Source organism: Cyclobacterium sediminis (genome assembly GCF_054781075.1).
Genome location: NZ_BAAGVC010000043.1, coordinates 288,358 through 346,028, shown reverse-complemented (window position 1 = coordinate 346,028; position 57,671 = coordinate 288,358). Strand labels below are relative to the sequence as shown.

The 57,671-nt window shown below is 39.6% G+C and carries 47 protein-coding genes and 2 tRNA genes (2 of these 49 only partly in view); 8 read left to right on the top strand and 41 right to left on the bottom strand.

What is annotated here, in order from left to right:
- The 13 genes from ACYVHJ_RS22070 to ACYVHJ_RS22010 all read right to left on the bottom strand — a co-directional run.
- A protein-coding gene (locus ACYVHJ_RS22070; RefSeq protein ID WP_460519374.1) for a hypothetical protein crosses the window boundary here: on the bottom strand, positions 1–355 show its 5' portion. Its footprint begins 299 nt before the window's first position; only the first 355 of its 654 coding nucleotides appear in the window; its start codon is at positions 353–355; its stop codon lies off the left edge, out of view.
- Positions 356–474: 119 nt separating this feature from the next.
- Entirely contained in the window at positions 475–1,029 is a 555-nt protein-coding gene (locus tag ACYVHJ_RS22065) for a group II intron maturase-specific domain-containing protein (protein ID WP_460519372.1), read from the bottom strand.
- A gap of 104 nt (positions 1,030–1,133) precedes the next feature.
- A complete protein-coding gene (ltrA, locus tag ACYVHJ_RS22060; RefSeq protein ID WP_460519369.1) occupies positions 1,134–2,432 on the bottom strand; it encodes a group II intron reverse transcriptase/maturase in 1,299 nt (432 codons plus the stop codon).
- A 485-nt stretch (positions 2,433–2,917) separates the two neighbouring features.
- Positions 2,918–3,184 carry a reverse transcriptase domain-containing protein gene (locus ACYVHJ_RS22055; RefSeq protein ID WP_460519366.1) on the bottom strand — a complete coding sequence of 89 codons (267 nt, stop codon included), beginning with the start codon at positions 3,182–3,184 and terminating at the stop codon, positions 2,918–2,920.
- 14 nt (positions 3,185–3,198) lie between these two features.
- The gene (locus ACYVHJ_RS22050) at positions 3,199–3,630 is read right to left on the bottom strand and encodes a reverse transcriptase domain-containing protein (protein ID WP_460519363.1); all 432 of its coding nucleotides are present in this window, start codon (positions 3,628–3,630) and stop codon (positions 3,199–3,201) included.
- A gap of 590 nt (positions 3,631–4,220) precedes the next feature.
- A complete protein-coding gene (locus tag ACYVHJ_RS22045; RefSeq protein ID WP_460519360.1) occupies positions 4,221–4,739 on the bottom strand; it encodes a DUF4279 domain-containing protein in 519 nt (172 codons plus the stop codon).
- A gap of 169 nt (positions 4,740–4,908) precedes the next feature.
- Positions 4,909–5,532 carry a hypothetical protein gene (locus tag ACYVHJ_RS22040; protein WP_460519358.1) on the bottom strand — a complete coding sequence of 208 codons (624 nt, stop codon included), beginning with the start codon at positions 5,530–5,532 and terminating at the stop codon, positions 4,909–4,911.
- 164 nt (positions 5,533–5,696) lie between these two features.
- On the bottom strand, positions 5,697–6,554 hold the full coding sequence (locus ACYVHJ_RS22035) for a hypothetical protein (protein WP_460519355.1): 858 nt from the start codon (positions 6,552–6,554) through the stop codon (positions 5,697–5,699).
- A 146-nt stretch (positions 6,555–6,700) separates the two neighbouring features.
- Positions 6,701–7,630 (bottom strand): hypothetical protein, encoded by a 930-nt coding sequence (locus tag ACYVHJ_RS22030; RefSeq protein ID WP_460519352.1) that lies wholly within the window; start codon positions 7,628–7,630, stop codon positions 6,701–6,703.
- 156 nt (positions 7,631–7,786) lie between these two features.
- Positions 7,787–8,818, bottom strand: coding sequence for a hypothetical protein (locus tag ACYVHJ_RS22025; RefSeq protein ID WP_460519349.1), 1,032 nt, complete (start codon positions 8,816–8,818; stop codon positions 7,787–7,789).
- Between the two features lie 89 nt (positions 8,819–8,907).
- Complete coding sequence (locus ACYVHJ_RS22020) at positions 8,908–9,294, bottom strand: tyrosine-type recombinase/integrase (protein WP_460519346.1); 387 nt, start codon at positions 9,292–9,294, stop codon at positions 8,908–8,910.
- A gap of 370 nt (positions 9,295–9,664) precedes the next feature.
- Positions 9,665–10,834, bottom strand: a complete 1,170-nt coding sequence (locus ACYVHJ_RS22015; protein ID WP_460519343.1) for an ATP-binding protein — start codon at positions 10,832–10,834, stop codon at positions 9,665–9,667.
- A 313-nt stretch (positions 10,835–11,147) separates the two neighbouring features.
- Positions 11,148–12,440: a UDP-N-acetylmuramoyl-tripeptide--D-alanyl-D-alanine ligase gene (locus ACYVHJ_RS22010; protein WP_460519340.1), complete on the bottom strand. Its 1,293-nt coding sequence runs from the start codon at positions 12,438–12,440 to the stop codon at positions 11,148–11,150.
- Positions 12,441–12,611: 171 nt separating this feature from the next.
- Here ACYVHJ_RS22010 and ACYVHJ_RS22005 point away from each other — a divergent pair, with 171 nt between their 5' ends.
- The gene (locus ACYVHJ_RS22005; RefSeq protein WP_460519337.1) at positions 12,612–14,741 is read left to right on the top strand and encodes a T9SS type A sorting domain-containing protein; all 2,130 of its coding nucleotides are present in this window, start codon (positions 12,612–12,614) and stop codon (positions 14,739–14,741) included.
- Positions 14,742–14,974: 233 nt separating this feature from the next.
- On the opposite strand, the gene ACYVHJ_RS22000 is transcribed toward ACYVHJ_RS22005, so the two are convergent.
- The 4 genes from ACYVHJ_RS22000 to ACYVHJ_RS21985 are packed head-to-tail and all read right to left on the bottom strand — an operon-like array spanning position 14,975 to position 17,520.
- Complete coding sequence (locus ACYVHJ_RS22000) at positions 14,975–15,766, bottom strand: amidohydrolase (RefSeq protein WP_339902380.1); 792 nt, start codon at positions 15,764–15,766, stop codon at positions 14,975–14,977.
- Positions 15,767–15,803: 37 nt separating this feature from the next.
- A complete protein-coding gene (gene def, locus ACYVHJ_RS21995; protein WP_339902381.1) occupies positions 15,804–16,352 on the bottom strand; it encodes a peptide deformylase in 549 nt (182 codons plus the stop codon).
- Positions 16,349–16,762, bottom strand: coding sequence for a RuvX/YqgF family protein (gene ruvX / locus ACYVHJ_RS21990; protein ID WP_460519332.1), 414 nt, complete (start codon positions 16,760–16,762; stop codon positions 16,349–16,351). The genes def and ruvX overlap by 4 nt, the downstream gene beginning before the upstream one ends.
- Entirely contained in the window at positions 16,762–17,520 is a 759-nt protein-coding gene (locus tag ACYVHJ_RS21985) for a hemerythrin domain-containing protein (RefSeq protein WP_460519329.1), read from the bottom strand. Before ACYVHJ_RS21985 ends, ruvX begins: the two co-directional genes overlap by 1 nt.
- A gap of 173 nt (positions 17,521–17,693) precedes the next feature.
- Between ACYVHJ_RS21985 and ACYVHJ_RS21980 the strand changes: the two genes are divergently transcribed.
- Together ACYVHJ_RS21980 and ACYVHJ_RS21975 are read left to right on the top strand one after the other, a co-directional pair.
- On the top strand, positions 17,694–19,325 hold the full coding sequence (locus tag ACYVHJ_RS21980; protein ID WP_339902384.1) for a S41 family peptidase: 1,632 nt from the start codon (positions 17,694–17,696) through the stop codon (positions 19,323–19,325).
- 121 nt (positions 19,326–19,446) lie between these two features.
- Complete coding sequence (locus ACYVHJ_RS21975; RefSeq protein WP_339902385.1) at positions 19,447–19,848, top strand: VOC family protein; 402 nt, start codon at positions 19,447–19,449, stop codon at positions 19,846–19,848.
- A gap of 68 nt (positions 19,849–19,916) precedes the next feature.
- Here the strand turns inward: ACYVHJ_RS21975 and ACYVHJ_RS21970 are convergent, their stop codons facing one another.
- The gene (locus ACYVHJ_RS21970) at positions 19,917–21,869 is read right to left on the bottom strand and encodes a M1 family metallopeptidase (RefSeq protein ID WP_339902386.1); all 1,953 of its coding nucleotides are present in this window, start codon (positions 21,867–21,869) and stop codon (positions 19,917–19,919) included.
- Between the two features lie 246 nt (positions 21,870–22,115).
- Here ACYVHJ_RS21970 and ACYVHJ_RS21965 point away from each other — a divergent pair, with 246 nt between their 5' ends.
- Entirely contained in the window at positions 22,116–23,942 is a 1,827-nt protein-coding gene (locus tag ACYVHJ_RS21965; RefSeq protein ID WP_460519324.1) for a TonB-dependent receptor plug domain-containing protein, read from the top strand.
- A 173-nt stretch (positions 23,943–24,115) separates the two neighbouring features.
- On the opposite strand, the gene ACYVHJ_RS21960 is transcribed toward ACYVHJ_RS21965, so the two are convergent.
- From ACYVHJ_RS21960 to ACYVHJ_RS21930, 7 genes are all read right to left on the bottom strand, one after another.
- The gene (locus ACYVHJ_RS21960) at positions 24,116–25,336 is read right to left on the bottom strand and encodes an alginate lyase family protein (RefSeq protein ID WP_460519321.1); all 1,221 of its coding nucleotides are present in this window, start codon (positions 25,334–25,336) and stop codon (positions 24,116–24,118) included.
- A 370-nt stretch (positions 25,337–25,706) separates the two neighbouring features.
- A complete protein-coding gene (locus ACYVHJ_RS21955) occupies positions 25,707–27,335 on the bottom strand; it encodes a sulfatase family protein (protein WP_460519318.1) in 1,629 nt (542 codons plus the stop codon).
- A 12-nt stretch (positions 27,336–27,347) separates the two neighbouring features.
- Positions 27,348–28,808 (bottom strand): sulfatase family protein, encoded by a 1,461-nt coding sequence (locus tag ACYVHJ_RS21950; protein ID WP_460519315.1) that lies wholly within the window; start codon positions 28,806–28,808, stop codon positions 27,348–27,350.
- Positions 28,809–28,870: 62 nt separating this feature from the next.
- Positions 28,871–30,361, bottom strand: coding sequence for a RagB/SusD family nutrient uptake outer membrane protein (locus ACYVHJ_RS21945; protein ID WP_339903442.1), 1,491 nt, complete (start codon positions 30,359–30,361; stop codon positions 28,871–28,873).
- A gap of 13 nt (positions 30,362–30,374) precedes the next feature.
- On the bottom strand, positions 30,375–33,791 hold the full coding sequence (locus tag ACYVHJ_RS21940; RefSeq protein WP_460519311.1) for a SusC/RagA family TonB-linked outer membrane protein: 3,417 nt from the start codon (positions 33,789–33,791) through the stop codon (positions 30,375–30,377).
- Positions 33,792–33,845: 54 nt separating this feature from the next.
- Positions 33,846–34,751, bottom strand: a complete 906-nt coding sequence (locus ACYVHJ_RS21935) for a FecR family protein (protein WP_460519308.1) — start codon at positions 34,749–34,751, stop codon at positions 33,846–33,848.
- Positions 34,752–34,864: 113 nt separating this feature from the next.
- Positions 34,865–35,461 (bottom strand): RNA polymerase sigma factor, encoded by a 597-nt coding sequence (locus ACYVHJ_RS21930; RefSeq protein ID WP_460519305.1) that lies wholly within the window; start codon positions 35,459–35,461, stop codon positions 34,865–34,867.
- An 823-nt stretch (positions 35,462–36,284) separates the two neighbouring features.
- Here ACYVHJ_RS21930 and ACYVHJ_RS21925 point away from each other — a divergent pair.
- From ACYVHJ_RS21925 to ACYVHJ_RS21910, 4 genes are all read left to right on the top strand, one after another.
- Positions 36,285–36,359, top strand: a tRNA-Val gene (locus tag ACYVHJ_RS21925).
- Positions 36,360–36,547: 188 nt separating this feature from the next.
- A tRNA-Val gene (locus ACYVHJ_RS21920) sits at positions 36,548–36,622 on the top strand.
- Positions 36,623–38,029: 1,407 nt separating this feature from the next.
- Complete coding sequence (rhuM, locus tag ACYVHJ_RS21915; protein WP_460519302.1) at positions 38,030–39,031, top strand: RhuM family protein; 1,002 nt, start codon at positions 38,030–38,032, stop codon at positions 39,029–39,031.
- 247 nt (positions 39,032–39,278) lie between these two features.
- Positions 39,279–39,536, top strand: coding sequence for a hypothetical protein (locus tag ACYVHJ_RS21910; RefSeq protein WP_460519299.1), 258 nt, complete (start codon positions 39,279–39,281; stop codon positions 39,534–39,536).
- Positions 39,537–39,674: 138 nt separating this feature from the next.
- On the opposite strand, the gene ACYVHJ_RS21905 is transcribed toward ACYVHJ_RS21910, so the two are convergent.
- The 16 genes from ACYVHJ_RS21905 to ACYVHJ_RS21830 form a co-directional block, all read right to left on the bottom strand.
- Entirely contained in the window at positions 39,675–40,448 is a 774-nt protein-coding gene (locus ACYVHJ_RS21905) for a site-specific integrase (protein WP_460519296.1), read from the bottom strand.
- Positions 40,449–40,459: 11 nt separating this feature from the next.
- Positions 40,460–41,074, bottom strand: a complete 615-nt coding sequence (locus tag ACYVHJ_RS21900; RefSeq protein ID WP_460519293.1) for a hypothetical protein — start codon at positions 41,072–41,074, stop codon at positions 40,460–40,462.
- 348 nt (positions 41,075–41,422) lie between these two features.
- On the bottom strand, positions 41,423–42,904 hold the full coding sequence (locus ACYVHJ_RS21895) for a Do family serine endopeptidase (protein ID WP_339903376.1): 1,482 nt from the start codon (positions 42,902–42,904) through the stop codon (positions 41,423–41,425).
- Positions 42,905–43,426: 522 nt separating this feature from the next.
- Positions 43,427–45,985, bottom strand: a complete 2,559-nt coding sequence (locus tag ACYVHJ_RS21890) for a sodium:solute symporter family protein (protein ID WP_460519290.1) — start codon at positions 45,983–45,985, stop codon at positions 43,427–43,429.
- A 29-nt stretch (positions 45,986–46,014) separates the two neighbouring features.
- Positions 46,015–47,001, bottom strand: coding sequence for a Gfo/Idh/MocA family protein (locus ACYVHJ_RS21885; protein ID WP_460519287.1), 987 nt, complete (start codon positions 46,999–47,001; stop codon positions 46,015–46,017).
- 20 nt (positions 47,002–47,021) lie between these two features.
- Positions 47,022–47,891 (bottom strand): SMP-30/gluconolactonase/LRE family protein, encoded by an 870-nt coding sequence (locus ACYVHJ_RS21880; RefSeq protein WP_460519284.1) that lies wholly within the window; start codon positions 47,889–47,891, stop codon positions 47,022–47,024.
- Positions 47,892–47,896: 5 nt separating this feature from the next.
- Complete coding sequence (locus ACYVHJ_RS21875) at positions 47,897–49,384, bottom strand: M81 family metallopeptidase (protein ID WP_460519281.1); 1,488 nt, start codon at positions 49,382–49,384, stop codon at positions 47,897–47,899.
- Entirely contained in the window at positions 49,374–49,754 is a 381-nt protein-coding gene (locus ACYVHJ_RS21870) for a RidA family protein (protein ID WP_460519278.1), read from the bottom strand. The genes ACYVHJ_RS21875 and ACYVHJ_RS21870 overlap by 11 nt, the downstream gene beginning before the upstream one ends.
- A gap of 141 nt (positions 49,755–49,895) precedes the next feature.
- Entirely contained in the window at positions 49,896–50,807 is a 912-nt protein-coding gene (locus ACYVHJ_RS21865) for a dihydrodipicolinate synthase family protein (RefSeq protein WP_460519275.1), read from the bottom strand.
- Between the two features lie 19 nt (positions 50,808–50,826).
- On the bottom strand, positions 50,827–51,918 hold the full coding sequence (locus tag ACYVHJ_RS21860; protein ID WP_460519272.1) for a threonine synthase: 1,092 nt from the start codon (positions 51,916–51,918) through the stop codon (positions 50,827–50,829).
- Complete coding sequence (locus tag ACYVHJ_RS21855) at positions 51,915–52,739, bottom strand: SDR family NAD(P)-dependent oxidoreductase (protein WP_460519269.1); 825 nt, start codon at positions 52,737–52,739, stop codon at positions 51,915–51,917. The genes ACYVHJ_RS21860 and ACYVHJ_RS21855 overlap by 4 nt, the downstream gene beginning before the upstream one ends.
- The gene (locus ACYVHJ_RS21850) at positions 52,729–53,643 is read right to left on the bottom strand and encodes a succinylglutamate desuccinylase/aspartoacylase family protein (protein ID WP_460519266.1); all 915 of its coding nucleotides are present in this window, start codon (positions 53,641–53,643) and stop codon (positions 52,729–52,731) included. The genes ACYVHJ_RS21855 and ACYVHJ_RS21850 overlap by 11 nt, the downstream gene beginning before the upstream one ends.
- 7 nt (positions 53,644–53,650) lie before the next feature.
- The gene (locus ACYVHJ_RS21845; RefSeq protein WP_460519263.1) at positions 53,651–54,406 is read right to left on the bottom strand and encodes an SGNH/GDSL hydrolase family protein; all 756 of its coding nucleotides are present in this window, start codon (positions 54,404–54,406) and stop codon (positions 53,651–53,653) included.
- Between the two features lie 54 nt (positions 54,407–54,460).
- Positions 54,461–55,579 (bottom strand): sialidase family protein, encoded by a 1,119-nt coding sequence (locus ACYVHJ_RS21840; RefSeq protein WP_460519260.1) that lies wholly within the window; start codon positions 55,577–55,579, stop codon positions 54,461–54,463.
- Between the two features lie 8 nt (positions 55,580–55,587).
- Positions 55,588–57,129 carry a sulfatase family protein gene (locus ACYVHJ_RS21835; RefSeq protein WP_460519257.1) on the bottom strand — a complete coding sequence of 514 codons (1,542 nt, stop codon included), beginning with the start codon at positions 57,127–57,129 and terminating at the stop codon, positions 55,588–55,590.
- A 6-nt stretch (positions 57,130–57,135) separates the two neighbouring features.
- Positions 57,136–57,671, bottom strand: the 3' portion of a protein-coding gene (locus tag ACYVHJ_RS21830; RefSeq protein WP_460519254.1) for a sialidase family protein. It continues 631 nt past the right edge of the window; 536 of the gene's 1,167 nt are visible here — the last part of the coding sequence; its start codon lies off the right edge, out of view — the gene reads right to left on this strand; the stop codon is at positions 57,136–57,138.

Here is a 57,671-nt window from a genome sequence, read left to right as displayed (position 1 = left end):
TCAACCAATATATTTTTAAATCTTTTTGGTCTGGAAATACTTCTTTTATCACACTACGCCATTTATAAGAGTAAGATTCTTTTGAGTTAGTGTCGTGGTATTCGATTTCAATGTCTTTTAAAAATAGTTGGCTATCCTTAACTTCAAAAGTTGCAACATATCCCCGCCATAAAGCTGTGGATATTATTCCGCCTTTGGGTCTTTTGTCAGGGTGTTTTTCAAAATAGGCTTCTAATGGATTGCTATGTAAACTATATTCTTTTCCATTGTAGATTATTTTGTCAGGATACTGTGCTGTCGCAAAAACGTTTAATCCTAAAAATATAGTCAATATTAGTGTCAAAAATGTTTTCATATGTTTATCTCAGTAGGGCTTTTTATAATTACTGCCAATCGAGTAGAGTAAGATACGAAATAATTCGTATCCCCACCCTCTCACACCACCGTACGTACCGGCCGGTATACGGCGGTTCATTAAACATGGCAATATCTTTTGTAAATGTTAGCTGTTGGAACGAAGCCTTTCTTAGCTAAGTGCCCGTTTGTTAATGTGGTACGAAGAATTGGGCTCTGCACAACATGCCAGCCACCTCTTCTTGTAAAACCCCACTTAACCGCAAGCCACTCTGGTAAGCCGAGTTTAATAAGGTTCCGTATTCTGGTTCTTATTCGTTTCCAACTCTTCCAAATGCAATACCGAAGTCGGCTCCCTAGGAGACGATCTAAATCGACAAGCCTTGTTTTGATGTTGGCATAACGGAAATAACCAATCCATCCGGAACAGTATTGCTTAAGCTTTGCTACCCTAGCCTCATATGAGAGGGGATAGCTTTTCTTGGTAATGGCTTTGCACCTTCTGACAAACTTTTGCCAGTTGCTTTCCATGACTTTTAAGCCAAATCTTTGGCTGCATGTCCTGTAAATACCATAACCCAACAGCTCCATGTGTCCAACGTAACGAACGGCACTTTTCTCTTTATTAACCTTAAGCTTTAGATTGCCTTCTACAAACCTGTTCATGGATTGCATGACCCGTAAAGCTGATCGCTTTGTTTTAAGATAGATACTGAATCGAGTAAGCCCAGGGAACCTCCCCCTGAGCTTCTCACAGATCCGTGCGTGATAGTCTCCCATCACACGGCTCTTCTTATTCCAGCCACCCCTAAATTTTCAGGGTTCGGAGGACGGACACCTAAGCGCCAATGGGCAAACAGATTGGGGTTTTGGTAACAAACCTTACCCAACCAATGCTCCGATCGCCTCTTGTGCCGTCGCAACTTTTTGAATTTCCTGCTTGCCCAGTGCGACAATCTGCGGTTTAAGCTTTGGAATAGCGGGTACAGGGCTGATTTATAAAACCGGCCATAGTAGTTGATATAGCCCTGCAACTTTGCATTGAACATACGGGCCAGATCTTCTATACTTTTATCACTCCGGTTTTGTAGATTCCAGCTCCTGATTTCCCTGCCAATTCTTACCTTGGCCTTATTGCTGATAGCTGGGCTGAAGTTGATAAAGTGTTTACCCCATCTGTTCTTCGACCTGCGTGCCCTAAATGTAAATCCTAAAAAGTCAAACTGCTCGTTCTCATGGTGGCCTCTTCGGTCATCATCTCGACAGTAGACTAACTTGGTCTTTCTTTCATTTAGAGACAGCCCGCATTGGGACAGCCTTTCGCTAATGGCCTCCTGTAATTGTGCTGCTTCCTGTTTGCTCCGGCAATGGCAGATACTATCATCTGCGTACCGCTCAAACTGGATATCCGGGTAATTCCTTTTCATCCATTCATCAAAAGTATAATGCATGAAAAGATTTGCAAGGATGGGACCTATTACTGAACCTTGAGGAATTCCTTGATCCCTCGCCTGACTCTTCCCGTTTGATCTTTGATAGGGTACCTTTAGCCATCTTTCGATATACAACAGCACCCATCTTTCTTGGGTATGGCGTTTTAACGCCTTCAGCAATAATTCATGGTCTATGGTATCGAAAAATCTTCGGATATCCATATCCAATACCCAGTCTCTCCTCCAGCATCTTCGTCTTGCTCGTTCTACCGCATCGTGGGCAGATTTCCCAGGACGATAGCCATAGGAATCTTCATGGAAGATTGGTTCCAGAATCGGTTCTAGATAGTTTACCGCTAACATTTGGGCTATTCGATCCAACACGGTTGGAATGCCTAATGGACGGGTTTCTCCTTTCTGGCCTGCTTTCGGTATTTCAACCAGCTTTACAGCTTGCGGATGGTAACTGCCTGAACTCATTCGGTTCCATAATTTATAGAGATTCTTCCCTATTTTTAACTCAAAGTCTTCCAGACTTATACCATCAATGCCCGCTGATCCACTGTTTCTCTTTACCTGCAGGTAGGCCTTCCATACTTGCCGCTTTGGAATTTCAAACGGCTTTGCTGTCTTAGTTGAGTTCATCCTAAAATTAATTTTCAGTTGGCTAACTTTCAGCTAGAATAAGCTGCCCCCTTCGCTCCACCTCAATTACTAAGGCTTCTTCACTACTACGGGGCAGTCTGCCCCTGTACGGTGTATTGGTACTCAGAGCCTAACAGGTCTGCTGATTGGCTCGCTCCCTTAGCACCACCGCCCAGGTTCCCAAGTTCCTTGACGACGCCTCTTTACAGCTCATGCCATCTTTGTGCCGGATGCCGACCAGACAGCGATACAGGTCTCTTCTGGACTTATCCCGGGTTAACGACTTCCTCCCGGTTCTGACATCTTCCCTACGCTTTCGACATGTCTTCAATGGTTTCCTTACGGTCATCTTCTGTAAAGTCACTTGATAGTTTTACTCTACCTTTTCCGTATCACTCACTACAAAGCCTCTTAAGCAATGCAGCATACGGTAGTTTGATACCAGTTCCTGTTAACCGATACCGGAGGGCCTACCTCCATCATCGTCAAAGCATAGAAGACTTATTCCTATCAGTCTTCTTTCTTGGCGTACAATCATCTGCATATCTTACAAAACGATGCTTGCGATATTCCAATTCCTTGTCTAACTCATTAAGAAGAATGTTCGATAATAAAGGGCTGAGTGGGCTTCCCTGAGGTGTCCCCTCTTTCCGTTTGGATGTTACCCCATCGAGTAATATCCCTGATTGCAAATATCTTCTTATGAGACTTAGTAGAGTCTTATCCTGAATATCCTTGGCTAACAGGCTCATTAGATAGTCATGACTTACCCTGTCAAAGAATTTGGACAGGTGATATCCACCACATAACGTGAACCGCTATTGGCATATGCCAGCGCCTGTTTTATAGCTTGATGTGCACTCTTCCCTTTTCGAAATCCGTAACTGAATGGCGAAAATTTAGAATCAAAGATTCCATTCAACACCTGCTGTATAGCCTGTTGTAGTAAACGGTCTAAAACTGTCGGTATGCCAAGTAGCCGTTTTCCTCCTTTGGGTTTATCAATTTCCACTCCCTTAACAGGTTGGGGACGATAACTCCCGTCCAAAACTGAAGCCTTGATAGTATGCCAGTGTGCTTTTAGATAAAGCTTCAATTCCAAAACCTCCATCCCATCAACACCTGCGCAGCCCCTGTTGCCTACAACACGGTCATAAGCTGCTTTCATATTATCCCTACTTACAATTTCTTCAATCATTTACTGTTTTCTATTGCTGCTTTTCATTGAAAGAATACCTCCAAATGCTAGGATACTACCAGTGACACATCCAGAGAATTTCAGTACAACTGCAAGCGTTTAATGTTCTGTCCTTCGTTACTTTGTGAGGCCTCCAGTTTATCCGTTTCCTAGGGACTGGCTCGTATTTCCGTAACTACTATGACTTCTGCTGACTTCTCACCCTAACCACACGTGGTTGATGAAATCTCCCCGGGTAATGGCATTAACTTTCCCCCTATCGCTGCCGCATCTACGTAGTTCACTATGTGGTAAACAACGGACTTTGATGTGACGTGCCATCTCATCCTAAGCAAACACCCGCCTCTATATGCGGTTCTTGTTCATCAGTACAGGGTTTTGCAGTCTGGCTTCTAATATATCCTGATCCCTCAGGGCTTCATGCGACAACTCGCGATGCTACACTTGCCACTTGCTAGCAGTTCAGTTTACCTCTGCCTGCTCGGGACTTTCACCCTATAGTTAATACCCATGCCGGGCGCACACGTTCTGGCTATGCGCAGTGTCCCGCAGGGCATTGCGTATAGGTGTTGTTGTGGGTATGTAGTTTTTTATTCATCATCATTTTCTTCTTCTCCATCGTAATAAATGTCAAATACGACTTCAAGGTTTCTGTCACTTAGCATTCTCATAATCTCGGGTTTAAGACTAAAACCTCTGTTCCAATTCTCCATATACCCTGCAACGTCAATCCAAGCATCGTATTTGGAAGTTAATTTTTTCCAATTTTCTAAATCAGACGTCAATGAGTTTAACAAGTCCTCTAATTTCTTATTCAAGTCAGTATTATCTCTTTTTGAAGTCAAATACCATTTACCCCAATCTGTTATTCTTGTCTTATTTGAGTTTCCCATAGGGTGTCTTTCATCAGGATTCCAAGATTTTGTTGGTTCTGCCCCAATTAATTTGGTAATCTCATGCCTATCCAAATCCTTAGAATAAAAATTCACTCCAACACTAAACTCTTCGAACGTTCCACCGATTTCTGCAATGTGTTCAGTTTCGTCAAGATTAACAGGCTCCCTTATTATTTCTTCCCCATTTTCGTCAAACCATCTTGTTGAACTCATATAGATTCTGTTTTCTTCTATAACCCACAACGGTTTGCATATGGCTTGTGGCGGTTTCGAAGCACTTCCTGTCCACCGAAATGAAACTTGGCTACGGAGCAAAAACCTTGCTGGTAGCCGTTCACCCGCCATAAGCTATATGTTTTGTTATGGGCTGCCTTTTTTATTTTTAGTTCACTTTATAAATCATTTCGTAGTCGTGGGCTGTCACAAACATTGGTGTTTTGCACCATTCACTTTCTTCGTCTTTATAGGTCTCTCGAAATAGTTCTTGTAATCGCAGAATAACAAGCAGTTCACAGACTTCATATGCCTGTTCAATATTTGGTTCTTCAAATCTGTTGTTTTCGTGAACGTCTTCAAAGGCATTTTGAATTTCTTCAAAACCTGTAATTGTCAAGTCATTTGCAGTTGAGTCATAAAAGTCAGACAACCATTCCCAGTCTGTCAAACTGTAATTTTCAAAAGAGAATAAGTCAATAAACCAACGGTCATAGTTGATTGTAAAACCATTCATTTCGCAATAGTATGCCGCAGGTTTTACTTCTTTTCCAGAACCGAATAGATTTTTTATAAATCCTTGTTTCTTCTTTAAAACTTCTTTTGTCGTCTTATCAAATTCGTTTATGTGTTTTGCCAAGTCAGAAGTCAAATGCAATAAGTTCTTGTCAAGAATTTTGTGAAAGTCAGTTTTCGGTATTTTTTTCAGTTCCTGTTCTGCTATAGCAATTGCTTCGTCAAGTTTTTTGCTTTCGAGAAGTTCGGATAGTTTATCTGCTAATTCAAAGTTCATTGATTACAGTCGGCTTTTAGGTTGCCCATAACGTGGTTCAGCTTGGAGACGGCGAGCTTTCTGAGACGTTCACTTCAAGCCTACTCCTAACTTCTTAAAAATAATGATTTTCATATTTAATCGGTACCGGACGCTGTATCCAAGGTGATGTTGTAAGTAGTGTTTTATTCATTCAATAGTTCATTTGTCAGTTCAATTTTTTCTGAACCGTAATTTTCTATATACTCAACTAATTCAGTTATTTTACTTAAGTTTTTCGGTAATGAATCTGCCATTAAATTTGTTAGGATTTCTGTCTGTTTGAACTCAAAAGGTTTAAATTCTAAGTCCTTTCCAATTGATAGATTATAAATCCAATAAATGCTAATTCCACTGTTTGTAAACCAACCTGTTAATGATTCTATTTCTAAATTCGATTTACCAATCCATTTTACCCTTCCATAATATAGGTGAGAATATTCATTTAGATGTGAGAATTCCTTTTTGTAATATTTCTGTAGGTTGATAATATCAGGCTTCAAGTAAAACTTAAATTTGATATGGTTTAGAATTTCTGTCTTTTCAGTAAGAAAATCTATTAAATCATTACTTACCTCAGTATTTCCTGTAGCAATATGACAACCAAATATCTTTATAAAATATCTAAATAGGTCTTTAATTTTATTTTCCCATTCAGTTCCGTAAATATTTTTAAAATCGATTTCTCCATATTTTAGAATCAGAGAATTATTTTTCCTTAAATAATCAGAGAAAATAGAGTAGGAATCATCCCAAGGTTGACTAGTCTCATTATTACATTTTTTGCAAAACACATTTTCAAAAGTCAATATTCTTGCTTTAGGTCCTCTAATAGCAGTTTCTTTGTTTTTTATGTGTACGGGTTGAAATTGTTGATTCTTTGAATAATCTCCTTTTCCATACCTTGAAGTAATATCAGACTTTTTGAATTTATGTTCGTCTGAATCTGCAAATTCATTACATATCCAACAAGTTTCATTATATGTTTTTGAGTTCAGATACATTACTTACAACGGTAAATTGTATGAGTAGTGGCAGATAGCGTGGTAGTTTCCTGTCAAACCGCTACGCAGTTTGAGCGGTCTACAAACCTTGATATTTGGCACTTTACCTGCCATTACTTATACAAAATGTTAGCTATCGTTTTAATTCATTTTTTTACTATTAGTCTTTCATTGGGATAGTCAATAGTCAAATTGAATTGTTTCATGACTTCAAGCCCTACCTTTCCGTTTCTACCACTTTCAGAATAGATGTTATTTGGTAAAAATGCTGTTGGAATACTGTCAATTTCGATATCTCCGAGTTGGATTTTTTCTGTTACTCCGATATATATTTCATATTTTCCAGATATTCCATACCCTTCCTTTTTCTCTGCATTTTCGGGTATATCAAAACCATTTATCGTTGAGGGTATTAGCTCAAGTGTACCCAGATTTCCTAAATCTAATTGAAGTTTTATTGTTTCAATCGAATTCTCATTAGACTTTATTTTACAATTTATGTAAGGCTTATTATCATGAAAACTTAATGCTAACAAATTACCTGATTTATCATCATTAATAGCATTGGAATTCTTGTAAACCGTACCTCTGCCTGATTCAAAATCCATCTGTAATGGGAAACTTTTAAGAATATCATACCCAATCATACCATCTATTCCTATTTGTTTTATATATGAGTTAAATTCTGCTGGAAAGCGTTCCATGTCTGTCATTATCCCCGAAACATTTTCAAAGTTTATCGATTCGAAATGAAAGTTTAAATTATGGATGAATCGTCCGTCAATGCTATGAATACCTTCCTTTGAATTTAACGGTTTTCCTTTGATATACTTTAGTTTATTTGTTTGTTCGTTTGGGAAAATCAAAATCTGATTTGCTCCTGTATCAAATATAAATTGTAACGTATCCTTTTCAGCTACAATTGGAATTAGTATAAAGCCCTTCGATAAATCAATTTCAAATTCATTCGCCAACTCCGTTTCATTTTCAAACCAATAGATTCGTTCCTCTTTGATTTTTTCATTACAACCACCTAAGAATATTAGTAGTATACCAAATGCAAGAAATCTTGTCATATAATTTGTTTTAATGATAGCTAACGTGATTCAGCTTGGAGCCGGCGGGCTTTTGGAGACGTTCGCTTCCAGCCTACACCTAACTTCTTAAAGATAATGATTTTCATATTTAATCGAAACCGCCCGCTGTATCCAAGGTGATGTTGCCCACAGTATTTATTCTATCCGTTGATGTATTTTTTCTAATTCGTTTTTATTCTCTTCTAATCTTTTTTTAATATTCTCAAAATTGACAGTCAAATAATGTTTTTCCATTTTAATTCCTTTTATGTCGTTAATGCAATTTTGGACTGATTCTGTCATTTTGTGAGTTCTTTTGTCAAATCGTAAGTTTGCTAAAATTGACAGTAAAGGAATAAAAAAATCTTTTTCTAATTTAAATACATCATAATTCCCATCCTGCATATATGGTTTAACTTCGGTATCAAATAAATCGAGTATTGGTCTATATCTTTGGTCATTAAGTGGGTCAGCATTTAATTCTTGTTCTAACTCGCTACCATATATTGCAAAAGATTTAAGTAATTCTTGTAAGTCTTTTGATAAATTGGTTACGTGTTGAGAAGTCCCATTTTTATATTCAATATACTTTTCTTTTAACGTTGTATAGTGATGTCTCACAACTGTTACATAAGAATTTATTTGATTAACATCTTCAATAGCAATATTGTATTTTTTCTTTTTGAACCTCTCCAAGTATTTTAATAAATCCGTTTTGTCAAGTGATTTAAAGGATTCGCCTTCTAAATAAGTTTCCACTTTAAGATTAGGCATTTTAAACTCTTCTTTTTTATGTTCTGTTAAAAATTCATCGATAGAATTGATTTGTCTTTCAATAGGTTTTTTTAAGTTTTGTAGTTCTATTGTCCATCTTTTAGCCGTTTTTTTAATTTTTTTATTGTTCGTTAGATAATCAATGAAACGATTTACTCCAATACCTAATAACAAAGTCAATATTGGAAATATATACTTGAAATAATCTGTTTTTTCTGGTTCTATAAACTGAAATAAAATTTGTTTTTTGTCATTTTCGACTCCAATTTTCATTGTGTCTTTTTTATTCAAAAGAATAGCCTTTTCTGTTGATATTTTATCTCGCACAAAAGTTGAATCATTCTCATTTGTTGAAATTTGAGAAAAGGTATTTAAAAAGCTAAATGCTATAATTATAACTAAAATTTTCTTCATTGTTTATATTGTGGGCAACTTGTTTATATGCGCAGTTTTATTGCACAATATATCCTTATTTGGTTGACTTTGTGTAGTTTTATTTCACTTTATATTTTTATGTCCATATCCTCTATTGGACTTCGAATCTCCCTGATTTCTCGATTACTTACATGTGTATAAATCTCTGTGGTTTTACTGCTTTGATGCCCCAGTAGCTCTTGTATATACCGAATATCCGTCCCTCCTTCATGCAGATGAGTGGCATAGGAATGCCGTAACCAATGTGGAGTGACCGGCTTTTTAATGCCCGCTTTTTCCACCGCAGCTGTTAATACGGCTGCCAGGCTCTTGGCACTGTATTGACCTCCTCCCCTTCCCTCAATCAGGTATTTCTTTGAAATACTGTAGTAATTCAGACACCTGAGTAGGTGTATAGGGAACTGCCCAAACCCGCTCCTTGAGGTACCACTTACATTCCGGAAATCCTTTAACAATCTCTTTTAACTCGAAATCATAGGGGAATTCCAGCCGTATAATAGGTAGCTTTTGAAACCTATCGTTTTTCAAAATAATGGTCTTACGCATACGGTTGAAAAAAATATTTACCACAAGATACAAAAATTCAGGATTTCCCTACTACCTAAATCGTTTGAAGTCATTGTTTTGGACCCGGATTACCTAATAGGATTTCCTGAACTTTCTCAGGGACTGTTGCAATCGCAAGAAAACAGGCTGTTTGGCTGATTTTGAAGCGACTTCAACACGGAATAGAAAGTCTATTGCCTATTTCGGGTTAAATTTGCATTTTACCCCCTCTGACATTAACAAAATGTTAATGCCTAGGCATTCATTTGTTTTAGTCTTTTAATAATTCAATCCAAAAGCCCAAAGAGGAATCTCATTGCGATATCCATATTCTATATCATCTTTCACAACAAATGATTTACCATCTTTTTCTATTTGATTCTGTTGCTTATTTTTTCCTCCAACCTCAAATGTATAGTGCTCAATTACGAAACCTGCTTTTTTTGAAGATATAAACTCATTTTTCACTTGCATTTGATTGAAAAAGAAGGATTCTCGCAAATTACCAACATTTGATTTTTCTCCAACCAAGTTGAAAATGATATTTGTATTATCTAAGAAAACCTTATCAACTTTTCCTAATCCTCGAATTCCACCCGTTTCATTTCGTAACTGCCCAATAAGTCCTGCTTTTTCCATATATGAAAAATAATCATCTAAGGAGTTCCTACTTACACCAATCATTTCAGAAATTTTTGAAAAATTAGGTTTAAACGGTACACTTTCTGCAATGATGGAAAGTAATCGTTTTAGTTTTCGACCTGTCCCAACGCTTAGGTTTGCATATTGCGGAATATCCGATTCTAAAGTTTGAACTATAATTTGACCTAAACGTAAACTCATTTCATTTTCTATACCAAATGGATAGTACCCTCGTCTCAAATAATCATTAAATAGCGGTAAGGGATGTTGAATATTCACAAGTTTTACTTCATTATTTATGATTTGTTTTAAAGTGTATATGTCCGATTCATAATTATGAAACAATTTCAAATATTCACGAAATGACAACCCTTGTAATTTGTAAATAATTGCTCTACGGCTTAAATCAGCAGAACCTTTAAGGATGTCAAGTACAGAAGAACCTGTAAATACAACTTTCAATGTAGGAAATGAGTCATAAATGTTTTTAAGTTCTCGTGACCAGTCAGTGTATTTATGAATTTCGTCTATAAATAAATATTCTCCTGCATTTTTAAAGAAATCTTCTGCTAAATCAATAAGTCTATGGTCTCCAAAATACATATCATCGGCTGAAACATATAAGGCTTTCTTACTATCTAATTTTTCTTTGATGTGTTGAAGAATCATGGTAGTTTTTCCAACTCCACGAGCACCGATAATCCCAATCATTCGGCTTTCCCACGAGACGTTATCGTACAAATAGCGTTTAAAATCTGTTGTGGTATTTTGTAATAGCGTTTCAAATTTCTGATATAATGTTCTCATAATTTCTCAATACTACTTCCACAAATATACAGAAATGCACAACGTATTCAACAATATACCCTATTAATTGCTCAATACAATGTGCAGTATTTCTCTTGGAGTTAACGGGTTACTACTGCATGAAGTTGGCGATTTCGAAGCAAGTAACTGTCAACCAATCACTAAAATTGATAGAAGCACAAGGCAGTAAAAAGTCATCCTATCAGCAGGAGTCTTTCAATTACTTTAATCCCCTATGCTCAATACCGATCCTTGGCAGTAAATGTTAAAAAACAAATACTATTAATCCATGTAATTCCTCAAAAGCCCCCCCTTAAATAAAACCAAGCAAGCCTTCCAGCTTCATGCCCCTACTCCCTTTGATTAGAATCTGATAGTCTTCCAATTTGGAGTCTTGGAGCCAGTTCCTTAGAGAAAAAGGATCGGGAAAATAAAGGGCTTTAGGAGCTTTAGACAAGGCATACTGGGTATCCTTTCCGGTAAAACAAATTTTATCCAAGCTCATTTGATTCACCAACTCCCCCACTTTCTCATGCTCAGCCTTGCTGTACTCCCCTAACTCATACATGTCGCCAAGGATTACCATCTTACGCTTGCGTTTATCCAACTTATCGAAAGCCTTTAAGGCGGCTTCCATGCTGGAAGGATTGGCATTGTATGCATCCAGCAATACCAGGTTGCTTCTTTTTTCGATGACCTGAGATCGCATATTTTCCGGAACATATGCAGCAATGGCCTTGGCGGCTTCCTTCATGGGCACTTCAAAGAATTCGGCCACACACAGGGCTGCAGCAATATTATCAAAGTTATAATGCCCTATCAGATTGGACACATAGCTTGACTCATCAGGTGGCAAGCTAAAGGAGACATTAGGTGAGGCACCTAGGAATGCTACTTGACAAAAATCAGCTTTACCTGGAAACAGTACAGGGTTTTTGAATCTCTTGATCATATTGGTAAAGATCTCCTGCCCCGAATTGATAAATACCTGTCCCCCTGTTTCCCGCAAATATTGAAATAGCTCAGTCTTGGTTTTTAACACCCCTTCTATTCCTCCCATGCCCTCCAAATGTGCCCTGCCTATATTGGTGATCAATCCATGGCTTGGCAAAGCGATCCGACACAATTCATCAATATCTCCCTGCTTGCTGGCCCCCATTTCTATTATGGCAATCTCAGTTTCCGGCTTCAAACCTAATAGCGTCAATGGCACCCCTATATGGTTATTAAGATTGCCAATGGTTGCCTGCACCTTATACTTTCCTGACAAAGCCCTATCCAAGAGCTCCTTGGTAGTGGTTTTGCCATTGGAACCGGTCAATCCTATTACCGGTATGTCCAATTGTTTCCGGTGATGAGTCGCCAATTGCTGCAAAGCTCTTAATACATCCTTTACCAAAAAATACCGCTCGTCCTTAACCACTTTCGGATCATCCACCACCACTGCCTTGGCTCCTGATGCTAGGGCCTTTTCCGCATATTGGTTCCCATCAAATGAGGGGCCTTTTAAAGCAAAAAACAAGTCCCCTTCTTCAATGGTCCGGGTATCCGTTGACACTCGTTTTGAGGAAAGGTAAAGGTCATACAGTTGCGCTATCTTATCCATTTCGGCTAATCATTTATTTGAAAAAACAAACAAGTCCTTTTCTTCCCTTGTTTACAAAAGAAGTAATGTATCTGTTTTTTACTAAATCTCGTTAAAGTTCAAAAATACCTTTCTTAACGGAAAGCAAAAAATTAATTTTAAACCCTAAGAAGATTTAGCTGCCAAATCCCTATGTTGACAAAATCAATTTACCTGCTCTTGTTGCTTATTTTCATCACACCCATTGCTAAGGCCCAATACAACTTTGCTTTTGAAACAAATTTGGAAGTGTTGGACGAAAATGGTGAGGTCCTACCCATGGCTTTTACAGGAGGTATAAATGCTGCACAACTCCAGCAATTTGACAGCAACAACAATGGTGAAGAGGAACTGGTAATTTGGGACATCAATTCAGGGAACATAAAGGTTTTTGAAAAAAACGGTACTGCCTACCGCTATCTCCCGGGGGGAAGTTATTTGTTTCCGGAAGATGTCAATGCATTTCTGCTCCTGGTAGATTTTGATGGGGATGGTAAAAAAGATTTGTTTACCGGCTCCCCATTTGGCATCAAAGCCTACAAAAACATTACCCCTGAGAACAGTACCTTACCTGTATGGGAAGTAGCCCAAAACTTTTTGCGCCTGGAAAATGGATCTAACCTCACGGCCAATATTCTGGATATTCCGCTTATTGAAGACATTGATCAGGATGGGGATTTGGACGTACTTACTTTTAATTTTGCCTCAGGGGATTTTTTAGAATATTACCAGAATACCAGTGTGGAACGCAAGGGTAGCCCTGACATTGACCAGTTCGAGGCTTCCCAAAACCATTGGGGGAACTTTGAATTTTGTGATTGTGGAGACATTAGTTTTGGTATCACATGCGGTGGAAGTCCCATCAGCAACGCCCGGCTGGATGCAGAAAAATTAAAAACCCTTCATTCCGGTGGACACTCCCTACTATACAAAGATCTTAATCAGGATGGAATCAAAGACCTACTTATGGGAAGAGATGAATGCAACAGCCTGTATTTCTTGGCCAATGAAGGGACAGATATCGCTCCGGTTTTCACTTCTATCAGTACAAGCATCCCCCAATTTGGTCAATTGCCTCAATTCCCTAATTTCCATGCAGGATTTGTTTTGGAAGACGACTTGATTGTTTCTTCCCATTCTTCTGCCACTTCTTACAATTATAATATAGACTTTGCGAAAGCACTTTACCGTATCCCAACAGGACCTAATACCAGCACTGAACTGTTTTTAAAACCGGATATGCTGGACTTTGGAGAAAATCCCCGACCCTTTTATATTGGAAATAAATCCAATGGTGAACTCTTCATCGCAGCCAATACCAAGGTAGGAGACGATGTACAAGGAAGAATATTCGCTTATGAAATAACAGCAAATAAAGCCCTACTCACATCCAGTGATTATCTCAATATAAGTGAGCTCGAATTGACAGAACCCAATTACCAAAGGTACACTTCCAAAGACAATCAATCTTTCCATATCATTGCAGGGGACATCTATGAAGAAAATATTCCTTATAAAAAAATTTACGTGGCGCCTGTTGCCAGCCCTGAAGCACGCAATGAATTGGTATTTCCATCACTTGTTTTGAGAGGTTTGGATCAGGTTCACCTTTTTCACGACCAAACGAACGACTACCTACTTTTGGCCAGACAAACCGGTGAGTTACTGCTCTATTCTTTAGACATTGACAATGGATTTGAGCTGAAGTTATTGGAAAATGATTTTTTGGGGTTTATTGACAATCCTGTAGCAAGAAATCTATCCGTTGCCGTAAAATCAGGTGCTTCCCCTTTATTAATGGCCATCAACCAACAGGGTATCTTGTATGCCATTGAGGATTTTCTTCAGGAAAGCGAGACCGTTCAAGTAGCTATCCATTTGTATGACCAAATATTTGATGCCACACGGTTTGGCAAAAACACCTCCCTTACATTTGTCCCGGAATTATTGGGAGAAGGTTTTGATTTGATCCTTGGAAATAGGGCCGGTGGTTTGGAATACCTGAGCCAATTGGATGATGGGGGTTCCGAACCCGGAGCTACCACGGAAATAGTACTGTTCCCCAACCCCACACATGGACAGGAATTCAAAATTGTGATCAATCGAGCTGCTAAGCTGAACATCTACAGTACATCCGGCGCCCTTATTTTGGACGGCATAGACTTGGTAAAAAATCAGGAAAACTTATTCAATGGCCATCACCTACCTTCAGGCTTGTACTTGCTAGAATTCATAAATGATGCCAATGAGAGGCATTACAAAAAGCTGATTGTTAGTCCTTAAATCGTACCCGTAAAAATCCCTCCTTACTTTTTCCGGGACATGCTCTGCTCTCTTATCAAGGGGGAGTTTCAGAATCGGGATTTTATGCTGAATTGATAGGATTCAATCGGGCTGACAAAATTTAGCCCAAAGAAACGAACCCGGAAATCTTAATAATAACGAACTCCCCCTTTTTTTTAAAGGGGGATCAAGGGGGATTTATCACGAAATCTGAAAACTATTCCGAAACCGAGTCAATCAATAGAAAATCCATCCGCATCTTTCCAAGCAGGGAACTTGGTCCTGTAATCCAAAAGTGCTTTCCCATCCAAGGTTACCAAGGAAATCTTAGCAGTTTCCCCACATTGAATCAATTCATCACCCTTGTATCCATAGGCAGCAGAATGGCCACAATAACTTACCCCATTGCCATCTTCACCAACACGATTCACCCCAACACAGTAACATAGGTTTTCAACGGCCCTTGCCCGGAGCAATGCATCCCATGCAGTGACTCTGGATGCCGGCCAAGAAGCAATATAAAAAATCAAATCATAGTCCATCTCTCCCTCTGAAGTAGAAGCATTTCGAGACCAGAGTGGAAATCTCAAATCATAACAGATTTGAGGGCGTATTTTCCAACCCTTGCAGGTGAAGGTTTTATTTTCCATTCCCATGGAAAAATAATTGTCTTCTCCGGCCATGCGAAAGAGGTGGCGTTTGTCATAATGAAGCAGCTCACCTTCCGGAGTAGCCCAAAGCAAGCGATTGTAATGCTTTCCATCTGCTTTGATGATCACACTGCCGGTAATGATGGATTTCAACTGTCCGGCCATTTGAAGCAACCATTTTGAAGCATGCAGGTTCATGGGTTCCGACTGATCCTCTGAATTCATGGTAAAGCCTGTGGTAAACATTTCCGGCAAGACAATGATATCTGCCTTTTCTTTCATTGCCCACAGCTTTTCCTCAAACATGGCAAGATTAGCGGCACTATTTTCCCAATAGATATCTGTTTGAACTAATGCTAAAGTAAGATTTTGCATGATAAGAATTTAAGGGTAAGCAATCAATGAGCAAGGGTCAGGGGTACATCATACGGTAGTCTGTAGGGACCTTTCCTTTGCTTATATCCACCAATTTACCCTTTACCATTCTCCTTTTGAGCCCTTTTAGGTAATCAACAAAAAGTATACCTTCCAGGTGGTCGTATTCATGTTGAATCACTCTTGCTGTCATGCCAGAAAACTCTTCCTCTTGTAGGTTCCAGTTTTCGTCAAAATATTCAATGGTTAATTTTTCAGGTCTTGTGATCTCTGCTCTCACCTCAGGAATGCTCAAACAACCCTCCTCAAAAACATACTTGTCTCCATACTCATCAAGAATAATAGGGTTGATAAAAGCTTTCCTTATGCCTTTCTCTTCATCTTCCTCATCAAGCATAAGGTTACTATCCAAGACAAAGAGGCGAATTCCTTTGTTGATTTGGGGGGCAGCAAGTCCCACGCCATTCGCTTTGCCCATAGTTTCAAACATGTCATGAATTAACCCGCTCACATCGTCGCCTTCACGAATTTCTTCTGCTTCTTTCTTAAGTACCGGATGACCGAAAGCTACTATAGGGTATATCATTTTCTATCTAAATAGGTTTGTAAAATTATAGCGGCACTAATTTTATCCAAATTGCCTGCTTTTTCTTTTCTATCTTTTTTCTTGCTCCCCATATTGATCATGGATTGCATGGCCATCTTGGAAGTGAAGCGCTCATCTACCAATTCAACATTTATCTCCGGGAAGGTTTTCTTTAGTTTTTTCTCCAACGAAATGACTGGCCGAGTCATATTGGTGTCAGTTCCATCCAGGGATTTAGGCCATCCCAAAACAATTGTTGATACCTCCTCGATTTTTGTATAGCGCTTCAAGTAATCTAACAATTGATGTGTGGGTATAGTTTCTAATGGGCTCGCTACAATCACCAATGGATCGGTAACGGCTAAGCCTGTACGCTTAGTTCCTAGGTCAATGGCCAAAACTCTACCCATCAATTGTTCTTTATTTGCAAACGAAGTCTTCTCAAAACTTCCCGCTCAAGTTCTACAGCCTTAGGAAAGAGCAGGTCATTTTCAATTTTTGCGTGAATCATTAATTCCTTCTCCAGCTTTTGAAGTTCAATGAAAAGCACCCGCATAGAAACGCTTGCTGTACCTGAGATCTCATAATCATTGGTGAGTTTTCGAATGCCTTCCATTTCATCATCATGGGCATCATGTTCATCTGCCATTTTCTGAATAGAGGGGAGTTCAAACACTTTTATGGCTTCAATTAAGGGGATGGCACCACTTTCTATCTCATGCAAGTAAGCGATTCTCTCAAATAAAGTGTCTTCCTCTTCATGAATATGGTGAATAAAATCATCAACAAATAATGGAAACATCAGCCGAAGGTCTGTAATCAAGCATTTTTGTTGCTCTTCCATTGCTATACCCTCCACCAAACTGGTAAGAAAAGGCAAGGCTTGCCTGATAAAATGCCTGTGCTTCTTTTTAAGATAGCCTACCAAAACCCCAATAGGATGTAAAAAAAGCTCATCCTTGGTTGGCTCCACCCTACCGGCCCACTCTTCCAATTCTGCGATTACCTGAAAAGGGTTTACTTTGTACTTGGCACAGACTTCTTCCAAGGAGTGCTGCTCATGCTGAAAAAAACTTATGCCGAAATAGTGAAGCACTTCTGCTAAAACATGGTTTTCTGTAACCAATTCTGCAATGGATTTTCTATGTTTGTTTTTGGAAGAGTGCATTGTCACAAAATTAAAAGAAATAAACGTAAAAAAAGTAAGTTATAGCACCGATTTTAAAAATATTACGTTTATCTAAACGAAACGCCTTCAATACATGTTTAATTGTAATATTGGCAAAAAACAATTAAATTAAACGATGCTTTTCTTTGCATTAAAATATAAATAGGAATAACGTGAGCATAAAGAAGAATACAAAATCACAAATACGATTACCCATTTTTTTGGCTTTGGGTATTTCAGCAGGGATTTGGATAGGAGCTACCTTTGCAGCCCCCTCTTCAGACAGGAATGATTTAAAGTCTGCCATTTATAAACTGCAGGAGATCATTACTTATATCAATAGGGATTATGTGGACAGTGTAGACACCAATGAGTTGGTAGAGTTTGGAATAGAGCAAATGCTGGGAAAACTTGACCCTCACTCCAGTTATATCCCCGCCGAAGATGCTGCCTTGGCTAAATCTCAGTTAGAAGGAGAATTTGATGGGATAGGAATTGAGTTTGGTATTTTGAGAGACACCATCTATGTGGTATCCCCGCTTACAGGTGGCCCTTCAGAAAAAATAGGCCTGCAACCGGGTGACCAAATTATCAAAGTAGACGGTGAAACGGTAGCCGGTACCGGCGTTACCAATAGAGATGTATTTGATCTATTGCGTGGACCTAAAGGCAGCCAGGTGGAAATTGCCATCAAAAGAAAGCATGAATCAGACCTTCTTGATTTTAATATCACTCGAGATAAGATTCCGCAATACAGTGTGAATGCTTCATATATGATAGATGGCCAAACAGGCTATATAAAAATCACAAGGTTTGCAGCCAATACCCATGAGGAATTCCGGAATGCATTGCAAGAATTGAAGGGAGAGGGTATGGAACGCTTGATCATCGATCTTCAGGGTAATCCCGGAGGCTATATGGGTGCCGCCATTAATATTGCTGATGAAATGTTGAAAGACAAAGCGGTTATCGTATCCCAAAAAGGAAAGTTAGACAGGTACAGCCAGGAAGCATTTGCTGTACGACCCGGCGCATTTGAAGAGGGTTCTGTGATCGTATTGGTCAATGAAGGAAGTGCTTCAGCATCTGAAATTGTGGCAGGAGCCATTCAAGACAACGACAGAGGGCTGATTGTAGGTAGAAGGTCCTTCGGTAAAGGACTTGTTCAGATGCCTATTGATTTATCTGACGGTGCTGAGTTGCGCCTTACCATTGCGAGGTACTACACCCCTTCTGGCAGATCCATCCAAAAACCTTACGGAGAGAATGATGAAGATTATGCCATGGATTATTTCAATCGTTTGGAACATGGAGAATTTTACAGTGCAGACAGCATTGATTTTAATGACAGTTTAAAATACGAAACGCTTAAAGGAAGAACTGTTTATGGTGGAGGAGGTATCATGCCGGATTATTTTGTTCCGATGGATACTAGCATGTCAAGCTCTTATGTCAACAGGTTGTTTAGATCTGAATCGTGGAGGGAATATATCCTGGATTATTTGGACACCAATAAGAAGAAATTCGATAATATGCCATTTGAGGAGTACAACGAGAACTTTGAAATCTCTGATGCCATGCTCAACGATCTGGTGAAAATGGGAGAAAAATACAAAGTTGAGTTCAATGAAAAGGATTTTAATAAATCGAAGCATTATTTGCAGGTACTCCTAAAAGCCCATATGGCAAGGAATATTTACGATGATGATGCCTTTTACAAAGTTGTAAATGAAGTCAATGAAATCTACCAGCAAGCCATCAAGCTGCTGGAAAATGCAGAAACTTTGGCTTTCTTTAAAGAATAAGCTATATCTCATTAATAAGCCGGAGGAATGAAACCTCCGGCTTTTTTTATATATTTTTGTCACTAAAAGGGTTGTTTAACCTTTTAAATCTTCCATCTTTAACTCAAATCATCCATTTTCCATGAGTGAATTTGCCCAATTAAAAGTCAATCACGTTGCGATCTATGCCAAAGACCTCAAAGAAACCAATCAATTTTACGAGGAAGTAATCGGATTACCTAAAATTGAAGATCCTTTTAAAGACCATCTACATACCTGGTTTGGCATGGGGTACGGCCTATCCATCCACGTAATCGAACGTGAGGTTCCCTGGGAAGAGCAAAACATAGACAGAACCAACCACCTTTGCTTTTGTGTAAAAAACATGGATGCGTTCATAAATAAACTAAAAGATAAAAACGTTCCTTTCGGAAATTCAGAAGGCCTCAATGGAAAAGTAAACCTGCGCCCTGATGGTATCCGCCAAATCTTTTTTCAAGACCCTAACGGTTACTGGTTAGAAATCAATGATGATTTTGAATAGATAAAGTTTTAATAACAAGGATATGATAAATAAAAAGGAGGAACTAAAATGCCCCTCCTTTTTATTCCTTATTTATAAATTTCACTTGGCCATTTATCATTGCCTATATTGATATCCGGAAGAATTTTTTCAGGATCAATCTCAACTCCTACAAGCTGCTTATCAGATTTGTGTTGGTAATTCCAGCTATCTCCTCTTTGCCAAATCTCTACAGGCAACATGATAAGCTCTTTACTTCCATCTGCATAAGTAAGCCCAAGCTTAACTGGCATTGGCACCCCTCCTTTATTGCTTAAGATAACCACTTGATCATTGCCATAAGGCACCACATTTTCAATGGCCAAATCAATATTATCTGTACCATAAAACCAGGATTTCCAGAACCATGAGAGGTTTTCTCCTCCCACATTTTCCACAATATTAAAAAAATCATTGGGTGTAGGGTGTTTGTAGGCCCAGGCCTCGATATAAGCCTTAAAGGCATTGTCAAATCGTTCTTCACCCAATATATACTCCCTCAATAATAACAAACCGATGGCAGGTTTCATGTAGGCAATCATGCCCAAATTAGAGGTATTGGCTACATCAGGATAAGTATCAATTCCTTCTCTGTCCTCACTGTTAAACCAGTTGAGGTACTTTCTAGTTTGTTGCATAGTGGATCCATATTCCCCATCATTGAATGCTTCAGAACTGTAATGGTTAATGAAAGAATTGAAGCCTTCATCCATCCACGCATAACGTCTTTCATTGGAGCCAACAATCATAGGAAACCAATTGTGTCCAAACTCATGATCAGTAACACCCCATAGCGAGCCTTCTTTGCTTTTATAGCTACAGAAATTTAGCCCCGGGTATTCCATTCCGTTAATATCAGCAGCCACATTAACTGCAGAAGGATAAGGATATGGAAACCATTTATTGGAATAATGCTCAATAGACGCTTTGCTGTATTCTGTAGACCTGCTCCAGGCATCTTGCCCATCACTTTCTTTAGGATAGGCAGATTGTGCAAGCGCGCTTTTTCCTTCCGGTAAGTTAATTTTAGCGGCATCCCAAATAAATGCACTTGAAGAAGCAAAAGCTACATCTCTGGCATTTTCTATTTTAAAATGCCAAGTCAAGGCTCCCTCTTGCTTGGGCCTGGTTAATTCCGGCTTGTTCACTTCCTCCGGCTTTACCAGATAAACTGTTTCCTCACTATTCTCCGCTTTTTCCAGTCGATCCAGTAGGGTGTTATTCAATACTTCTTTAGGATTTTGTAAGGCGCCGGAACCTACTACAATATGGTCATAAGGCACCGTAACTTGGTAGTCAAAGTCTCCATAGTCCAAGTAAAACTCACCTGCTCCAAGATAAGGTTCTATGTTCCAACCCTCCACATCGTCAAATACAGCAACTTTGGGATACCATTGAGCCAGCGCATAAATGGTACCATCTTCCACAGCCAATCTACCCATTCTATCCATTCCTTTTACAGGAATTTTAAACTCAAAATTCATGGAAATGGTGGCTTGTCCGCCTTTTGCCGGAATAGGCTCATCAAAAAAGACCTGCATACGGGTATCTGTAATGATGTGTTTGGAAGAAGCCGTACTTCCTCGCTTGTTTAATTTGGCTTCAACATTATTGATGGCAAAGCCTCCATCAACATCTCCTGAATACCTGTTCCCTTGGATGGGGGTAGTCAGTGTCCCTCTGGAATCTGCTTTAAACCTGTTTTGCTCCAAATGCAACCAAACAAAAGGCAGACTTTCAGGGCTATTGTTGGTATAGGTAATGTCCACCTTACCTGCTATAACATGTTCTTGCTCATCCAGTGTTACTGAAATTTTATAATCTGCTTTATTTTGCCAGTAGTCCGGCCCCGGCTTTCCTGAAGCAGCCCTGTAAGCTGAACCTTGCCTATAAGTAAATTCGTTGAAATCATTTTGGTTATTTTCAGTCACCTGGGCAGAGACCCAATTGGCAGAAAACAATAAGGCTACAATCAGCCATTTGCTTAGATGATTATATTTCATAGTTCTTTTTTTTGCTAAATTAAAAGAATCGCCTCATATAAGAGGGGTTCAATCAAATAAATCCTTTCTTCAATTGAATGCTTTTGGCCATATATTGCTTTCTCGCCCTCAAATTGGTAAAAGTTTATTTTGTTAATTAGAAGTACTATTCATCTATTTTTTACCTGACCTGCTTAAACTCCTACAATCTTCGGATTTGTATTTGTAAATTTTTGAGGGGTAATTTGAGGCGCAAATAACAATCCTATGAAATATCACCTAATAATTGCTTTTATATTCATTGCCACTTCGGTATCAATTGCCCAGAATGATAGCACCATTCATGAGCTCAACGAGGTAATCATAAAGGAGAATCGCATGGAAATTCCGTTTTCCAAAAGTTCTAGAAACATAAGCATTATCCATAGAAAGGATATTGAAACCGCCCCTGCACGCAGTCTGCAGGAAATATTATCCTTCACACCGGGGTTGGATGTGAGACAAAGAGGCGTAAGTGGCGTACAGGCAGACATTGGCATTCGCGGTGGTTCTTTTGAGCAAACCCTAATGTTGGTCAATGGAATCAAACTTTCAGATCCACAAACCGGCCACCATATGGTCAATATTCCGGTACCACTAGCTAGTGTACAGAGAATTGATGTCCTCAAAGGGCCTGCTTCCCGAATCTACGGGCAAAATGCTTATGCAGGAGCTATCAATATAATTACAGAGCTTCCGGAAAGTTTTAACCTACAGGCCGGATTATACGGTGGTGACTTTGGGATGAGAGGTGGTTCTTTGCAGGTTTCCTTACCAATCGGAAAATTCAAACAGAGCCTGGCCATATCCCATGATGCCAGCGATGGTCATTGGCACAATAGTGATTATTCTATCCATACCATTTTCTATGAAGCGGGAATTGATTTGAATGATTTTCAGGAGCTAAAAACCATACTTTCCTACGCCAACAGAGATTTTGGTGCCAATGGTTTTTACACAAGTTCATTCCCTGATCAGTATGAAAGTGTACAAACAGGCTTGGCAGCCATCAGCCATACACTAGAAAAAGGCAACACTTACCTGCAGTCAAGGGCCTATTGGAGAAGCAATAAAGATGAGTTTCTATTGAAAAGAAATGACCCCTCTTTTTTCCAAAACCAGCATACTACAAATGTTTACGCAATTGAAATCAATGGACGCCAAGAAACCAATTTCGGCACCTTAGGCTATGGTGTGGAAGGAAGACAAGAAAAAATTGACAGCAATAATTTGGGACTGAGGGAAAGGACCATCATGGGAGCCTTTTTGGAACACCGAACCAACTTCTCCCAGCATGGGGACATCAGAGCCGGACTTTATTCCAACTATTACTCAGAATATGGATGGAAGCATTTTCCCGGTGCTGAGCTGGGCTATCAGCTTAATCCTTGGCTTAGGACTTATGCCAATTTTGGTGTAAGCTTTAGAATCCCAACCTATACCGACTTGTATTACGTAGGGCCAACGAATATTGGCAACGACATGCTGGAACCTGAAAAAGCCGTCAATTATGAAGCAGGTTTTAAATTATCAAAAAATGGGTTCAGGGCTGAGCTGGTCTACTTCAACAGGCATACAGACAACCTGATAGAATGGACCAGAGAAGATCCCGAAGAACCTTGGAAGCCGCAAAATTTTAATGAAGTAACATTCCAAGGCTTAGAGACAGGGTTTCAGTACAGATTTGAAAGCACCCAACATAATTTCCAATTGCGAGAGGTAAGTTTAAGTTATAATTACATTGATGCCAACCTCATAGAGAAAGAGGGTATGGAAACAAGGTACTCTTTAACAGCGCTTAAACATCAGCTAATTTCCGGCCTTCAACTGGCCTTCAAAGAAAATATTGAATTGACTGCCAAAATGCGGTACATCGAAAGGATGAGCTTGGACCCTTATTTTCTACTAGACGCCAGATTGGATTTTAACCGCCTAAAGAAATTCAGCTTTTTTGCCGAAGTTTCCAACATTAGCAATACCGATTATATTGAAGCAGGAACAGTACAAATGCCCGGAAGATGGGCAAGGGGAGGCATGAATTTCAGGCTAAAATAAAATGGCTATAATTAAAAATAAGTTTAACCCGGACGATAAAATAACCTGAGTTCGATTTAAATACTTGTTGGTAAAAATTGGTCATCCTGTCCCAAAAAGGGATCGCAGTGACGGCGTAGCCGATTTTTAAGAATTTAAATCGAACCGGGGTTAATAGATTACCTATTTCGGATTTAAAATAAAGGATGGGTCAACCTGCCAAAAAGCGCCAAACGCTGGCCTGAAATATTTCCGGGTCCACAGTCTTTGAGGGAGCGAAGCATTGCCGGATCCTTATAATAATCATAAGCCATATACAAGGCATTGATTCGATTTGGGGTAAAACAGTGGGTACCTTTGGGATTATCTATTACAAAGTGATAGGCTTGGAGAAGGGAGCCGGAACCATCTTTTTCAATATTGTCATAAATAGAATGGTCACCCAATCTTCTTAAAAATTCGGCATGTGCTGTGAGATGCTCGATATAAGTCATGGTATAATGGGTACCACTGCCATCAGTAGGCAGGTAATCACCATCTATGGGATCATCCCCTCTTCGGATTTCCTCAGGGATCGCACCATTGGGTAAAATCCCCCAAATATTCACTTTGGCATCTAACTTCCAATCATCAGTCGTTTTCTGTCGCCCTATCTGCATGGCATTGTGTGCGGCAAAGGCCTCTTTGGGACTTAAGCTTAAAGCTTTGGGACTAATTTCTTCAAGCTTCCAGTCAGGATGATCCATCAGATAATAAGCAATGAGTGCAGCTGAAAAAGAGCCTGCCACTCCCCAGTTGTTTTTCCTATAACGACTTGCCCATGCTACTTTGCTGTACATGACATCCCTTAACCAAATCTGGTAAGTTAGCTTATCCTTCGATGTCCATTGGCCCCATCCTTCGAGCAGGTCTGCCGCATAAATATAAGGTGTCCCACCTCTGGCAAGGTTCAGTATGCCCTGCGCACCCCAGTCAAACTTTGGTTCCTCTGCATTTTGGTAATTGTAAGTAGAGCTAAGGTCTAAAATTAAGCCTTTTGCTTTTTGGGCGTAGGATTCATTCCCTGTGAGATGCCAAGCGATGGCCAAACCATAAACTAGTTTGCCTCCGGTAGAACTCAGTTGAATAGGGTTAGAGGAACTTCTGCCCACCACCTTGACCTCATCCGGGAGTGGTTCCCACTGTTCAGACGCTTTGTTTAAGTCATCGATAAAGCTTAGAAACTCATTTCGGTTGGTGTGATAGGGCTCTATTCCTTTATTGGCTTTTTCTTTAATTTGCAAAAGTTCTTTGGGGGAAACCAACACACCGATTGGCCTGCCAAGCCTTTGATTGCTTGTAGACTTTGGTTTGGTACTTGCACAGAGAAAGGCGACAACCAATACCGATAACAGTAAAATTTGCTTGATGCGCATTGAATTTGACTTTATTAAATTAACTGAATTTTGTTTACAGCAGGTTTTAATCCGGATTATGTAATAGGATTCGTAATGCCTGTCCTGAACTTTCTCAGGGAGTGTTGCAATCGCAAGAAAATCAGACTGTTTGGAAATTTTAGCATAGCACCGCTATGGTGAAATTGAAAACAGCAACGAAGTGGTTGATTTTAAAGCCATTTCAGCACGTAATAGAATGTCTATTGCATATTTCGGGTTTAATTGAGGTAAAACCTAAAATTAACCCTTTTCTTGCTTCTCCCAAAGGATAAATATAAAAGCCCCAATCATTGGATTATAACCGTTGATTGGGGCCTTCGGACTATCTAAAGAATTTTTTTCAGTCTTTTTATTTTTTTCTAGCTTCCAGATAGGCTTCCAGGAATTTTTTATCATTGGCATCACTATCTCCATATTTTTCCCTTAACTCAACCAATCTTTCATGCATCATGGTCCTTACCTCTGCATGATCCGGATCATCGTAAATATTGTTCATTTCCATAGGATCCTCTTTTAAGTCATACATTTCCCATTCATCAATATCATAATAAAAATGCATCAACTTGTACCGGTCGGTAGCCACCCCATAGTGACGTTTTACCATATGTACAGAAGGATATTCATAATAGGTATAATAAACGGCATCACGCCACTCTCCTGATTCCCCACTCACCAGTTTTCGGAAAGACTCCCCTTGCATTTCTTGAGGGGCATCAATTCCGGCATAATCTAGAAAAGTAGGCGCAAAATCTAAATTCTGCACCAGCTTGTCAATTGTGGTGCCGGGTTTAATTTCCTTAGGGTAACGCACCAACAAAGGCGTTCTGAAAGATTGCTCATACATAAATCGCTTGTCAAACCAACCATGTTCACCCAGGTAAAATCCTTGGTCTGAGGTATACACCACAATGGTGTTTTCGGCCAAACCGTTAGCTTCTAAATAATCCAACACCTCTCCTACTCCATCGTCCACAGATTTAATGGTTCTCAGGTAATCTTTAATGTAGCGGTTAAATTTCCAATGTGCAATTTCTTTCTTTTTTGCATCACTAAAAGTAGACTCATCCCCTTGACCAAAGGCCTTTAAGAAGGCTTCATTTTTAGGATCATAGGCGGCTTTCCATTTGGCCAATTGATCCGGATTGAAACGCTTTAACTCATTACTAAAGCCGGTACTGTCACCATAGGGATCTACCACCATCTTAAAATCATGTCCCCACTGCGCATGCCCGTCAATTTCCATTTCCTGGGTTTTGGCCGCAGTGCCTCTATTTGCATAATTGGTTTCCTGGTCATAAAAATTTGCGGGTGGGGTAAAGTCTTTGTCGTCATACAAGGTCAGGTATTCCTCAGCAGGCTTCCAGTTTCTGTGAGGTGCTTTTTGGTGGTACATCAATGCAAAAGGTTTGTCTTGGTCCCTTCCGCTTTTCAACCATTTCAATGCTTCATCTGTAGTAATGTCGGTTACATATCCTTCAAACCTTTTTCTTTCCCCATCTACAAGAAAATCGGGATTGTAATAATGTCCTTGACCGGGAAGCACCATGGAATAGTCAAAGCCCTGAGGCAATCCATCCAAGTGAATCTTTCCAATCAAAGCAGTTTGATAACCATTGGCTTGTAATAGCTTTGGGAAATTATCTTGATCCCAGTTAAAAGGCTGCACATTGTCTACCTTACCATTGATAAAGCTGTGTTTACCGGTTAGTAATACGGCTCTACTAGGCGCACAAATGGAGTTGGTCACAGTAGCTCTTGTAAAGATGGCCCCTTCACTGGCTATTCTGTCTATGTTAGGAGTTTCATTCAATCCATGCCCATAGGCACTAATGGCCTGATATGCATGGTCATCTGACATGATGAATAAAATATTGGGTGGTTTTTCATTTTCATCTTGCGACTCTTTGGTATTACATGCCATGGCGAAATAAGTAAGCGCTACGATGTAAAAGACTATTTTAAGTTTACAAAAATTCATTTCGTTTATTGTTTAATTTGTTTTAACTCTTCCTGGTTCTCTTCGATTTTTCCCGGTAATCTCTAGCAAGTCATCACCAAGGTCTTCTCGTACTTTATTGGCCAAAGCTGATAATTCGGCTACAATTTCAGGATTTTCATTCTGAACATCATAACGTTCTCCGGGATCTCTTCTAAGATCGTATAAGGCCATTTCTGATTTAACCTGCTTCGTCCCTCCATTCACACCATTTTTTCCTGATGAAGACCCTTCATAGGTTCTGTGCACATGTGGAAAAACCAGCTTCCAGTTGTCTTTCCTAATGGCTTCTAAGGCATTTTTTTGGTAGTAGTAATTAAAAGTTTTTCTTGGATTGGCTCCGGGTTTGTTTTCCCAAAGTTCCAAAATACTTACCCCATCAATTTTTCTCTTCGGTAAAGGCACTTGCAAAATTTCCGCAAAAGTCGGGAAAAAATCAATTGTCGAGGCCAATTTATTATTAATTGTTCCTGCAGGGATCCTCCTCGGCCATTTTACAATACAGGGAACCCTTTGACCACCTTCAAAACTAGTTCCTTTACCTTCTCTTAAACCTCCTGCAGAGCCTGCATGATCACCAAAGTTTAGCCAAGGGCCGTTGTCAGAAGTGAAAATTACAATGGTATTTTCAGACAATTCATTTTCATCCAAGGCTTTGACTATTTCTCCAACCGACCAATCTATTTCCATGATCACATCTCCGTACAAGCCTTGTTTACTTCTCCCTCTAAATTTTCCCGACACTGCCAGAGGCACATGGGGCATGGAGTGAGGTACGACCAATAAAAAAGGACCCGATTTATTTTCTCTTATAAACCTTGTAGCTTCTTCTGTATATAGGCTTGTTAAATTTGCCTGATCCTCCAGATCTTTAATATAAGCTCTGGTGCCATTTCCTTCCAAAAGCGGTAGTTCGGGATAACTTGCTTTCCTTGCGTGGGTTTCCGGAGTTGCCAAATGCATGTCATAGGTCCACTTCCACATGTCGTTGGAATAGGGAAGGCCTACAAATTCATCAAACCCTTGCTGCAAGGGAAGAAAGGGCCTAAGGTGACCCAAATGCCATTTTCCAAATATGGCTGTTTTATAATCACCAGCTCTTTTCACCAACTCGGCTAGCGTTTCCTCCTCAGGATTTAGTCCGATGCTGGCATGTGGATTTAATGCCCCACTTAAACCGATCCGGTTAGGGTAAGTGCCTGTCATGATACCTGCTCTGGATGCACTACAAACAGCCTGAGCCACTTCAAAGTTGGTGAAACGCATGCCTTCATTGGCTAACTTATCGAGGTTAGGCGTCTCAAAATCAAGTGCTCCATAACTTCCTAAATCACCATACCCCAAGTCATCTGCATAAATCAATACAATATTAGGATGTTCAGCTTCTTGGCTCCATACAAGAGAATGTGAAAACAGACCGATAAAGGCAACGGAATACAAAAACTTCTTATACATAATTTCGATGGGTGAAAGAAAAGAGAGTGCAAGGGTATGCACTCTCTTAAATTGGGATAAGACTAATACCCGGGGTTTTGGGTAAGTTCTGGATTTAAATCAATTTCTCTTTGCGGAATGGGCATTAAAACCATATGGTCTTTAATATTTTGAGCCAATTCCACCTTGTTTGATTCAGCAACACTTGCTTCATAGGCAGCATGGTCTTTCATCCGTTGAATAAACCTGCCTGTTCTAACCAAGTCAAACCAACGATGTCCTTCCATGGCCAATTCTTTGTGTCGTTCCTCATAGATAAGGGTTCTCATATCGTCTGGGCTAAGCCCGGAAACATTGTGCGATGTTGAATTATAGGCCCTTTCCATCACCCTATTGAGAGGGATTGCAGCTTCCTCGGTCTGCCCAATTTCGTTCAATGCCTCAGCGTACATCAACAAAGCATCTGCATAACGAATCACATTCATATTGGCATCGCTATTGCCTGGATTGCTTTCATTTTCTTCCCAATATTTTGTGAAAATTGGAATGGTAGCGGTGTGAACCGAGCCATCAAGAAGGCTTACAAAATCAGTTCTAAATGTTCCGCCTTTCCTTTCATCATCTTCAGTATACCTGTCATAAAGATCTCTTGTTGGTATATCCGCTTCATTTGAATTGACCAAACCTAAAACAGCAAATCCTCCGGGTAAAGAATACTTTGGCCCTTGCAGCACCATGGCAGAATTCCCATTCCCCGGGGGGTCCATAAACTCAATTCCAAAAACCATTTCTTTTCCGGTCTCCGTACCCGGCCGCCAATTGTCCCGATAATCTTCATGCAAACCATACCCATAATCTCCTTCATTATTGATTACCTCGGCCAATTTCTCTGCTGATTTATTGAAATCTTTCATGGTCAGGTAAACCTTCCCCAATAGAATTTTGGCAGCTCCCTTAGTGGCTCTTCCTATATTATTTTCTGCGTAAATTTCAGGTAAGCTACTCTCTGCATCCATCAGGTCATTGATAATTTGTTGATAAACCTCAGCACTTCCAACCCTGGGCCCTAAGGCATCTTCTACTGATTCTAGCTTTAAAATAAGCGGCACATCTCCATAGAAACGAACCAAATTGAAATAATACAAGGCTCTCAAAAATTTAGCCTCTCCAATCAGCCTGGCTTTTACTGTTTCATCCATCTCTATACCAGGAATATTAATAATAGCGATATTTGCTCTGGCAATTCCATCATAATTTTGTTGCCACATGGTACGGGTAAATTGGTTTTCTGAGGTGTGCCTCAAGTATTCAAGGTTTTGAAGGTATTGATTGGGCATTCCCAAACCATTTTTTTCGGTATCCGCAGGGAGATCATTCAAAATGAACATATTTCGTTCATAAATGTCATAGAGTTTTCTATAAACAGCTGTCACGGCCGCTTCTGCATCGGACTGACTACTGTAAAAATTTCCGATGACGAATCTATCCTCCGGTGACTCTTTCAAGAACTCATCCATACATGATGACGAACTTAAGATTAGAAAAAGAAATGCTATGTGTTTTATATTTTTCATGTTTATTTGCGATTTATTGGAAGTTAATTTTGGCCCCTATCATAAAAGTTCTGGACTGTGGGTAGCCTCCAAAATCTTCTCCTAACTGAAGGTTGGTTGCCCCACGGTAACTTACTTCCGGATCATATCCGGAATAGTTGGTGAAAGTAAATAGGTTTTGACCTGTAATGTATAACTTTAACCCACTTAATGCCTTGATTTCAGAAGCAGGAAAAGTGTAACCCAAGGTTAGGGTTTTGATTTTTAGATAGGATCCATCTTCCATGAATACATCACTAAATACTGCTGACCTATTGGTAGTGGCCTTGGGATATACATCACTCGGATTGCTTGGTGTCCACCTGTTGACTAAATCACTGTAAACATTCTGTCCTCCTGAAGGCAACTCTAATTCCATGGCGTTGTAATTAAAAATATCTGCACCATATGAAAACTGTGTAAAGGCATTCAATTCAAACCCTTTATAGGATATGGTATTGGTAAATCCACCAAAAAAATCAGGGTTTGGATCTCCAATAATTGCCCTGTCGTAAGTGGCATTGACTACTCCATCAGGAACGCCATTTGGTCCACTGATATCCAAATACCTTCTTCCTCCAACCCAGTTGGTGGGCCCTACTGGTCCGGCAGCCAGTTCTTCGGCATTTTGGATGATGCCATCTGAAACATACCCATAAAACAAACCAATGGGCTGGCCAACAATTAAACGGTGGACTGAACCGGTTTTTAAATGGCCGTCTCCCCCTCCAACATCCTTATAACTTTCACCACCCAATTCTAATACTTTATTACGATTGAAAGAGATGTTAAAGGATGAGGTCCACTTCAATTCAGTTTGAGCCAAGATATCTGCACCAATCATTAGCTCTACCCCTTGGTTTTGAATACTTCCTATATTTTGTAAGGAGGAGCCAAAGCCGGAAACATAAGGCACAGCCACATTATAAATCAAATCGATGGTTTTTTTGAAATAATAATCGGTTGTAAACCTTAATCGCTCATCAAAAAAGCCAAAATCCAATCCGAAGTCAAATTGCGAGGTTTTCTCCCATCTCAAATTGGGGTTAGGGATTGAATTGGGATAAAAACCTGTTGCCAATGTTCTTCCGATAGTGTAAGTAGTATTCGTTAAGGTAGGCAATGAGTTGTACAAACCGATCTCTTGGTTGCCCGTAACACCATAACTCACTCTTGCTTTAAGATTGGAGAAGGTATTCATATTTTGAATAAAATCTTCCTCAATCGCTCTCCAAGCCAATGCTCCGGAAGGAAAAAATGCATACTTGTTATTCTCACCAAACCTGGAGGATCCGTCTATCCGTCCATTTAAGGAAAGTAAATATTTCTCATTAAAGTTATAATTGACTCTACCCAGATAGGAAACCAAACTCCATTCAGTTTTAGATGAGCCAGGCTGGTTGTAAACTGAACCAGAACCTAAAGCATTTTCTTCCAAGGAGTTGTTTACAAAATCCTGAGAAGAAGCCCTTAAACTTTCATAGAAATTCTTCTGAAAAGTAATGCCTCCCAAGAGAGAAACACTATGCATATCATTGATTTTTTTATTCCAACTCAAGGTGTTTTCGTTCAACCAATTCGTTGTATACCCACCATTGACAGTAGCTTTTGCGATACCATTGGACTCAAAAATACTCGTAGGAATAAATGTATCAAACTTGGTATTTACGAGATCAGTACCGAAGGAAACTTTCCCCACTAGGTTTGGGACAAATTCATATTCACCGAAAATATTCCCCAATACCCGTAACATGGCACTTTCCCTCACTTGTTCGAGGGCAGAAGCAACAGGGTTTGGGTAGATAATTCCCGGGCTGTTAACCTGGGTATATATTCCTAGTTCTTGGTTAGTGTACACCGGTAAAATTGGGTTAAACTTCATGGCGCCTGTCACCACACCTCCGGATCCACCAGCATCTGTTGGCACGGCATTCGACAAGGTTTTGCTTACATTAAAATTGGTACCTACCTTAAACTTATTGCTTATATTCCTTGCGATATTAACTCTACCGGAATAGCGTTTAAAACCCGAATTGATAATGACTCCTTCTTGGTTAAAATAATTTCCTGATACTGCATAGTTGGTCTTTTTATCACCACCGGAAAATGACAACTGATAATTCTGCACAGGCGCAGCTCTAAATATCTCTTCTTGCCAATCTGTACCTTTCGGGTTGGCCTGAAGTTCAGCCATCTTATCAGCACCATACACAGGGCTTAAGCCATCGTTGGTGTAAGCCTCATTGACCAAAGTAGCATAATCGAATGCATTCATCACGTCAATTTTCTGAACCACTTTTTGTACACCATAATATGCATCAAAGGAAACCTGATCACGCCCTTCTTTACCACTCTTCGTTGTAATCAAAACCACCCCATTGGCAGCTCTTGCTCCATAAATTGCCGTCGCAGAAGCATCTTTTAGTATTTCAATAGACTCAATATCTGCAGGGTTGATGGTGGACAAACCGCTCATCCGAGCATTGCCTCCTGTTTCCCCAAAACCTGACCCGCTATAAACCGGAAACCCATCAATTACATACAATGGTTCATTCCCACCTTGAAGTGAACTGGAACCACGAATTCGTATAGAAGCGACAGCTCCGGGCATTCCTGATGTTTGGGTAACCATGACTCCCGAGGCACGACCAACAAGTCCTTGGTCAATCGAGGTGATAGGAGTTTGCTGAATTTCACTGGCCTTAACAGATGATACAGCCCCTGTTAGGTCACTCTTCTTTACTGCCCCATAACCAATAACCACCACTTCATTCAGAGAAGCAAGGTTATCAGATAAAGTGACATTTATTTCTGTTTGTGTCCCAACGGCTACTTCTTGCGGACTAAAGCCAATAAAAGAAAACTCTAAGACCGGATTTTCTACATTGTTAGGAATGGTGATACTATAAGCACCATCCAGGTCAGTTACAGTACCAATATTGGTTCCTTTCACCATTATCGTGGCCCCGGGAAGAGGCTCACCACTTTCTTCAGTAATTACGCCTTTGATCACTGTATCAAAGCGCAGCTGGGAATGATCAAGTTCATCTTCCTCCTTCCCAATTATTTCTTCACTTGAAAAAATAACGATATAATCTTTCCGCAATTCTTTATAGCTCACCCCTAATGGTGCAAGCAATTCTTCAAGACCCTTCTCCCTATCTCCTGATAAAGAAGGAGAATTGACCAATTGGTGATCCAATAAATCTTTGCGATACAAAAATGAAATCCCATAATGGTCTCCAAATTGCTCCATGGCCTTTTTAAAAGTCATGGTTTTTGCTGTTTTATTCGGCTGTTTTTGGTTGTCAAATTCATTATAAGAAAGCAACTCCTGCCCTAAGGAATATTGGTTGTTTCCTAAATAAAACAAGCACAGCAGCAAGGCTATGGTGTAATAATAATTTCTCATAAATTGGGTTTTTATTGTTAATATTAATTGAGTTTTGCACTATTTGAGTTTGTCTCAGTTGACAAAAACCGTATCTCCTTCCATATGTATTCTTAGGTTTGTTGCCAATCTTAAGGCTTGTATCAAAACATTGATTTCATTTGAAGGGACTTTTCCTTGAAGGATTATTTCCTTGTCTGAATTCTTTTTAAAGACTACTTTCTTTCCGTAAACTGTATTGATAATCTGAGCCAGGTCTCCTAAGGTTTTGTTGTCCAAAACAATATAATTGTCCTTCCAAGAGGTGTAGCCTTCTGTTACAACTGAGCCATGTTCCACCTTAAAATTCATTTTATCATAACTCATGTACTCTCCCGGGATTAAAGGTATAGTGGTCTCAGTAGATAAAATACTAACCTGTACACTCCCCTCTTCCAATACTACCACCTCTTGATTAGCCCTGTCAATTACGTTAAATTCTGTTCCCAAAACTTCCACCTTTAAGTGCTCGGTAAAAACCTGAAATTTCAAATCGCCATCTTTTGTTTTTTGTTTGACCACATCGAAAAAGGCCTCTCCATTCAAAGAAACCTTCCTTTCCTCTAAAAACCACCAATAAAAACGGGAGTACTCTAATAAAGAGTTTCCATTGAGTGTTACCTTAGTTCCGTCCGGTAATTGAACACTTGCCACCTCTCCGTAGGCCGTTTGATGACTTACCTTATCAATACTAATGACAGCCACCAAGCTTACAACTAAAATCACAGCTGCTGCTGCATACCTAAAAATAATGGCTTTCCAATTTTCCATGGCAACATATTTAGTCTCAAGGCCTGCTTCATCGGTTGCTATCCTTTGCAGTAATTTGCTTTTTTCTTGGGCAAGGACAGTTTTCGACAGCGAGCGATTGGCAAAAGAAACCTTGACAGGATTTTCTGTTTCTTTCCTCAGGTCGTCAAATATTGGTTTGGATTTTTTCAATTTTTAGAATATTCGGTCTTTTAATAAAATCAGCCTACATCACAGGCTTTTATATAAAGAGACTCATTCAAGGGTCAGATACTCAAAAAAATTGGGAAAAATTAAAATTAATTTTACATCAAACAAAAAAATGCAAGCAGAACCCATTCAAATAGACTGCCAATTAACGGGTTAGCGCGTAATGCTTGAAGTGCTCTTTGTAAATTATTAAGTACAGACTGGTAAGCAATCCCTTGGATTTGACTGATTTCCTCAATGCTTAATTTTTCATAATAACGCAAATAAATAGCTTCTTTCTGGCGAGATGGAAGACCATTTATCGCTTTTAAAAGCCTATCCTTCCTTTGCTCATTGGTTTCTACTTCTACTAAAAAATCTTCTTGTGAATATTGGAAGAAGATTCCCTCTACCTCATCGGAATACGCCCCACCAAAGCGTTGCTTTTTTTTGTTGGACTGTAGCAGATGATATAACTTCCGTTTCCCCGACACAAAAAGATACCCTTTGAGGGATTTAATTTCACCTAACTTTGATCTTGATGCCCATAGGTCCACAAATAAATCCTGCACAGCATTCTGCGCCAAATCTTCCTGCCGAGTAAACTTCAATAAATAATAATAAAGGCTTTCATAATATTGATCATAAATCATAGATAGGGCATCACTATTCCCTTTCTTTAACTCAAGAATAAGATCCTTTTCAACTTTCATTGATTAAAGTAATGATTTGTATACAGCATTGAAATCAACAATTCTAGGAAATTTTCCGGAAAAATATAACCCTCTTAATTGATCCTTCTTTAGGTTGAAAATTTCTTGATAATGTAATCTTTACTGAAACTTAGTTTCCTTTCTACTGAAGGAAAATATTCAGGCAAACGCTATTTGACTCCCTCCTCGCGGATAAGTTACATACATTTTTTAAAAGGAAAAAAAGCTACCTTTTATAGGATTAAGCGAACATTGTAAAAATTTAAGCAAGGCAGGGGTTAAAAAGCTTTTTTTTTGGTTGGAGTAATGTTTGGGAACCCTTTCTTTAAAATCATCACAGGTCGTTCCGATATAAAAACGGTTTTTGATGGTGGAAAACAATCCGGTAAATATTATGGATTCCTCCACCTTAGTTTTTTTATATCCTTGTGTCTTTAATCAAGCAAGAGATGAAAAACTGCATCAATGTAAATAATTCTCTTGAAGACCAAGTGAAAAGATGGCTCAAAATCATGGAAGAAAGCAAGTTCAGATGTGAAAAGATATTGTTCCAATTTTCGTAAGGGCTTGCTTTTTATATATCGCTTTACAATCCATATCCAACTTTAAATTGAAACCAATTGTATTACTGGACAACAACAATTTTAATTGGAAAAAAACTAAGTTTATTTTTGCAACATAAAAATTTAACGCTACATTTGCAATCCAAATCGGGTGATTTACCGCTTCAAATTGCTTTAAGCGCACTTCATTCGGAAAGATTAATTTACCAAATAGGGCTAATTAAAAGGTTAAATATAGCCTATAACTAGTTTAAAATATTGGGAGTTTAGCTCAGTTGGTTCAGAGCATCTGCCTTACAAGCAGAGGGTCGGGGGTTCGAATCCCTCAACTCCCACATTAAGCCTTTAAAAGTAAAGGTCGGATAAAAGTTCAAAATTATTTAAAATATTGGGAGTTTAACTCAGTTGGTTCAGAGCATTCCGATTTATATCGGAAGGGTCGGAATTTCGAAAACTTGGGTAAATTGAAGATTTATTCGGTAAATGTACCGAGAGATTTAAGTAATTAATAATAAAAAATATTGGGAGTTTAGCTCAGTTGGTTCAGAGCATCTGCCTTACAAGCAGAGGGTCGGGGGTTCGAATCCCTCAACTCCCACGGATTGAAACCCTAATTATCTATATTTTAGATAGTTAGGGTTCTTTTTTTTTTAACTGCGGGGCTAGTTATGGGGCTTTTAATTTAAGTTTTTTTAATTTAGAAATCTCAAATTTACAAACTCCTCCAATTCGGATAAGTTTAATTTTCAGTTTAGACGAACCAATCAACTGCCGGTTTAAATTCATAATTCCAGTCTATACTTTTTCATAAAGACCCCTATATCAGATACGTTATGCCCCAATACGCTCATGAACAATCTGAGACTAAACGAAGTATTTGCGAGTGAAAAAAGAAGAAAACAGTTTTAGCCCTGTAAATTCACATATACCCTGTCGAAGGGGGAGTAGCACCTAAACTGCTGGGATATATCCAGTGCCATTGGAGGTGGTCTGAGCACCAAACCTTCCCTGAAAAGGGATACTATATTAATCGAAATCAACCTACTACTTACTACAATCAAGGTGTAAATAATAGAATATCAATCAATTAACCTGAAGTAAGATAAAATAATAGAAGTTACTACACCCTACTACAAAAAGGGAATTTGTAGTAAGATGGTCTTTTTACATTTAAGAATATACCTTAATGAATATCAATTGATTAAACACCATATGTAGTAAGGTAGTAGGTGTAGTAGGTGGTTTTGACGAAAAATAAAATATTTAACTATGAATACCATGTTTAACAACAGAAGGGCAAGGCCCTAATTTGGACCAGCTGGGGATTAGATCCAGCAAAGTGAAAGAGGGTTATTGCTTTTACCTTTCCCTATACCGTGAGGAAAAGCTCCCTTCATTTAAAGTAGATCCGGCCACAAATTTATGGATGGATTGAAACAACGGCAAAAATCCTTATTTTATCTGGTTCTAAAGATGAATACGCAATTTCGGATGCGATTAGGGAAATAGCCTCCGTAAACGGATCCTCCTTTTTTCTTCACCAGTTGGATATTTCCCTAGCGGAAAAAACCGGGGATACTGGAATTACCGTCATCAAGACCAATTGTTCTAATTCAATAGGTAGATATTTTCATACGTATATTTATTTTTATATAGATAAAAAAATAATTATTCAACTAAATTACAATTCGAAAGCCGTTCATTGAATTCAATCTACAAACCGGAAAATTCCTTTTTGGACAACCATAAATCCGTTGTGCGCAGTCCTTGCAAGTTGTGTGTTTGTCTGAGAAAACCTAATGGTTTTTTTTCAACCAAACACCGACTCGCCCATCGCCTTAACTACGGCTTTGTAAGGGAGATGGGAGAAGAAAAATCCTCGCAACTCGGATTTTTTAGCCCGCAGGTTATAGAAGCCAGTAGGTTTAAGGTGTTAGTTTTACAGCCTCCAAGTCAGCGCCAAATTAGTTAAATTTGGAAATAGCTCCCAAAATTGATGAAAAACATGGAGATTGCAGAATTTAGGGAATACTCAAAAATCATGGAAAGTAAAATCGAAATCTACCAAGGAAGTGATGGCCAGACTCAAATTGAAGTTCTGGTTGAGAAAGAATCTGTTTGGCTAAACAGAAATCAGATGGCTGTCCTTTTCGGGAGAGATGTAAAAACTATAGGAAAACATATCAATAACGTTTTCAATGATGGTGAATTAGAAAAGGATGCAGTTGTCGCAAATTTTGCGACAACTGCATTAGACGGAAAATCCTACCAAGTAGACCACTATAATCTTGATGTAATTATATCAGTTGGCTACCGGGTCAAATCTGCACAAGGCACGCAATTTCGCCAATGGGCCACCCAGCGACTCAAAGACTACCTCGTGCAGGGCTACGTCATCAATGAAAAAAGATTGGCACAAAAGCAAAAGGAAGTCCAAACGCTTAAGGACGGAATTAGGATCTTAAGCCGGGCAGTAGAACATAAAGCTAATAATCAAAACCTGGATTGGCTGAACCATTTTGCGAAAGGACTGGAATTGCTGGACGATTACGATCATGAAAATCTAGATACAAAAGGTTTAAGTAAGAGAACGGCTAATTATCCCGAACTATCGGATTACCAACATGTAATCTCATCTATGAAGTCCGAGTTTGAGTCGGGCGTTTTTGGAAAAGAAAAGGACGAAAGCTTTGAGAGTGCCATTTCACAAATCGGCAAAGGCTTTGGCGAAGAGGACTTCTACCCAACCTTAGAAGAGAAAGCTGCAATGCTTCTTTACCTAATTGTAAAAAACCATGGTTTCGTTGATGGCAACAAAAGGATTGCCGCAGCTTGTTTTCTTCTCTTTTTACAGTCAAATAACCTATTGCATAATAGAGAAGGGAATTCAATTATCAGCAATGATGCATTGGCTAGCTTAACTTTGTTTATCGCATCAAGCAAACCTGAGGAAATGGACACGGTGAAGAAATTGGTGATTAGTGTTCTAAACCGAAATAAAATATGACGCTAGAACAATTTCATTATCTAATTGACCATACTTCCTCATACGGGATTCAGGACTTGGTGGACGCAACCAAAACAACCAACAAACTGTCCGCCCAGACCCAGGTCTTTATGACGGCCATTGACCGGGGGATCAGTCCGAAATCCGAATACCAATGGTTTAACAACGGCGTGCCGCTAAATTCCCGGGACAGGGCAAGCTATTAAAATACATATTTAATATTAGAAACAAGGATAAAATAGAATCAGTGAGCGAAAGCGAATTAATTATAAATTATTTTATTCAGGATTTGGAAAATATAGATTCGAAAAGTAATCAAAAAATTGATCCTTTGGCTTCGCTTCATTTTTCAAATCAATTTGAAGATTTTAGAATTTTAAATTATCCAGATGAATTCAATAGTCTAGATATGCTAATAATACCTTTTAATAAAAAGTTAAATATAATTTATGTTAAAGATGGTAAAACATATAGCTATATAAATATAAAATTCGACCCAAAATAACTCAACTATTGGTGATTTATGAAGTTAAGTTGGTTGATCATTATTTAATACCTGTCTACTGACTTCGGGTTACAGGTTTAACGGCAAGGAACTCGACGGCGGCGGCGGTTTTTACCTGGGTTCAATTTTTAGCTTTTTTTATGGGGCTCCCCAGGCTTTCTGCATCTCGTTTCTTTTTCTTTCTTCCGTAACTTTTACATACCGTTGGAAACTTTTGTAATCTGCATGGCCTGTTATCTTCATAACCGTTTCAGCGGGAATCCCTTTTTCCAGGGAGAGAGTGGCAAAGGTTTTACGTCCAGTGTGGGCGCTGATGACTTTATATTTAGGGTAGTTTTTGGATACTTTTTCCGCTCCCCTGAATCGAATTATTTCTAGCGGCTCGTTTATCTCGGCCTTTTCGCACAGCTCTTTGATGTATTTGTTAAACTTCTGGTTGGATATAACAGGAATAGGATACGCTCGCTCCTTATATTTTTCAAGGATCAATTTAGAATAGACGTTTAATGGAACAATTAAGGCCTCCTTTGTTTTTTTTATTGTAAGTCTTATTTCCCTTTCTTTGATGTTTTCTCTCCTCAATTGCTCAAGATCTGAGTATCTGAATCCTGTTACACAGCTAAAGCAAAAAACATCCCGAACCTGATCCAGCCGCTTATCCTTGCTCAGATCCAGATTAAAAAGTCCATCAAGTTCATTTTGGGTCAATGCAATTACTTCAAGTTTCTCACGCTTGGTGATAAAATCTTTATATCCGTTGCTAATTTCAACCCCATTTCTTTTCGCATAATTAAGTAGAGCTTTGAGCGTGGTTAGTTGTTTTGCAATCGTGATATTATTAAGCCTTCGGACCGTGGAAGTTGTTATATGAACCTCTTCCCAATTAATTAAGAAGTTCTGGAATGAGTGCACAAATGCATGGTCTAGCTGATCTGGCCGAATAATCTGTTGGTCGTAGCCTGGTAATTCTGCAAATGCCTTTTCAGCGTTTTATATACCTTCAAGCTTCCAGTTGCTCTAGTATGCTCATTCTCTTTTATATACTGGTCAATTAGATCGTAAATTAGATTCGCACCATCCTCCTTTTTTACTTTGGAAGTTTTGGTTTTTTGCAATGCCTCAACTACCATGGTAGCACTGTAGGTTACCCCGTCATAGTCAAATCTAGATTCAATTCCTGCTACTTGATTTTTTAGCCCATAAATTGTCTCCTGATAATTTATAAGTTCATTTTTGGTTGGTAGATCTCCACCGTACTTCTTTTTGAGAAAATCCTTTAATTTGGTTGTGAGATTATTAATCTGCTGACTTTCGATATTCCATAGTTCAGGAAACAATTTAATCCCGGTCGCCACTTTTTTCCGTTGTCCTGCAATTCTCAGAATCAATATAAGAGGATGCTCCCCTTTCTTGTTTACAGTATCCAATCGTAGTTCAAATCTTAAGGTCGCCTCCGTTTCTTTCGGTCTTTGAATGTATACCAAATATATCAAAAAATAATTTAGTGGGGCTATTTGTGGGGCTAATATTTGATACATACCACCCCATAAGTTGTCACACTTCGTGGATTAATGTATGCATATATATGGATATACAGCTATTATGGCAATTTTTTAGTATGACTTGTAGGAAGGTTCGAATCCCTCAACTCCCACATCAAGCCTTTATCTTAAAGGCTTTTTTTATTTATGGATTGCCACTTTTATATATTGTTCTCCAAAACCAGAAACCGTTTCTACATCGGTGCTACTTGTGACGAACTTGACGAGATGGTTCGAAGACATAATTCCATAAGAGAATAGACTAATTTTGCCCAAAACCACATTAAATAAAAAGGCTACCAATTGGTAGCCTTTTTATTCTTTATTACAATACTTTTTAGGAAGTTATAGGTCCAATTCGTAATAGGAACGTTGACCATTTGGATAAACTCCTAAAATAATTACTTCCTCACCTTCATAGCTCTTGAGTGCTTTGATAACATCCTCACCGCTAAGTATTTTTGTTCTACCTATTTTTGTGATAATAAAACCTTCTTGCACACCTGCTTCTCTCCATGCTTTATTATCTATGGATGTAATGGTTGCTCCACCTTCCAACTCAAGCCTTTCTTGATAATCTACTTTCAGGTCCTCAAAAACCACCCCTTCAAATTCAGTGATTTTTGGAAGCACTTTAACCACTACTTTAGTGTCGCCTGAAGTGTTCTTAAGTGTAGCAGTCGTTTCCATTTCCTTGCCATCTCTAAGGAATTTAACCACAACCTTATCTCCCGGACGTTTTCTGGCTACTCTTTCCTGTAGAGAGGAAGTAGTATAGGTATCTACACCATCTACCCCTATGATGACGTCTCCACTTTTCAAACCGGCATCTTCACCACCACTGCCTTCTCTTACTTCAACAACATACACTCCTCTGTCAGCCTTGATATCTTCTCCAAGATTCTCTTCAAGGTCTGCACTGACATCTTGTATGGTCACTCCTAACAAACCTCTCTGGACAGCACCAAACTCCAACAAGTCATCCATTACTTTCTTGGCGATGCTACTTGGAACGGCAAAAGAATAACCGCTAAAACCTCCGGTTCTGGAAGCTATTGCTGTGTTAATCCCAACAATTTCCCCATTTAGATTAACCAAGGGACCTCCGGAGTTACCGGGGTTAACCGCAGCATCGGTTTGGATAAAGGATTCTACCTGTAGGTTATTCTCATCCCTTAATATGCCAATATTCCTGGATTTAGCACTTATTATCCCTGCGGTTACCGTTGAATTCAATTCATAAGGATTTCCTACAGCCAGCACCCATTCACCAATCTGTGCTTGGTCTGAATCCCCAAATGGAATATATGGAAGGTTGTTGGCGTCAATTTTTAATAATGCAAGGTCTGTCGTAGGGTCTGCTCCTATTACCCTTGCAGTAAACCTTCGGTTATCTTCCAAAGTAATTTCCACCTTAGTGGCGTTTTCTATTACATGGTTATTGGTGACTATATAACCATCCTCCGAAATCACTGCTCCGGAACCCGAACTTCTTCCTTCTCTGGGTGTAGACTCACCTCTGGGAGATCTAAAACCAAATAATTCTTCCATTGGATCCACTCCCTGCTGACCTCTACTAACCGTAACTGTACTTCTTACATGCACTACAGCCGGCGTAACCTGAGCTGCAGATGCTACGAAATTAATCCCTTCAGGAACCACAAAATTTTCATCATTAAGCCAATTAACCAAACTAGCATTTTGCTTTTCTGTAAAATTCGTAGATGTTTCTTGGTTGGGTTGCAATAACCCAACGCCAAGTACAGCCACCAAGCCTCCAATTAAAGAAGCAAGCACGATCCCAAGGAAAAATTGTTTTCTATTCATTGTATACCTTTCTTTTAATTTACATCAATTAATACCTAGTATTTTATACTAAAATCACTTCTAAAACGATGCCACTTGTCTTTTAGGTTTAGTATTTAACAGCATTTAACATAAAAACAGAAATTTCTTCCAACTTATTCTACATTAAATAAAGGTAACCAAATAATCCATACATTCATTCAAATCAAAGCAGTTAACCTCTTGTATATTATTAACAGGATGTCAGGTCAAAAGGTTGAACCTTTATACAACCTTTTGACTTTTTTTTCGAAAGAACGCAGTCAAACTTATCACATTGGCAAAAAAACCACAAGAACCTGATAAAAAACATTCCTCGGAATATTAAATGACACCAAAGATGCTTATCAATAACTCACCTAATCTTTTGAATAAAATAATTCAATCCAAAACCATTCCAAATTTTAATTTCAAAAGGACTTAAAAGTACAAAATGACAGTTTTAAACTGTCATTTTGTCAATATTTAAATCCAAGGTGAAATTACTGAAGCCTATCAGCCAAGCTACCTCTTAATTATTGATTTGTAAGTAAGTCCGTTCGGCTGACTTTTGCTATTGGGAAAAATCAAACTGAAAATAAAACCTATTGCGACACAACTCACCACTCCAATGGCTCCATAAAGGTAGCCATTCACCTCCGTAAATCTACTGACCAGAAAAGTGATGCCCGCCCCTGAAAGGGTACCAATCACTACCCCGGTGGAATTGGCTCTTTGACTAAAAATAGCCAGAATAAAAACTCCGGCAAGGCAGCCACCAATCATCCCTAGTAATTTTTGAAAAAAATCAAAAATGAAACCTACCTCAGTAGCAGCTATCCAAATGGCTGTCAAGGTACCAAACACTCCCATGATAACAGTAATTGTTTTAGCTAGTTTTAGGTATTCACCATCCCTAAGCCCCGGCTTAAGGTATCGGTGAATATCTGTAATATAAGCGGTAGCAATGCTATTCATACTACTATCCAATGAAGACATACTGGCGGCAAAAATTCCGGCAATCACCAGACCTGCTATTCCTAAAGGAAGTTCTGCTACAATATAATAGGGCAAAAGTTCCTCAGGATTAGCACTTCCAATTTTTTCCGGATTGGTAAGGTAATAGACGAAAAGCACCGTCCCCAACCCAAAAAACAAAAATATTCCCGGTATGGTGATTAAACCATTGGTCCAAAGGCTTTTGGCTGCCTCTTTTTCATCTTTCACAGTGAGATAGCGCTGAATCACCACCTGATCTGAGGAATAGGGGATTAGATTCAAGAAAAAGAAACCAACAATTGCCACCCAAAACACCAATTGAGTATAATCCCAAGACCAGTCTACGAGCTTGAATTTATCTAATTGCATCCCGACATTAATAACTGTTGAAAAGCCTCCATCTATATTCGCTATTGCAATAAAAATGGAAAGCAGCGCACCTCCAAGCAATACAACTACTTGAATCACATCTGTCCAAATAACAGCTTCCATCCCCCCCAATACGGTGTAGATGGTGCTAAAAACACCCATTATAGCAATGCACAAAAAAATATCCATATTGGTTACCGAGGAAATAGCAATGGCCGGAAGGTAAAGTACCACCCCCATACGGGCCAATTGAAGTAAAATAAATGTCAAACTCCCCAATAACCTAACCCTAATATCAAACCTCAATTCCAAATATTGATAAGCCGTAGTTATGTTCAATCTTCTAAAAAAAGGCAGATAATATTTTACAATTAATGGTACAATGGCGAGAATCATAAAAGAACCAACTGCCAAACGCCAATTGGTAGCATAAACTATAACTGGAATGGCCATAAAGGTAATCGCACTCAATTGTGTCCCATAAATACTTAAGCCGGCAGCCCACCAAGGTATCCTTTTCCCTGCCAAAAAATACTCAGTTGTGGTGTTTTCTCTTTTAGAAAAGTAAAAGCCTATTCCCAACATACAGGCCAAATATGCCCCCAGAGTTGTCCAGTTAGCCATTCCGAAAGGATTTTGAGTGGCTAAGCCCATGACTTTGGGGGACCTTACCCCGGGAGCTTTCTCACCATTAGGCACTACCCAAAACCCTTTCCAAAAAACTGATGGAGCTGTTACTCGGGAACTTCCTTCTGGTAGATCTCCCATTTCAACCCATTTTTCAGCATTGGTATTATAGGCAAGCATTTTGTCTAAAAAACCCGGGTGACTGGCAGGATCTGTGTGCATCAATGTTTCTTCGTCCAAACCGCCTGCAATTAATATATGATCCCCTCCTAGGCTAAATGCGGGAGAAGGGGCGGCTGCCACTCCTCTCGGTAAGTCATTTAACCTTTCCCAAATGCCTTCGTTGGATTGCTCAGCGGGAATAAACCTGTAGGCATCCTTTAGCAAGGTTCTTCCTAAGCTGCCATCCGTATTATGATGAAGTGTAAAACCACTAAAAATATATAAACCTTCTTTGTGAGCGGCAGCTACAGCTTGTATTCTGGCCTTTCCCGGGAAAACAGGGCCCTCCACCCATTCCATCTCAGCTTTATTTTTGTTTAAATCTAGGCTATAAAATTTAGTTTCTGCCAAACCTGTAGCAGTTTGCTGCCCCCCTAAGACGTAAAAAACACCATTCACAATAGTACCTGCCATGCTTGCCAATGGCACCGGTAACGGGGGATAATCATTTTCAATTACAATTTCTCCGTCTTGGTAAACCAAACTAATCACCAAATTGGTATGTGCTTCAGAATCATTACCACCAATCACCCAAACTTTATTGTTATGGGTTCCAGAAACTGCATAGGCCAGCTTTTGAGGAAGTGTATGCTTTGAAACCTGCCAGCCGGCTTCCATGTCTTCCATAAAATAGATTTCATCATACCAAACTTTTTCTCCGCCTTCCCATGGTCTCTTTTCAGGGAAATTAGCACCTCCACCTACCAAAAGCACTCCATTACTTGTGCCGGCAAACATCCCTGCAAAACCTTCTTTATCCGGGATAGCAGGCAACTCCTTCCATACCACTTCCTTGCCAACCGCTTGAAAAACAAAAAAAATTAAAAATAGGCTGAGGTAAAAGTGTTTCTCTAAAGTTGAATACATTTTATTCTTTTGTTATCTAAATAATGATTTTAATTAAGCTTGATCGCCTTTCCTGAAGAAGCCGATTCAAAAGCTGCAAACACAACTTCCATCACTTTTAAAGTCCGTTTTCCAGAAGCTATTGGCTCTCGGTTTTCTAGTATAGCCTCAGAAAATTCTTTCCACTGGTTAACCAAAGCTTCATCCATCCAATCCTTGGATAAAGACCCGGATAGCAGTATATATTTTTGATCTTTTCCTAGGTAGGCACCTTTGGTATTGTCAAGTCTTAGGCTTCCCTCGCTTCCATTGACATCAATACCTATCTCATTTACACCATCTTTAAAACCTGAATAATGCAGAGAAGCCATTTGTCCATTCTTAAACCTTAGTATTATTACTCCTCCATCATCTACCTCATCTCCATGAAAAGCATTGGTCATATGGGCAGAAACACTACTTACTTCAGAGGGCACCAATGCACATATAGCATCCAATTGATGAATGGCTACGGTAAGCAGATATCCACCACCGGATATTTTTTTTAAATGCCAGTCCTTCCTGTCCCCATGTTTCCAAAATGAAATTGAAGTAGCCTTGACCATGAATATTTCACCAATTTCTCCTGAGGCAATACATTGCTTTGCCGCTACAAACCCGGGGGAAAACTGAGCAACCTGACCAATCATTAATTTTACTCCTGATTGTTCGCATGCATCATTGATGGCTATGCAATCAGCATAAGTGGAGGCCATTGGTTTCTCCAGCAGTACATGCTTCCCTACCCTTGCAGCTTCTATTGCTATTTGAGTATGTAAATGGTGAGGAGTGGCGATCAGCACTGCATCAATTTCATTATTATTTATAATTTTCCGATAATCTGTTTCCCCAGCTAGCTTGTATTTATCTGCTAGTTGGGCCAATGAAGAAGCTTCTCTTCTACAAATTACCTTGAGTTTCAGGGTTGGCAATTGCTGTATGGCCTCAATATGCCTTGAGCTGAAATTTCCTGCACCAATTATTCCAATCCTTATCATTCTTTCCTCAGTTCCTATCCTTATAAAGACATCCCTTCGATGCCAACATGTAACCTACTTAATCTTCCCGGCCCAGGCTCTGCCAAACCACCTGTTACCCAAAGGTATCCATTTGCAAAGCACAAGTTGCTTGTAAGCGGGATTCCTGAATCATAGCTTGCTAGTAATTCACCTGATTCAGAAAGAACCTGAATGGCCTGCATGCCATAATGAGCCACCCAAAGCCTTCCTTCTTTATCCATTGCCAATCCATCCGGTAGATTTCCTGTTTCCCTATTCTTTTCATTAAAAGGGAGAGTGGCCATTACGGTCATATAATCAGGACTCGATTCCGGAAGCTTAAGGTCAATTTTAAGCACGCTATTTTTATAACTCTCAGCGACATATAAGAGCGATTTTTCCTTATGGTTAACAATGCCGTTTGGGAAATCTATGCCCCTAGCAACTGCATAAGCTTCCCCATCCCAACCGACAAAATAGACAGCCCCTTTGTGTCTAATAGAATCAGTAAAGAAAAAACCTTTATCGGTATGAACAGCAATGTCATTTGGGCAATGCACCTTCACTCCATTGATGAATTCAGGAGAAACATCTCCCAATTTTTTACCCATGGGATCATAACGTACAACTCTGGAAGTTAAACTATCACAAAGTAAGTGGTCTCCATTGGCCATAATGGCTTGTCCGTTTGGCCGCTTACCTTTGCCCCACAAAATAGGTTCTCCACCTTCAAACCTGTAAATCCCTTCACCGGCAAGATTTGTATAATAAAGGAAACCATCCTCTCCGAATACCGGCCCTTCCGTATAATAATCCAAGGCCAACATGATTTGGGCTTGAGTAGATTCCGGCTTAGGTAGTGTTTGGTGAAAATGGTTTGCTTCTGTCATCTTACTTAAATTTTATCCAATGGAAAAAGAGGTTTCCTTCTGTGATTATAGGTTAAACTTGCCATGTCTGCACGGGTAACACCAGGGGTATTGGCCCTGATTATCGCATTGCATACAGGCTGGTAAGCAGCCAATGGTGCATTTACCCCTTTGGCTACCAACACATCGTAAGTGGTAGGATCAATATCAAAATGGATCAATTGCTGTAAACTGAATGGCACTATCCGTAAGGAGGTCAGCATAATGGTATTGCCGGCCTTGCTGGTTACAATTGCAGTTTCTCCCATATTGAAATTAACCTGCCCCCCATGTCGAGGTTCTTTTTCGGTAAACTTCCCATCGACGATCCGCTCCAACTTTACATCCATAAGCATGGTTTTGCCATGTAAATTGTCCGATTTTGCTCCAATTTTCACAGGAATATAGCCCTCAGGGTTTTTGGCTTTTATTTCAGCCACAGCTTCTGGATCATAAATACACATAAAACCTTTTACTCCGGGACAGGATTCCAATACCTCTAGTAAAAAGGTACTGTCTGCAGGTGAACCTCCACCTACATTGTCTCCCATATCCAATATTAGCAAGGGCTTTTCTGCCTTACTGATATGCTCAGGCAGTTCATCCAATCCTATCTTCTTGCCCGAAAAATCTTCGTGATTTTTTAGCAAATAATCATTGAGAATTGCTGCATTTTTGTCAGCAAGTTTCGTATCATTATTGGTAATCACAATAAAACTGGTACCCATTTCCGGCACATCCGCATAAGGAAATCCCAAAACAACATTTGTGGACAAGACCTCCGGATCATCCATAATATTCCTTGCCAAGGCAAACAATGGTTTGCAAGGATCTGAACCTGTATGTTGCATTTCGATACTAATGGCTACGTTGGTTTGTAAAAAAACCATTTCCGGTTTCACCTCACCCTTAAGGGTGTCTACCATAATTTTAGCAGCTGATCTTCCGGCATCCTTTTGATCCACATGGGGATTGGTTTTATAAGCCACAAGTGCATCTAAGGCCTCCACCATCTTAGGACTTAGGTTGCAATGGGGATCAATCGTCCCTATAACTGGAAGATCAGGTCCCATCATCTCCCGAACCATTGTTAACCAATGCCCATCAAAATCCAAATAAGTCCTACTGACAGCAGCACCATGGGGCACTACCATCAGTCCCTCCAAAGGAAGGCATTCCTTCAAAGTCCGTTGTAACTCATTAAGCAGACGTTCTGCGGTTTCCTTGGCAATAATCCCTCCGGGAGTGGCTTCTGCATAGAAAATAGGAACAAGCTCAATGTCTTCCTCGGCACTCAAGACTTCTACTATTCCGCCAATCTCGTGGTAAGCAGGACCATATTCGGCTATGATATCTTGGCCGTATAGCATATGTCCATTCTCAAAGTCTTCCCAAGATGTTTCTTGATCTAAAAAAGTATTGGACTCATGATAGACACCTATAATTCCTATGCGCTTTTTTGAATTATCTTGCATGTGCCAATAAATCTACTTCAAACTTCAGCAGGGTACCTAAACAACCGATTAAGGTTGTCCTTGCAGGATAAGGTTCTTGGAAATAATCTTTATAAATGATATTAAATGCTGCCAAATCTTCTTGATTGGCAACATAATTCCTCACCTGAACCACATCACTAAAGTCCAAACCTGCTGCCGCCAAAATCTTCCTGGCGTTTTCGAAAGACCTTCTCACTTCTCCTTCAAAAGTATCGTTAACAATTTTTCCGTTTTCATCTACTGATGCTTGTCCTGAAACAAATACCAAATCATTCACTATAAGTGCCGGAGAAAAAGGCAAAGCACTTTTGGGAACCCCTTCTCCTGAAACGACTTCTTTTTTTACCATAATATTATTGAATAGTTTTAATATAAATTATCACCTTTAATTAAGGAAGTTGGTTTTCAATTTACCAATCTAAAATGTCAAATATTGTTTTTAAGTCATTTTATGCAAAAGAATCCCACCAAAAGCTTTTACAATGATTTGCTAGCCTTCAATTTTGGACGCTTTCACCACACGATCTATTAATTCTTCCACTTTCTTGTCTTCCAAAACTTTATTGGTATTTCCCACCGGAGCGATAGATGCTCCAATATCCACGCTGTATCTCATTTGGATGGCCTGCCTGAAGAAGCTCCATATATTGGGAAGCGATTCTGCAATAATTTCCTGAAAAACCAACATAAAGTCTGTTGCAAGTTTCACATCCCCTTTCACAAACTCATTACGGACATACTTACACTCTCGCTCAAAAACATTGTAATAAGACCCTATGGCCCCAGTGGCACCGCATAAAACAGCCTGACACATCAGCTCATCTGCTCCACTAAAAAGTACCAATTTACTTTTTGAACTGTAGGCAATGGTACTGATTTCCAACAAATTATTTGTAGTTAACTTCATCCCAACCATATTGGGCATCTGCAGCAGTTTATTAATAAAATCTACCAATCCTCCGGAAAAATTTGTGGTTCCCAATTGGTAAGGAAAAAAAGGCAAGTCAGATGCTGTAGCAATTGCCTCATAATGTGATAAGGCCATTCCTGCACTTCCGTCTGTGGGCCCATAATATACTGGTGCCACAGAGGATATTCCATCCACCTTGCATTGGGAAGCATGTTGGGCCAAGCGTACTGATTCGGCTGTAGTCATGGAGCCAACCTGAACTATAATTGGCACCTTGCCGGCATTAACACCTGCGGTAATTTCCGTTACCTTTTTCCTATCCTCCTCGGTAAGGAGAAAGCCCTGCCCCGTAGAACCAAGTAGATACAAACCGTCTACTCCTTGGGATAATAAGACCTCTACCCATTTTTCCAATTGTTTAAATGCCGGACGACCATTTCCATCCATAGGCGTAAGCATTGCAGGCCACACCCCTTTCAAATTTTCATACATAGTCTACTTGATTTGTCTTTTATTTTGTAAAATATTGATCCATTTCATTATAACTCTCTAAATAATTAACCGGATTTTTGACTATCAAACGCTCTGTAGCTTCGGGATCTTTAAAACCACTACCCGAAACTATACAAACTGCGTTGGCATTTTTATCCAATTCTCCATCTGCCACTGCTTTCATAAAGCCTGCTAAAGCTACTGCACCGGCAGGTTCAGCATAAATCCCTTCTTTTATAGCCAATAACCGCTGACATTCAAAAGTCTCTTCATCACTTACCAAAAAACCATTCCCGGCAGTACTTTTACAGGCTTGTAAAGTCTCATTCCCATCAATTACCACAGCTACTTGAAGTCCACTCACTTTCGTTGTCGCATTATCAACAGGTTTGGCTGCTTCCAAACCTTTCCTAAGGTTACCTGCTATCGTATCATTTCCTTCAGGTTGCACGCAGTGTACTTTGGGAAGGCTAAAGTTGGAATGTTTTTGTTTCCATATCTGAAAACCTCTTGCCACAGCCAAGGTCAAGCCACCTCCCCCTGATGGTACAAATACATTATCTACCCTCTCCAAGTCTTCTGCAAGCTCAAAACTGAGGGTTTGAACTCCTGTCATTCCTACCGGACTGTATTTAAAGGCACTTACTTGTAAGTGGGTTTGATTTTCGGCTGCCACTTCCCCGAGCTTGTCAAAAACCTTTTCTGTAGCCTCTTTGTTTTTCCCAAACCCTTTGATAACATACAAAGCAGCACCATAAGCTCGCATTTGTTTTAATTTCCCTTCAGGAGCTCCATCCACTATGGCTATTTTACAAGGAATTCCTGCTGCTGCCGAGTAGGCCGCAAGTGCGGCTCCTGTGTTCCCACTAGAAGTGGCCAAACACAACTTGCCCTTATTGGCTTGAATATCTGCTATCGCAAAGGCTGCAAAGCGATCTTTATAGGAGCCTGATGGATTCGCAGATTCCAGTTTAAAATAAAGGTTTGGAAAGCCCAAGGCCGGACCAATCTGTCTTGATTTAACCAGCGGGGTATTCCCCTCTCCCAAAGTAAAAGGTGCTATACCTTCCGGGAGTTTTAATAATTGTGTGTATTTGTCTATTCCTTTCAAAATTCGTTGGGGAATTGTAGTTTTTTACTTTTATAACTGTTGAAATTATGGGTAAACCCACCATCAATATCCAATGATGTGCCATTGATAAAGGAGGCTTTGTCGGAACTGAGCCAGAAAACTCCTTCTGCTATCTCCTCTGGAGAGGCGCTTCGTTGTAAAGGCGTCATGTCTTCCATTTCATCCACCAGAACCTGACTTATATTACTTCCTTTAGGATCTTTAAAATCACTGCTCATTGCTGTGGTAACATTTCCGGGACAAACGGCGACTACCCTGATCCCTGACGAACCGTACAAGGCTGCCATTTCATAAGTTAAACTCAGCAATGCACCCTTTGCAGCAATATAAGCCGGGCTTGTTCCTCCTGCTCTATTGGCCATAACGCTACTCATGTGAACAATCACACCTCCATTATTTCCTGATTCCATTTTTTTTGCTGCAAGTTTTGACAGAAATACCGGAGAGGTAAGACAAATTTTTATGGTCTTTTCCCAGTCTTTTATGGAAATAGTCTTTAAGGTCTCAATGGTTCTCCAAGCAGCATTATTTATCAACACATCTATTTTCCCCCATTTGCTGAAGGTTGCACCCACTATTTCATCGACAAAACCATCTATGGCCAAGTCCCCATGCAAAACCAAAACATTCTCCGGTTTTGAAAGGGAATCTGCCGCCGCCAACAATTCTTCTTTGTTTTCAGCAACCATGGTCACTAAATCCCCATTGGCAACAAATGCTTCGGTAATCGCCTTGCCTATGCCTCTGGATGCTCCGGTTACTATTACAACCCTTTGCTTTTTATCCGCTTCACTTTTCATCGTATACTTTTTTATTTACAGGTAAAATCCCAACCAATGCTTCTCCTGCTTTGGCCATTGGTACTGCTCTTTTTAGGAATACCATTCCTGATTGCTGGGCTGGAATTTCTGCTCCTTTTTCACCATTTTCTCTTAATAAACACCCTAATTTATCCCCTTTTGTAACTAGATCTCCCAAATCTACAGAGGGTAGAAATATTCCTTCTTCCGGCGCAGGGTGCATCACCTGCAAATGCCCACTTCCCGGTTGATCATCTTCGATTTTGACCATTGCTTTCCTTTCCTTTTTCTGTTGGGGTAACATTCCGAAAAGTTGAAGGACATTTTCACAACCTTCTACCAACTCATCCACACCTTCAGCACGGAAAGCTCCTCCACCATTTTCAGTATAAATTGCCGGAATATTGGCATCTCTCGCCACAGACAAGGTTCTTCCTTCCAATTCGGGGCTTGTACCCCAAACAATAGGCAAGTTAAAGGCTTCTGCCATGGCTCTTTGTGTTTCCAATACCTTTGAGTTGGGGTGGAGCATATAACCTGAAAGTGGAGAGATGTCAAACAAATCACCTCCGGTATGCATATCGATAAAAAAATCTGCCTTTTTAATCATTTCGCTGATTTCCGCCGCCACTTGTTCAGTAATGCTGCCATTGGCATTTCCCGGACAAGTCCTGGCAAGGTCTAGTTTGTCTTCTCCAATGCGTGCTGCGGAGAAGTAGGCATTTCTATTGGTGATCGGTACAAGGGTAACAGAACCGGAAGCCAGCTTACCTTCCAATAAGTTCATTAGCTCTAATACCGCCAAGACAGGTTCGTATTCATCTCCGTGCACTCCTGCAATAATAAGCCCTTGTGGACCTTCTTTTGCGGATTTTATAACTCGGGAAGAAAATAATTCAGCCATTTCTTATTTAATTTTTTAACATTTCGATTTTCACTATTTCTTGACTTATCCTTTCAGCCATTAATGCATGTCCCTTGTCATTGGGATGCACCCCATCCAACAATAATTCTTCCCTTGATGGGTTTTGGGCATAGTAATCAGAAAATAGTCTAAAATTATCTAGGAGTCCTGTATTGTATTTTACCGACAATTTTTTCACAACTTCTACATATTGCGCCAACCTTACATTTTGGTATTCGGGATATTTACCCCTAAGCCCGTTTGGCGCTATTAAAATCACATCAACACCTATGCTCTGAAGCTCCTTAATCATAAATTTAAGGTTACGTTTATACTGCTTTAATGGAATCCTTGATTGTCCATCAGGCTCGGAACCATCAATATGGGCATCGTTTGTCCCAAAACCTATGATTACCAAATCAGGCTCATGTGCCAGCACATCTGTTTCAAATCTGTCCCTAGCATGTTTTATTTTAAACAAATCGTGGTCTTTTATGCTGCCAGTATGACTTCCGGGAATCCCGGAATTAATCACTTCTGCTTCGATACCTTCCGCTGAAAGAAGTGAAGGCAGTCTTTGAGCAAAAACCTGATCAATGGTTTTTCTTGTGGCAGTTATGGAATTGCCAAAAGCGACAATTTTAAGGGCTTGTTCTCCCAATGAGGAAGCTTCTGCCTCAATTTTGGTTTGAACACCATCACCCAAAACCGCCAAGGGAAACATCCATAGAAAAGCCAAAACGAGGATTGTATTTCTTTGCATATATAATTAGATGGTCAGCACAGGTTTTCAAGACTAAACCAACTCAAAAGCACATTATTCTCCATAAAGCCAATCAAGGTCTAAAAGACTTAATCGCGTAATGGAAAGCCCGGTTCCTTGCGGTCTATTTCCGGCACAATAGGAAAGTAGCACCTGCTCATCATTGACAAAATGAATGGCTGTGTAACAATACCAACCATCGGGATCATCTTCGAGTACTTTTTCTTTTTCCCAGGTTTTACCTTCATTCTTGGAAATGGCTATATTTAAAGGAGTCCTTTTCCCCTTGTATAATCCTTCCTTCACCCCATTATTATTCCAAACCATCATAAGGTCTCCAGTAGATGGTATCCTTGCGACAGTAGCAGGGGACAAGGGAGATGCGATTTTCGTGGGCTTTGCAGAAGTCCATTTTTCTCCTGAATTTTTAGAAAAAGCGGCGTATTGTACACCATCATCGGTACGAATGATCATCATTAGTTTTCCGTTTTTCAGCGCTATAAGTCCGGGTTCTTGTAAAATGACTTTTTTAGGACCCCTTACTTCTTTACTTGATTTCCAAGTAGCTCCATTGTCATCTGAAAAATAAGTAAACAAGCGCCCATTATTGTTAAAATCCTCATCCTCTGCTGTTTGATGTAAAGCAACGGGCATAATGAGTCTACCATTGTCCAATTGTATCACCCTGTTATTGTTGAGCACAAAATAACCTTCCCTTTCAGTGATACATGGAGTCGGTTCTGACCAGGTTTCTCCTTCATCTTTAGAGATTCGCATTAAAGGTATACAGTCACTTATTCCATTTTTTCTTGCATAAAACAAGGCAATTTCTCCGTTCTGAAGCCTAAGCAATGAAACAGACATTACATTCATTTTCCCATCATTGGGTACTATTACCTTGTCATTATCAGTCCAGGTTTGACCATCATCTTCAGAATACCTCGCAGCCAAATGGGCGGAGCCAAAATCACTCCCGGACTTACCGGTAAAATGGGTATAAATAAACATGATTCTCCCATCCTTTAAGCGAACAAAATCTCCTTCGCTGTTACGGGGATTGTTTTCGCCGGGATCCAGTTGCAGAACAGTTTTTACTTGCTGGGCGCTAACCTCATCCAATAAATGAAAGCCAATCAATAGAAAAAGTAGTATCATTTTATATCTAGTCTTCATATTTAATTTTATTCAGCATTTAACACGTAATCCCCAAAGTATTTGGGATAGCCCCAATGAAAGGCAGTGTCTTTTTGATAGCTATGGTCAGGATATACCTTATTTATTGAGTCAATTTCTGCCCTGATCCTTTTAAAATTAACTGAATCAATAAATGGATCTCTTGTTGTCACTCTCCAATTATTTAGCGCTTGCTTCAACCTCTCCATCTCCTCGCGGTAATCGGGATCTTGTGCCAGATTTTTAAACTCCCAAGGATCATTCTCCAAATTATATAATTCAAAGGCCGGAGGATTCTCCCACCTATCATAGACCACTTTGATTTCATCGGTTAATGTAGCTATTTCTTCCCTTGAGGTGCCAGACAAAACCGTAGGGTAAATGTGATCTGTATACACCGAAAAGTAGGGGTCAGGTTCACCACTGTACAAATTGTGAATCAACTTGTATTTGTTGCTCCGAACACTTCTTTTGGGATAAAAATATTTAGCCGTTCCAATCAAACCACCTGCATAAATATACGCATGCCCAGTTGCTTCTCCATTGCCCACCTTTATAAGTGATTTTCCCGGAAGCGCTGATTTTCCTTTGCTAGAAACCGCATCCACGATGGTTGGAAATATATCAATGACGGATGCCATCTGATCATTTATCACCTGCCCTCCGGTTACCCCTTCAGGCCAGGTAATTATCAATGGTATCTTTAGCCCTGCCTCATAATTTGTGGTTTTGCCTCTGGAAAACTGGGCACCATGGTCACTGAGGTAAATAATCAGTGTATTTTTAGCTTTCACTGTTGCTTTAAGCGAGTCTAATAGCATACCTATTGATTCATCCAAACGATTGATCTGACTATAGTAATCCGCTGTCTGCTCTCTCAATCGTTCTGTGTTAGCACCTACAAAAGGAAGCGTACTTGAAACATTATCCCCTGAAACTTCAATCGTAGGCAAGCCTTCAACCTTTCTTAGCAATGGAAAATGGGCATCCGGGAAATTGACCATAAGAAAAAATGGTTTTTCACCTGCAGCTCTTATAAACTCAGAAGCTTTAATCGCATAATCACCCATTTTTTCCTTGCCAAAGTTTGAACTCTCAATTTCATGAAAGTCGAATGGAAATGCAGATTCCGGATTGACATGCAATTTCCCCAAACAACCTGTACTATACCCTTGTTCTTTTAAAAAGGAAGGGATATTCTCAAAGGCCTTATACATTTCAAAATCATGAGTAGCTAGTCCAATCTGTCCATTTTGATGGGGGTAAAGTCCCGTCAAAATTGATCCTCTGGAGGGGCTACAAACAGAATAGGTAGTATAAGCATTGAGAAACTTAACGCCATTTTCAGCCAATGAGTCAATGGTAGGCGTTGTCACTATGCTATTACCGTAAGCTCCCAGGTCCTGTCCATGGTCCTCGGAAACGATCAAGATTATATTGGGCTTCGTTTGCTCACTATTTTTTAGCTCAGATTCGCATGAAGCCATCATTAACATGGCCAATAAGCCTGATAAAGTCAATTCAAATCTGTTGCTAAATAAAATGCTCATGGTCACCTATTCTTTATAAAACCAGTCCGCTCCCAGTTTGGTGATTTTGGTAACCGAAAGCCCCGTTCCGCCCGGTCTATTACCGGCACAGTAACCCAATAGCACCTCATCACCCACGAAATCCATGGCTATATAACAATACCATCCATCGGGATTATCTTCCAAAGTTTTAATATTTGTCCAGGTTTTACCTTCATCCTTTGAAATCGCTGAGTTAAGAGGCGTTCTGAGCTTAGCAATGTCGGGATCATCCGAAAGGTTATTGTTCCATACTGCCAGCAAATCTCCTGTTCCGGGTATTCTTTCTATAGTCGCCGGAGAGACCGGAGAAACCAAAGTACTTTCTTCTACTTCTGACCATGTTTTTCCTTTGTCTTTTGAATAAGAATAGCACTGCACTCCTGCATCAGTTCGAATAACCATTAGGATGGAGCCATCTGCTAACTCAACCAAGCCAGGCTCTTGCAAAACAATTTCTTTGGGGTTAGGAACCATTTCACTTCTTTCCCAAGTTTGCCCATTATCAGTGGAAGAATAGGCAT

Coding starts and splice junctions, on each gene's coding strand:
- ACYVHJ_RS22055 (WP_460519366.1), bottom strand. CDS start 3,184: ATGAGCCTGTTAGCCAAGGATATTCAGGATAAGACTCTACTAAGTCTC.
- ACYVHJ_RS22035 (WP_460519355.1), bottom strand. CDS start 6,554: ATGTATCTGAACTCAAAAACATATAATGAAACTTGTTGGATATGTAAT.
- ACYVHJ_RS22025 (WP_460519349.1), bottom strand. CDS start 8,818: ATGAAGAAAATTTTAGTTATAATTATAGCATTTAGCTTTTTAAATACC.
- ACYVHJ_RS22045 (WP_460519360.1), bottom strand. CDS start 4,739: ATGAGTTCAACAAGATGGTTTGACGAAAATGGGGAAGAAATAATAAGG.
- ACYVHJ_RS21845 (WP_460519263.1), bottom strand. CDS start 54,406: ATGCAAAGAAATACAATCCTCGTTTTGGCTTTTCTATGGATGTTTCCC.
- ACYVHJ_RS21965 (WP_460519324.1), top strand. CDS start 22,116: ATGAAATATCACCTAATAATTGCTTTTATATTCATTGCCACTTCGGTA.
- ACYVHJ_RS21955 (WP_460519318.1), bottom strand. CDS start 27,335: ATGAATTTTTGTAAACTTAAAATAGTCTTTTACATCGTAGCGCTTACT.
- ACYVHJ_RS21930 (WP_460519305.1), bottom strand. CDS start 35,461: ATGAAAGTTGAAAAGGATCTTATTCTTGAGTTAAAGAAAGGGAATAGT.
- ACYVHJ_RS21840 (WP_460519260.1), bottom strand. CDS start 55,579: ATGAAGACTAGATATAAAATGATACTACTTTTTCTATTGATTGGCTTT.
- ACYVHJ_RS21870 (WP_460519278.1), bottom strand. CDS start 49,754: ATGGTAAAAAAAGAAGTCGTTTCAGGAGAAGGGGTTCCCAAAAGTGCT.
- ACYVHJ_RS21850 (WP_460519266.1), bottom strand. CDS start 53,643: ATGGCTGAATTATTTTCTTCCCGAGTTATAAAATCCGCAAAAGAAGGT.
- ACYVHJ_RS21970 (WP_339902386.1), bottom strand. CDS start 21,869: ATGAAATATAATCATCTAAGCAAATGGCTGATTGTAGCCTTATTGTTT.
- ACYVHJ_RS22010 (WP_460519340.1), bottom strand. CDS start 12,440: ATGGATAAGATAGCGCAACTGTATGACCTTTACCTTTCCTCAAAACGA.
- def (WP_339902381.1), bottom strand. CDS start 16,352: ATGATATACCCTATAGTAGCTTTCGGTCATCCGGTACTTAAGAAAGAA.
- ACYVHJ_RS21950 (WP_460519315.1), bottom strand. CDS start 28,808: ATGTATAAGAAGTTTTTGTATTCCGTTGCCTTTATCGGTCTGTTTTCA.
- ACYVHJ_RS22030 (WP_460519352.1), bottom strand. CDS start 7,630: ATGACAAGATTTCTTGCATTTGGTATACTACTAATATTCTTAGGTGGT.
- ACYVHJ_RS22015 (WP_460519343.1), bottom strand. CDS start 10,834: ATGAGAACATTATATCAGAAATTTGAAACGCTATTACAAAATACCACA.
- ACYVHJ_RS21885 (WP_460519287.1), bottom strand. CDS start 47,001: ATGATAAGGATTGGAATAATTGGTGCAGGAAATTTCAGCTCAAGGCAT.
- ACYVHJ_RS21865 (WP_460519275.1), bottom strand. CDS start 50,807: ATGTATGAAAATTTGAAAGGGGTGTGGCCTGCAATGCTTACGCCTATG.
- ACYVHJ_RS22040 (WP_460519358.1), bottom strand. CDS start 5,532: ATGAACTTTGAATTAGCAGATAAACTATCCGAACTTCTCGAAAGCAAA.
- ltrA (WP_460519369.1), bottom strand. CDS start 2,432: ATGAACTCAACTAAGACAGCAAAGCCGTTTGAAATTCCAAAGCGGCAA.
- rhuM (WP_460519302.1), top strand. CDS start 38,030: ATGGAGATTGCAGAATTTAGGGAATACTCAAAAATCATGGAAAGTAAA.
- ACYVHJ_RS21835 (WP_460519257.1), bottom strand. CDS start 57,129: ATGAGCATTTTATTTAGCAACAGATTTGAATTGACTTTATCAGGCTTA.
- ACYVHJ_RS21900 (WP_460519293.1), bottom strand. CDS start 41,074: ATGTATCAAATATTAGCCCCACAAATAGCCCCACTAAATTATTTTTTG.
- ACYVHJ_RS21960 (WP_460519321.1), bottom strand. CDS start 25,336: ATGCGCATCAAGCAAATTTTACTGTTATCGGTATTGGTTGTCGCCTTT.
- ACYVHJ_RS21875 (WP_460519281.1), bottom strand. CDS start 49,384: ATGCAAGATAATTCAAAAAAGCGCATAGGAATTATAGGTGTCTATCAT.
- ACYVHJ_RS21945 (WP_339903442.1), bottom strand. CDS start 30,361: ATGAAAAATATAAAACACATAGCATTTCTTTTTCTAATCTTAAGTTCG.
- ACYVHJ_RS22050 (WP_460519363.1), bottom strand. CDS start 3,630: ATGATTGAAGAAATTGTAAGTAGGGATAATATGAAAGCAGCTTATGAC.
- ACYVHJ_RS22000 (WP_339902380.1), bottom strand. CDS start 15,766: ATGCAAAATCTTACTTTAGCATTAGTTCAAACAGATATCTATTGGGAA.
- ACYVHJ_RS21855 (WP_460519269.1), bottom strand. CDS start 52,739: ATGAAAAGTGAAGCGGATAAAAAGCAAAGGGTTGTAATAGTAACCGGA.
- ACYVHJ_RS21895 (WP_339903376.1), bottom strand. CDS start 42,904: ATGAATAGAAAACAATTTTTCCTTGGGATCGTGCTTGCTTCTTTAATT.
- ACYVHJ_RS21985 (WP_460519329.1), bottom strand. CDS start 17,520: ATGCACTCTTCCAAAAACAAACATAGAAAATCCATTGCAGAATTGGTT.
- ACYVHJ_RS22065 (WP_460519372.1), bottom strand. CDS start 1,029: ATGCAATCCATGAACAGGTTTGTAGAAGGCAATCTAAAGCTTAAGGTT.
- ACYVHJ_RS21975 (WP_339902385.1), top strand. CDS start 19,447: ATGAGTGAATTTGCCCAATTAAAAGTCAATCACGTTGCGATCTATGCC.
- ACYVHJ_RS21880 (WP_460519284.1), bottom strand. CDS start 47,891: ATGACAGAAGCAAACCATTTTCACCAAACACTACCTAAGCCGGAATCT.
- ACYVHJ_RS22005 (WP_460519337.1), top strand. CDS start 12,612: ATGTTGACAAAATCAATTTACCTGCTCTTGTTGCTTATTTTCATCACA.
- ACYVHJ_RS21890 (WP_460519290.1), bottom strand. CDS start 45,985: ATGTATTCAACTTTAGAGAAACACTTTTACCTCAGCCTATTTTTAATT.
- ruvX (WP_460519332.1), bottom strand. CDS start 16,762: ATGGGTAGAGTTTTGGCCATTGACCTAGGAACTAAGCGTACAGGCTTA.
- ACYVHJ_RS21940 (WP_460519311.1), bottom strand. CDS start 33,791: ATGAGAAATTATTATTACACCATAGCCTTGCTGCTGTGCTTGTTTTAT.